Here is a 52,509-nt window from a genome sequence, read left to right on the forward strand (position 1 = left end):
GGAGGTCGTCGTCGAGGTCGACGACATGCACGAGAGCGGCGCCGGCGTCGGTCGGCAGGCCGACAGCGGGTTCATCGTGATGGTCGACGGCGTGCTGCCGCCGGCCCGCGTCCGCGTCGAGATCTCGGAGGTGAAGTCGAACTACGCCCGTGCCGACCTCATCGAGAAGCTCCCCGAGGAACCCGACGACGAGGAGGGCGAGGAGGCCGAGGCCGACGGCGAGGACGACGAGGACGACTCCGACGGCGTGGAACGCCAGCGCCTCGGCAGTCGGGACAACTTCTGGGGCAACTAGCGGAACTCCTCCATCGAGAGGTCGTCGGTGAGGCGCAGGGCGCCGTCTACTAACGTCGGCATCGGGTCGATTCGGAGGTAGCGTTCGAGTTCTTCGCGAGTGATGTTCGTCGACCGTTCGGTCGCCGCCAGGAGACGGTTGTCGGCGGTCGTGTGGTTCGGCGTCACGAACGCGCCGAGACCGTTAGCTCCGTACGGGTAGTCGTGGGTCGTTAACGGGAACGGAGCGTCCTCTCCCGCGAAGTCCGCCGTGTCGAAGTCGTAGAACACCGGGGCGCCGGACAACGCCGCTCGCAACGCCAGCACGCTACTCCCGAGAATCGTGTACCGACTCGTGTCCAATCCGGCGTCCTCGAGGACGTCCAGGACGGCGTACATCGGGAACCCCGCGTCGAGGAGCATCGCTGCCTGTCGCCCGAATCTGCTGGCGTTCGCGTCGAGGACGTCGTCGACGGTGACGATACCCGCGACGCTCCCGGCGGTCAGGAGCGCGTACCCCTGCTCGTAGGAGCGACAGCCGTTGAGGAAGAACGCGCTGACGCCCGTCCCGACGAGCGTCCGGACGTCGAGCTGGCCGTCCGGGCACACCATCCCGCTGTCCGTGACGTGGCCGACGAAGTGCAGGAAGTCGGTGTCCTCGTGTAGCGCCTCGCGGAGTTCCCCGGTCGTCAGCGAGTGGGAGGTCCGGACCGTTGTCTCCGCGGTCGGGTGGAAGCCGTAGGGCGTCTCGTCCGGGTCGTCGATGCGAGCGTCGTTGTAGACGACGTGGACGTCGAGGGGGTCGGTGCCACTCGGCCAGTCGAGGGCGCGGCGGAACGACCCGAGCGTCGGGTTCGCGGCGTCGACCGCGAAGCCGTCTGCGGCCCACACGTGTCCGGGCGTGCCGGGGTCGTCGGGGACCACGACGCCCGTGGACTGCGACGACGCGTCGGCGACCGAGGGGGCTCGAACGTCGCTGGCGTCCGGCGCGGAGAGCGCGTCCGGACTCGGCGAGAGTGTCGCCTGCTCGACGGGCGGCGGCGGGCTACGGACGATGGCGAGTTCGTTCACCACGTAGGGGAGCACGGAGGCGTACGCCGGGTCGGGGGCGACGTCGGCGGTGACATGCCAGTCCACCAGCCCCTCGGTGGCGGACCGCGGAACGTCGAGGTAGGCGGCGGTCCGCTCGTCGAGCGGTGACTCGAAGAGCGCCTCGTAGTCGATCGTGACGCGCTCGTCGAGGGTGTCCGCCTGCGTGCTGCGGAACGGGTAGCGGCCGGTCGACCTGACGACGCCGTCGAGCGTGAAGACGTGTTCGAGGCAGTCCCGCACGTCGGCGACGAACGCGTCCGGGTCGAACTCGTGGACGTGGCCGGCCGCCCGGAGTGTTGGCTCGGTCCCGGATTCGACGGTCGCGCCGAGGTAGTACGCGAGCGGCGCCACCGTGTAGATCGGGCCGTACTCCGGCGGCACTTCGAGCGTGACGCCGGTGTCTGGTGGTGCGACCGCGTCGGGAACGTCCAGGTCGATGCCGCGTTCGATCTCGGGTGGGTGGCCCCGTAGCGTCGGCCACGAGCGGTCCGGCGTGTGGGTCTTGAGCGCCGACCCGAACGTGGAGACGGCGCGCATCAGGTCGCGGGGGTCGTCGGTCGTGGTGACGGTCGCTGCGGGCCGCTCGTGGTGGGAGCGCACGCCGACGACCAGGCGAGTGGCGGGCGCGACGTCGAGGTAGAGGTGGTCGTCGGTGTACCGCGCGGCGACGCTGGCCCCACACACCTTCACGTACGTCTTCGCGACGGGCGGCGAGACGTCGACCTCGTAGGTGCCACGGTCGAGCACCTCGACGGTGTCCGGGGACTCCGTCCGGTGGACCACCTCGCCGTCGGCGAGGAACTCCGCGGTCCCGAACTGTGGCAGGTGGAGTGTCTCGGCCTCGATGGCCACGGCCGCGTCGACCGGCACCCCGAACTCGTCGGGTGACGCAGGGCTCGGGTCGACGTGGCGGTCGGTCCGCAGGACGAACTGCTCCCCCTCGGCGGCGTCCCGGATCGCGAGCGCGTCGCCGTCGCCGAGTGGTTCGATTTCGATCGTCACGTCGTGTCTCGCCCAGTGCCCGGCGCCCGGTGCATGCTCGCACGTCGCCGCGTTTCAGCAAAAACGTTCTGCCCTCGGCCCCGGGGTTTTTGCCGAGCGGCGACGAGCAACGGGTATGGACGGGGAGGTTCCGGACGCGGACGCGGTGCTGGCACGGGTCGGCTTCGACGCCGACGAGAGCGTGCTGACGCGACGGCAGGCGGAGGTGCTGGCGCTCCGGGAACGGGGCGCCTCGCAGGCGGCGATCGCCGACAGCCTCGGGACGTCGCGGGCGAACATCTCGAAGGTGGAGTCCAGCGCCCGCGAGAACGTCCGGAAGGCTCGCGAGACGGTGGCGTTCGCGGAGGCGCTGGGCGCGCCGGTCCACGTCGAGATCGAACCTGGGACGGACCTCTACGACGTGCCGGACGCGGTGTACGCGGCGGCCGACGACGCCGACGTGAAGGTGCCGCTGTCGGCGCCCGAGGTGATGAAGCGCGTGAGCGACGTCGACGAGGACGCGGTGACCGACCGCGAGGTCCACAGCCACCTGCTGGTCACGGTCACCGCCAACGACGAACTCCGCGTGCGGGTCGGCCCCGACGAAGCGCCTTAGGCCGCCGCCCGCCGAGAGTGGGTATGGCACTCGTACGCGACGGGGAGTGCAGTTGGCGATGATCGCCGTCTCGTGGAGCGGCGGGAAGGACTGCGCGGTGGCCCTCCGGGAACTGCGCGCGGACCCCGACGTGGTCGTCGCGGGACTCCTGACGACCGTCCGCGAGGACGTCCAGCGCTCCTCGATGCACGGCGTGCGCCGCGAGCACCACGAGGCGCAGGCCGACGCCCTCGGCCTGCCGCTCCGCGTCGTCGAACTGCCGGCAGACGTCGGCAACGACGAGTACGAGGCGAGGATGCGGACTGCCCACGACGCGATGGCCAGCGACGGCGTCGAGCGCGTGGTGTTCGCGGACCTGTTCCTGGCGGACGTCCGCGCCTACCGCGAGGCGAACCTCGCCGACACCCCGCTAGATGGGTGCTGGCCGCTGTGGGGCCGCGACACGACCGACCTGGCCCGCGAGTTTGCTGAGGACTTCGACGCGGTCGTGGTCTGCGTGGACGACGACGCACTCGACGCCTCGTTCGTCGGCCGGACCTTCGACCGCGCGTTCCTCGCGGACCTCCCAGGCGACGTCGACCCCTGTGGCGAGCACGGGGAGTTCCACACGTTCGTCCGGGACGGCCCGGGGTTCGACGAGCCAGTCGCGGTCGAACCGACCGACTGCGTCACGAAGACGGTCGGCGACGGGACGTTCCACTACTGTGAGCTAAAATAGCCCGTCCGCGCGGAGTTCGGCGACGACTTCGCGGACGCGCTGGGCGTCGTCTATCGGCACGACCAGCACGCGGTCGTCGAACGCCGCGACGACAAGGTCGTCTGCGCCGACGACGGAGACGTGTTTGTCGTCGCTGGCGAGCACGTTCCCCGACGCGTCGATGGTCAGTGAATCGCCCATCGTGGCGTTCTCGCCGTCGAGCAGGCGGGCGAGCGCGTCCCACGCGCCGACGTCGTCCCAGTCGAAGGCCGCGGGGACGACGCGCACGTCCGCTGCGCGCTCCAGCACTGCGTAGTCGACGCTCACGGGGTCGACAGCGTCGAACGCCGCGTCGGGGTCGCCCGATTCGAGCGATTCGACCACCGGTTCGAGCGGCCCGTCGCGGGCGGCGGCGAGGAACGCTTCTGGCGTCCACGCGAACATCCCCGCGTTCCAGAGACAGCCCCGGTCGAGCAGGCGCTCGGCGGTTGCTTCGTCCGGTTTCTCCCGGAACTGCTCGACGGCGAAGTGGTCGCCCTGGTCCGCCCCCGGTTCGACGTAGCCGTAGCCCGTCGCCGGTCGGTCGGGTTCGACGCCCAGCGTGACGAGCGTGCCGGTGCGTGCGGCGACGTCGACGGCCGTCTCGGCCGTCTCGCGGAAGCCGTCGCCGACGACGTGGTCGCTCGGGAGACAGAGCATCGCCGCGTCGGATGCCCGTTTTCGGACCTCCTGGGCGGCGTAGGCGAGCGCCGGCCCCGTGTCCCGGCCCGCGGGTTCGACGAGGACCGTCGCCTCCGGAACCTCCTCGCGGACGCGGTCGGCGTACGACTCGCGGGTGACGACGAAGATGTCGTCGGCGAACGCGGCGCGGTCGGCGGTCCGGCGGAGCAGACTCCGGTCGTCGTCGCCGAGCGCGAGGAACTGCTTCGGGCGGTGGCTGCGGCTCGCGGGGTAGAGCCGGGTGCCGGTGCCGCCGGCGAGCAGGACGGCCGCAGTCCGGGTCACGAACCGACGCCTCCGCGGGATTCGAAGGTCACGCCGGGACGTTCGCGGGCCCGGGTCAAAGGGCTGTCTCCAGCGCTCGCCACCTTCACTTTCACCCCGCTACCAAGGGATTAAATACGATAGGGAACCAACCCCGATACGTCTCCCATCGAAAACACGCGGAGACGGAATACGACCATGAGCGACCTTTCAGACACCGCTCAGGAGATCCACGACGAGTTCTCCGAGCACGTCGACGCCACAGTCGACGACGTAGAAGAACGGCTACAGACACTGGTTACCGAGTACAAAGTCCCGGTCGACGAGGCCCGGCGCTCCGTCGAGAACCACTACCTCGACGAGGCTGGCCTCGACCGCGACGACCTCGCCGGCGGGGGCGGCAACGAGACCGTCCAGGTCGAGGACGTCGACGAACCCGAGCAGTGGGTGGACCTCACCGCGAAGGTCGTCGAACTCTGGGAGCCACGTTCGGACTCCGTCGGGCAGGTCGGCCTGCTCGGTGACCCGACCGGCACCATCAAGTTCACGAAGTGGGCCAAGTCCGACCTCGCGAACCTCGAGGAGGGGAAGACCTACCGTCTCGGCAACGTCGTCACCGACGAGTACCAGGGACGGTACTCCGTGAAGCTGAACAAGACCACGTCCATCGAGGAGGTCGACGAGGAGTTCGAAGTCGGCGACAACGAGGACGAGGTCGAGGGCGCGCTGGTGGACATCCAGTCCGGCAGCGGCCTCATCAAGCGCTGCCCGAACGAGGACTGCACGCGCGTCCTCCAGAACGGCCGCTGTTCGGAACACGGCGAAGTCGAGGGCGAGTTCGACCTCCGCATCAAGGCCGTCCTCGACGACGGCCGCGACGTCCACGAGGTCATCTTCGACGAGGAGGCCACCGAGGCCCTCACGGGCATCGACCTCGAATCGGCCAAGCAGATGGCGAAGGACGCACTCGACACCACCGTCGTCGCCGACGAGATGCGCGACTCGGTGCTCGGGCGCTACTACCGCGTCACCGGCCCGACGTTCGGCCGGTACGTGCTCGCCAACGACACCGAGGAACTGGACGCGCCGGCCGACCCGGAGGCCGTGCTGATCAAAGCGAGGTCGATGTGAAATGAGCAACGCACCCACCCGCGAAGTCGCCCGCCGCGCCTTCGCCAGCGAGTTCAACGACGCCGAGTTCACGTTCAAGGAGTCCGACGACGAGCGCGCGCCGCTGTACGCGCTCCTGCCGACGGGAGAGCGCGCCAACCGCGTGTTCGTCGTCGGCACGCTCACCGAGACGGAGGACATCGGCGAGGACTCCGAGTACTGGCGGGGCCGCGTCGTCGACCCCACCGGGACGTTCTTCGTGTACGCCGGGCAGTACCAGCCGGACGCCGCGTCGGCGCTCCGCGAGCTGGAGACGCCGACGTACGTCGCCGTGGTCGGGAAGCCGCGGACCTTCGAGACGGACGACGGGTCCGTCAACGTCTCCCTCCGGCCCGAGTCCATCACGCCGGTGAGCGAGGCCACCCGCGACCGCTGGGTCGTGGAGACCGCCGAGCGCACGATGGAGCGACTCGAGGCCTTCGACGAGGAGGGCAACGAGTACGCCGAGCGCGCGAGAGCCGAGTACGGCGAGGACGTCTCCGAGTACCGGCAGGCCGTCCTCGGGGCCCTCGAGGACTTCGATGCGGAAGCGGAAGCAGCGCCGGACGCCTGATCGCCGCCCGACCGCCGGGCGTGCGAGCGTCTGACAAATCCTTATTACGCTTCGCTCGCATAGCGTAGTAGACAGATGGGGAACAAGAACAAGACCATCTCGTTCCGCGTGAACGAGGACACGTTCGACGCGCTCCGCGACATCGCGGAGGAGCGCGACCTCTCGCTGTCCGCGGTGTTCCGGGACTACGTCGACTCGCTCGTCGCCCACGACGGCAAGGTCCGGGTCGTACCCGAGAACCAGGCCGAACCGACGGATGGCGAGGAGTTCCCGCCGAGAGTCGAAGTCCCGAAGAGCTTCGTGCGCGAACACGAGCGCCTCGAACTCGAGGCCCAGCACCTGCGCGACCAGCTAGAGGAGCACAAGGCGTACGTCGACCACCTCCGCAGTCGGGTCGAGTCCGACGGCGACGTCGAGGAGGTCATCCAGCTCGAAGAGCTCGACGAACAGAACGACGACGAACCGTACCAACTGGGCTGAGGTCGCCGGGCGACCGGTCAGGCGAACACGGTCCTGTTTCTGGCCTTCAGCGCGACGAACGCGAGCAGCAGCGCTGCCGTGAGTCCGAGCAGCAGCGACACCCACCAGTTCTGTGGGGACGCGAGGTAGGCGCTGGTCGCGGCGGCCGTCGAGAGGAAGGCCGTCCCGAGAGCCATCACGGAGAACGTCTCGAACTCCATCGTCTACGGGTCTGGCAGCCACCGGTAAAACGTTGTCCAGTTGTCGATACGCTACCGGCAGGTTGGTTGTCAGTGTCACGGTCGGGGAACACTTTTGGGTCGCCGGCCGAGACGAACTGACGCGATGACGTCGAAACACCGAGGGTCGGAGACGGCCCGTGGACGCGTTCCGAGCGACGAATAGCCACTTCTCGACGACTGTAGACGCGATACCCGACAGCGACGGCGCCGCGAACGGGGGTGAGGTGCGTGCGGCGTAGCGAGGCGTTCCTCCCCACCAGTCGCGAGACCGTCGGCGCCGGCAGCGACGCGGCGAAACTGCTGGTCCGCGCGGGGCTGGTACGGCCCTTCGGGAGCGGGCTCTGGGGCGTCTCGCCCGCCGGCCAGCGCGTCCGCGAGAAACTGATCGCACGAATTCGCGCGGGGATGGACGCGATCGGCGGGCAGGCCGTCAGCCTCCCCGGCCTCCAGTACCGCGAGCGCTGGGCGCAGAGCGGCCGCTGGGGGAGTTTCGAGGGCGAGATGTTCACCCTCGAGAACCGCGACGGCCAGGCGATGTGTCTCGCGCCCAGCCACGAGGAGGGGATGGTCCACCTCGTCGACGGCCAGGTGCGCTCGCACGCCGACCTCCCCCTCCTGCTCTACCAGGTCGAGTCGAAGTTCCGCGACGACCACGCGCGCAACGGCCTCGTCCGCACGAAGGAGTTCACGATGAAGGACGCCTACAGCTTCCACGTCGACGAAACCGGCCTAGACGAGACGTACCGCGAGGTGCGCGCGGCCTACGACCGCATCCTCGCGGACGTCGGTCTCGACTTCGCCGTCGTGAGCGCGGACAACAGCGTGATGGGCGGCACGGCCTCCGAGGAGTTCGTCGCGCCCGTCGCCGACGGCAGCGACCGCCTCGTCTACTGTACGGTCGGCGACTGCCGGTTCGGCGTGACCGACGAACACGACGGCTTCGCCGCCCACGACTCGGGCGGGGAGTGCCCCGACTGTGGCGGTACGCTCGCGGAGAGCGACGGCATCGAGGTGGCCCACGTGTTCGAACTCGGCACGCGGTACTCCTCGGCAATGGACCTGACCGTCGACGACGCGTCGGGCGAGAGCCGGGACGTCGTGATGGGGAGCTACGGACTGGGCGTCGACCGCCTGCTCCAGACGCTCGTCCAGCAGCACGGCGGCGAGACGTGTGCGTGGCCCGTCACCGACTGGGGCTGCGTCGCCCCCTACCGCGCCGCCGTGATCCCCGTCGGCGACGGTGGGGTGCAGGACGTCGCCGAGGAGATATTCGAGGCCTGCGGCCGCGAGGACGTGTTGTTCTACGACGATCTCTCCGTCGGCGAGCGCTTCGCGGAGAGCGACCTGCTCGGGATTCCCGCGAAAGTGGTCGTCGGGAACACGTACCGCGAGGAGGGCGTCGTGGACCTGGAGACGAGCGAGGGGACCCGGCAGTTGGCGCCCGAGAACGTGGCCGACGCCGTCGAGCGGTTCGCCGCGGGCGCTACCGAGTGAGTTCGCGTTTCCGCTCGGTCGCGCGCTGGCGTTCGTCCTGCCGGCCGTCGACCTCCGAGAGGTCCTCGACGGCCTCGAGCGTTCGCACCGCGTCGTCGAGGAACGAGTAGAGGTCGCCGGGGTAGGCGTACACCATGTAGTCGTCGGTCATCACGTTCACCATCGACTCGGGGTCGAGGCCCTCCGCGCGCAACTCGAGGAGGTAGCGCACGAACTTCCGTTCGGGGTGGCCGCAGTACGGGTTCGACTGGCAGTCGCAGTCGAGGAAGTCCTGAGAGAAGTCCAGGACCTTGTCCCGGGTCGCCTCGTTCAGCTCCGAGAGGTCGCCGCTGAACAGCACGTCGAGGGTCGCGCCGCTGAACGCGCTCTTCGGGAACCGGGTGTCGAGCTGGGAGGCGATCTGCCGGTGGTTCTTGACGTAGATCTTGTCCGTGACGGCCACAGTCACCTCGGAGTAGGCCGCTGGCGTGGAAAAGCGTGTCGTCTACGTGTTTGCCGGCCTGGCGACTCGTTCGCACGGTCGCCCCCATGTCGTAACGTATTTGAATTTCAGTACGCTACCGTTGGATGCAGTGTCCGGGTTGGGGTAGTGGCCTATCCTTCAGCCTTGTGGAGGCTGAGACGCGGGTTCAATTCTCGCACCTGGACCTTCTCTCGCGGCGAACCGGGGAGCGACCGCGCAGCGTGTCGCGACTCGTTCGCAACCCGTGAAGGCCAGCAGGTGGGCGTTTTTTGTGGGTTCCCGAAGAACAGTTTCGTATGAGCGTCCAGCACGACGACCTGACGTTCGATCGACTCGGCCACGCGAGCGTACGGATAGAGACCGGCGACGGCCTCGTCGTCTACGTCGACCCGTGGAGCGAGGTCATCGAGGAGGACCGCCGAGACGGCGACGTCGTGTTCGTGACCCACGACGACTTCGACCACTACGACCCCGACGCCATCGACGCGGTCGCCGACGACGACGCCACCGTCGTGGTGTACGAGGGAATCGACACGGCCGACCTCGACCGGGACGAGACCCTGCTGGCCTACGACGAGTCCATCACTGTCCGGGGCATCGACGTGCAGGCGGTCCCGGCCCACAACCGCGCCGACGGCGAGCACGTCGACGAGGACGGCGAACCGTTCCACGCCGAACACGAGGGCGTTGGCCTCCTGCTCGGCTTCGACGGAACGACCGTCTACTTCACCAGCGACACGGACTTCCTCCAGGCGCACAACCACCTCGAGGCAGATGTATTCGTCCCGCCCATCGGCGGCCACTACACGATGGACCGCCACGAAGCCGCGGAGTTCGCGGAGTCCGTCGACCCCGACCTCGTGTTGCCGGTCCACTACGACACCTTCGACGCCATCGAGACGGACGCGGGGGCGTTCGTCGAGGACGTGGAGGCCAGGGGCATCTACGTCGAACTGTTCTGACGGCGCCTCACACGCGTTCGGTCGAGCGCCCCGACGTTCGCCACGTTCGAGGTAGAACCCCGGGCGCACGTCGAAACACCTAATCGGGCCGCCACAATTGGTGGGGGCGTGATACACCGCAGAGCCCTCCTGGCCAGTGTCACGACTGGCGTGACCGCCGCACTCGCCGGCTGTACCGGCCTGTTCGGCGACGAAGTGGTCCAGAACGACAGCCACACCTACGACGTGTCCGGCGACGACCCGCTGGCAGTCCGGAACCGGAACGGCGACGTCTCGGTCGAGCGCCACGACGGGAGCCAGGTCGAGGTGGACGTCGAAATGCGCGGTCCTTCGGAGGACGCCGTCGACAGCGTGTCCGTCAGCGGCGAGCAACGCGACGACGCGTTCGTCGTGGACGTCCGGGGCGACGGCTCCTCCGAGTGGTGGACGAGCGTGAGTGTCGACCTCTCCGTCCGCGTGCCGGGGTCGCTACCCGTCGAGACGGTGCGCACGACGAACGGCGACGTCGACGTGAACGACGTGGCTGGCGCGGGCGCGTTCCACACGATGAACGGCGGGGTGACCGTCCGGGGCGTCGAGGCGTTCGCGAGCGCGGTCACGACGAACGGCGACGTGAACGTGGACGTCCCCGCACCACTGGACGGCGACGCGACGATCGAGACGGAGAACGGCGACGTGGACGCCTCGCTCTCGCAGGATCTGGACGCCACGGTGTCGGCGACGACGACCAACGGCAGCGTCGAGGTCCACGAACTGGACATGGCGGACGCGGACGTGAGTGGCAGGAGCGTCTCGGGGACGCTCGGCGAGGGGACGTACGACCTCTCGGTGGAGACGACGAACGGCGACGTCGACCTCCGGGCGCTCGAGGAGTAGTCTACTCGTCGGTGCGCTCGACGCCGTCCAGTGAGAGCACGAAGTCGGCGCCGAACGCCGACGACGGCGTCTGGAAGCCCACCGGGGCGTCGCCGTCGAGCGCGCGCTGGGCTGCCGTGGTCGCAGCGTCGACGGTGAGCGCGTACGTCTCCGGGGTCACGAGTCGAGAGACGACCGTCTCCCCGGTCCGCTCGTTCCTGGCTTCGCCCCAGACGAAGGCCCGCCCCGACGCGCGCGCCTCGGCATCGGGGCCGGAGACGAACCGGCGGACGGCGCGCTGGAGGAGGGCGTTCACGGGATCGGCGTCCAGGACGGGGCCGAGGTGGCGGACGGCCCTGAGGGCGCGGCGCGCGTTCGCCGGCACCGGCACGTACACCTCGACGTTCTCGACGCCCGTCGAGTGGTAGGCCGTCGAGACGTCGCCCCACGGGAACGTGACTGCGGTGCGCTCGCCGTTCCCGAAGTCGATGCGGCGCTCGCGGTGAGCGGGCGGCACGGAGACGACGCGGCCGTCCCGACGGACCGCCCCGCCGTCGCCGATCTGACGGAGTGCGGTCGCGGCCGTCCCCGGTGAGAGGCCGCCGTGCGGTTCGAAGCCGAGGGCGAGGTGCGTGGCGCTCGGGAGGCGGTCGACGAGGTGCGCCGCGAGGCAGTCGGTCGGCACCACGTCGAAGCCCACCCCCGGCAGGAGCGCCATCCCGGCGTCCGCGGCGTCGGCGTCGTGGGCCGCCAGCGACTCGAAGACGGGGAGTTCGCCGGTGATGTCGAGGTAGTCAGTCCCCGTGGCGAGACAGGCGCTCGCCAGCGGGCCGGCGGTGTCGACGAACGGCCCGGCACAGTTCAGCGCGACGTCGACGTCGTCGAGATGCGTCGCGGGGTCGTCGTCGAGGGAGAACGCTCGCGTCTCACAGTCCAGTCGCGTGCCGACGCGACCGAGTTCCGCGGCGTTCCGCCCCGCGAGCACGGGGTCGAGGCCGCGCTCGACGGCCTCCTCGGCGACCAGTTCGCCCGTGTAGCCGTACGCGCCGTAGACGAGCAGCGTCATGTCACCGCGTATGCTCTCGGACTCCTTACAGTTGTGCGTGCTCGACCGCGTCCATCCCGGTGAGCGCCTCGTAGAGCGCGGCGTACGTGTCGGCGCAACTCTCCTCGGGGCTGCGGTGGGACGCACGGGTCGTCAGGGTGTCCCAGTCGCCGACGAGCGCGAGATGCTTCCGGGCTCGGGTGAGCGCGACGTTGAGACGCCGTGGCCCCTCTTTGGGGTGTTCGAGGAAGCCCGCGTTCCCCGCGGGGTTGCTGCGCGCGAACGAGACGACGACGGCCTCGCGCTCGCCGCCCTGGAAGGAGTCCACGGTGTCCACCGTCAGGCCGTGCGTGTCCCGGTCCAGGTTGCCGAGTCGCGAGCGGATTTCGCGCACCTGACCGCTGTACGCCGCGATGACGCCGACGTCCGCGGGAGCGACGCCAGAGTCGAGCAGGCTGGCGACGCGGTCTGCGACGACCGTTGCCTCCCGTGGGTTCCGCACCGACGCGCCGCGCTCCTCCCGCCGTTCGTCGCCTGCGACGTCCACGACCGAGACGGGCGGGAAGCCGTCGAGCGTCCAGTCAGCGTTCCGGTCGGCGGTCTCCAGTCGCCCGTCGTAGAACGTCTCGTTCGGGAACGTCGCGATGGCCTCGTGCATCCGGTACTGGCGGCGGAGTAGGACGGCCACGCGGTCCCCGTAGCGGGCGACGAGCGTCTCGAACAGCGACGGCCGCATCTCCCCCTCGCCGGCCTCCGTGACGCTGTACGGTGGGAGCTGGCGGTGGTCGCCCGCGAGCACGAGTTTCTCCGCACAGTTGTGCGCGATGGCGGTCGCGGCGCGACTCGCCTGCGTCGCCTCGTCGACGACGGCCACGTCGAAGGCGTCCTGGTCGAACGCGGCCGCGCCGTTCGTCGTCGCCGCCACCACGTCGGCGTCGTCCACGGGCGTCTGGCGGTAGTGCTCGGCGACGACGCGGTTCCGCGAGTGACGGCCGTAACGCGCGACGGTGACGTCCGGGTCGTCGGCGACGGCCGCGTGCAGCGTGCCCTCCTCGGCGTCGTCGAGCGTGCTGTCGCCGACGAGGAGGTTGTCCACGGCCTGGTTCGAGTGCGCGGTGACGAGCACGCGCTCGCCGCGTGCGACGGCGTGGGCGACGAACGCGACGAGCGTCCGCGTCTTCCCGGTGCCCGGCGGCCCGTGGATGCAGACCACGTCGTCGGCGGCGACGGCCCACCCGAGCGCCCGCAACTGGTAGTCGTTCAGGGCGACGTCGGAGCGTCGCGCGCTCGGCAGGGCGCCGAACGAGAGGTCGCGCTCGCCGGTGAGCAGGCGGCGCTTCGCTGGGGTCTCCCACACCGCGTCGAGGGCGTCCCGGCGCCGGTCGTACGGCACGGGGTTCAACAGCGTGCGAAGCCAGAACGGCTCTGCGTCCGCGACGGCCACCGCGACTCGCCCGGGGTCGGCCACGCGCTCCCACGCTGGCTGGAGCGTCACCGTCGGGCCGTCGACGTCCGTGACTCGCGCCGGAATCGGGAACGCCGCGTCGAAGGCGTCCACCACGACGCTGTTGTCGGGGTAGAGGCCGAGGTCGGCGACGAGGTCCACGTCCGCCGGGACGTCGTCGTCTGGCGCGTACTGGACGAGGAGTTCGGCTGGCCGGTCCGCGCCGTACGCGGTGGTGCTCACGAGGACGAACGGGCCGTCGACGGCGCCCTCGCCGACCAGTCGGCCGAGGTCGGCGTCCGCGTGGTCGGCCCAGTTCGCCGCTCGCTCGGCGTCGCGTTCGTCCGCGACGACCCCGCGGAGGTCCTCAAAGAAGGCGCGACGCTCCGGGCCGGCGAGCGGGTCGGCCGCCGCGACGGAGTCGGGTGGTGCGTCGACGCCCCCGAACGGGTCGCCGTCGGGTGCGTGCGCGGGGTGCCAGAAGCGGACGCGCCACGCGACCGCCGTCGCGACGACGTCGTCGAGCGCGCTGTACCGCTCCGTGCCGTCGAGTCCGAACGACTCGTCGTGCCACCCCACCGTCTCCGCGTCCGGGTTCCAGCGCACGTACTCGCCGGAGGGCGAGGGGCCGTCCTCGTCGTGCAGCGGGACGACGCGCCCCCGGCCGTCCGGGGCGTCCACGTCGACGACGCTCGCCGCGTGGTCGAGGCACGCGCGCACCTCGTCGGCGTCCGCGCCGTAGTACGCGCTCTCCGGCCGGAGCGTCCGCTCGGACGCGGCGAAGAGGGTGGCGTCGTGCAGCGACCACGCCTGGTAGAGCGGCGTCGTGTCCGGCGGAGACGAGGGCATCTGGGGATGTGGACTGGGCGCCCGGGAGCCAAGTGCGTAGTGGTTTCCTCACAGCCGCCGGAGCGACCACCGGGTTCCGACGCACGGTTCCACGGCCACCGTGTTTAGATAAGGAATGAGACAGTTCATCGTTCTATTCTGTTATCTTATATTTTCCAGATTGAAGAACTGGACACAGACTAACGGGAATATTTTCGCACCAGAGCACCAGAGAGCGCGTAATTAGTCACAGAACCGCTTCGTTGCAGAGCCCGAGAGCAGAGGTTGCACGAGAACCCCGATACAGCCACATTCGAGAGCTCAATCTGGTATTTTCTGCACAAAATGGCTGAGAGACGGGAGATAGTTATGTCGAGTATGAATAATACCTCGTGGACTGGTTGCTTGTGAGTGTTGGCGAGGAGAGTGCGACCCTGGGACGACCACAGGCCGTTACAAACATATCTTTGTAACGTCGAAGTCGTGGCAGATGTTGTCAGGATCGTTCGGCAGGCCCGAACAGAAATTCACGTGTGGTCGAGCGATACCACTGCGAGTCGGTAGAGGTGAACAGGTGGCGTTGGTTTCCCCGCCGGTACGCGGTATTTTTCGGATTTCTCGGTGGTGGCCCGATCTCCTGGTGGTCGGCCGGCGAATCGTTCCGGCGTGGCGAACAGATACGCGCGCATCTCGACGGCGCCAAATTATCGTTCCGTCGTGGTGAATCACGGGGTAGAGCCCCCGTTTCTGTGTTCTGTCGTACCTTCACGATTCGGTGCCGAGAGTCGCGACGGTGGCGAACACCGGGGTGACCAGCAGTTATTTGGCGGCCGCTACAGACAGTTCTGGTGATGACGCAGACAGCCTGGGTTCACATGCTCGGCGGCAGCGTCGAGTACGTCGAGAGCGAGAACTACCGGACGCGCACGCTGAAGGCCGGCGACGGCGAGAAGCCGCCGCTCGTGCTCCTGCACGGCATCGGCGGCCACGCCGAGACGTACGTCAGGAACATGCTCCCGCTCGCGGAGGCCCTCGACGACCGCGCCGTCTACGCGATCGACTTCGTCGGGCACGGCTACTCCTCGCGGCCGACGGACATCGACTACCACATCACGGACTACATGGACCACGTCGAGGAGTTCGTCCACGCGCTCGGCCACGACTCCGCGCACATCCACGGCGAGTCCCTCGGTGGCTGGGTCGCCGGCCGCCTCGGCCTCGACCGGCCGGAACTCGTCGAGACGGTGGGGCTCATCACGACCAGCGGCGTCTACCACATCGACACCTCCGGCGACGTCGAGGAGGACGCCAAGGCCGAGAGCATCGAGGGCATCGAGGACCTCTACGAGCGCAGCATGGAGATGCTCGACGAGGAACTCACCCGCGAGCGCGTCGCCGACCGCCTCCAGTGGCTGTTCGTCGAGGACGTCGACGAGGAACTCGTCGACATTCGCCAGGAGATCTACTCCCAGCAGGCCAACCAGGACGCGATGCGCCTCATCTACGAGACGTTCGTCGAGGACGTCAAGGACGAGGAGATGTACTTCACGACGGCGGAACTCCGGGAGATGGACCTCCCGACGCTCGTCATCCACACCGAGCACAACCCGAGCGCGCAGAAGGAGCTCGTGGAGTACGTCCACGAACAGCTCCCGAACTCCGAGTACCACCTCTACGAGCACTCGGCGCACTGGCCGCAGTGGGAAGAACAGGACCGCTACCACGAGCACACCATCGACTTCCTGCAGAAGCACGGCGACTGACCCGCGGTCGCTCCGGCGCCGTTCTGCCGCCCCGGTTCCACCGCCCCGCCGTCACTCGAACTCGTCGCTGTGCTCGTGTGAGTCGCTGAACTTCCGTCCCTTCCCCCACCAGTAGAGCGCCTCGGGCATGTCCTCCTCCGTCCACGTCACCGGCTCCCAGTCGGGTTCGAAGATGAGGTAGCCGCCTGCGAATATCTCGACCTCGTGGCCCGCGGGGTCGTCCTGGTAGATGTAGTTCGCCTGGCTGATGCCGTGGTGGCCCGGCCCGCCCTTGATCTCGACGTCGTGTTCTTTCAGCACGTCCGCCGCGCGGAACAGGTCGCCGCGGGACTTCAGGTAGTACGCCACGTGGTTGAGCGACGGTTCCTCCGCCTCGACGAACGCGATCTCGTGGACGAGCGGCGACACACTCAGCCACTTCCCGACGTCGTCGCCCTCGATGAGCAGTTCCTCGCGGAGTTCGAAGTCGAGGACGTCCTGGAACCACTCCGAGCACTCCGCGACGTTCGGCACGTAGCAGTTCACGTGGTCGATACGGCGCGCGCCCACGCCGCGGTCGACGAGCTTCTGGGGCTGGTTCTTCAGGCGCGAGCGCTGCTCCTTCGGGACGTCGGGCTCCTCGATGTCGTAGAACAGTTCGAACGTCTGGTCGGCCGGCCCCGTGAACCGGATGGACTCGCCCTGTCCGGGTTCGACGCCGGCGTCCTGCCAGTCGACGTCGTAGCCGGAGTCCTCGACGCGCTCGGCGTACCGTTCGAGGTCCGCGGGCTCCTCGACGCGGAACGCGATGTGGCCGACGCCAGCCTCCTCGTCCTCCGTGAGGGTGAGCGAGAACTTGTTGAAGTCACCCCAGCCGCGCAGGTAGACGCTGTCTCCCTCCCGGCACTCCTCCTCCAGTCCGAGGACGTCGTGGTAGTAGTCGTACGTCTCCGCGAGGTTCGGCACTAGTAGCTCTACGTGACCGAGGGTGCACACAGCCATGGCAGAGAGTGTTCGACACGGGCGCATATATCTTACTCCGAGTCCAGAACGCCGGGACAGCGGGGGACGACAGCCGTCGGCGCGTCGGGGGAGGGCGAACCTATTTGTCGGCGCCGCCGCCAGTCCAGAGTATGTCACTGGGAGACGACGCGGTGGCCGACATCGCCGACGACCTCTACGACGCGCTCCGCTCCGGCGACCCCATCGCACCGCCGACGGACGAGTACGACATGGACATCTCGGACGCGTACGCCGTCCAGTCCGCGTTCGTGGACCGGCGGCTCGCCGACGGCGCGTCCGTTGTCGGCCACAAGGTCGGGCTGACGAACGAGGCCATCCAGGACCAGCTGGGCGTCGACGAACCGGACTTCGGACGCCTGCTGGACACGATGGTCGTCGAGGACGGGGTGGTCGACACCGACGACCTGCTGGCGCCGCGCGTGGAACCCGAACTCGGCTTCCTGCTCGCCGAGGACCTGGCAGCGCCCGTCTCCTCGCTCGACGTCCTGCGCGCGACCGAGGCGGTCGTCCCCGTCGTGGAGGTCATCGACAGCCGCGTCCGGGACTGGAACATCGGCATCGAGGACACCGTCGCGGACAACGCGTCGAGCGCACTGTACGCGACCGGCGAGTCGACCCACCCGGTGGCGGGTCGGGACCTCTCCCTGGAGGCCGTGAAGCTGTACCGGAACGGGGAGGTAGTGGACTCGGGCGTCGGGGCGGCGGTGCTCGGTCACCCGGCGCGCGCCGTCGCGTGGCTGGCGAACACACTCGCGGACGTGGACGACAGCCTCCAGGCGGGCGAGATCGTCCTCAGCGGGTCGATGACGCCGGCCGTCGACGTCGAGGCCGGCAACGTGGTGACCGCGGAGTTCGGCGCGAGCGGGTCGGTCACGCTCACCGTCGACTGAATTCGGCGTCCTGCGGGGATGAATCGACTGCCCTGCCCGAGAAATCAGCCACTAGGTATAAGTGAACGACCGTGAATGATACAGTCGCGTATGCCAGTTAGAACCAAGGAGGAGTACCGGCAAGGTCTCCGAGACGGACGAGAGGTCTACTACAAGGGCGAACTCGTCGAGGACGTCACGGAGCACCCGGCCACGCGGGGGATGGTCGAGACGCAGGGCGAGCTGTTCGACCTGCAGAGCGACCCCGAACACGAGGACCTGCTCACGTTCGAGTCGCCGTCGACCGGCGACCGGGTCCCCATCTTCTACGAGAAACCCACCTCGAAGGAGGACCTCGCGCAGCGCCGGAAGGCGTCGAAGCTCTGGATGGACTACACGTGCGGGATGTCCGGGCGCGCCAACGACTTCCTCGCGAACGGCGTGACGGGGATGGCAATCGGCCACGAACTGTTCGCCGACGAGGACGCCGACCACGACTTCTCGGAGAACGTCGAGGACTACTACGAGTACTGCCGCGAGAACGACGTCTGCCTCACGCACGCGCTCATCGACCCCCAGATCGACCGCTCGGAGGCGTCGTCGTTCCGCCTCGAGGACGACTCCGCCGACCGCCCGGGCGCTGTCCGGAAGGTCGACGAGGACGACGAGGGCATCGTCGTCAGCGGCGCGCGCATGCTCGCCACGCTCGGCCCGCAGGCCGACGAGATACTGCTCTACCCGTTCGGCTACTACGGCGAGGACGAGGAGGACCAGGCGCTGGCGTTCGCCGTCTCCGCCGACGCCGACGGCGTCCGCCAGATCTGCCGGCCACAGCTCTCGCGCAACGACGAGCGCAACCACCCGCTGTCCAGCCGGTTCGACGAGATGGACACGTTCGTCGTGCTCGACGAGGTACACGTCCCGTGGGAGCGCGTGTTCATCGACGGCGACATCGAAGCTGCGAACGCGTGGCGGGACAAGACCCAGACCGCGTACGCGGGACTCACGTACCACCAGACCGCCGTGAAGGACCTCGCGAAGGCGGAGTTCTGTTTCGGCGTGGCGACGATGCTCGCCGAGAGTACGGGCATCGAGGAGTACTTCCACGTCCAGGCGAAGCTCGGCGAGATATCCACGATGGTCGAGCAGATCCGGGCCTGCGTGCAGGCCGCGGAGGCACAGGCCTACGAGTTCGGCGACTACGTGATTCCGGAGCCACGGCCGCTGTTCGCGGTGACGGCGTCGTTCCCGGACCAGTTCCCGCGCATCGTCGACATCATCCGCGACCTCGGCGGCAGCGGCCTCATCGGCGTCCCCCACTGGGAGGACCTCGAGGCAGAGAACCCGCTGGGCGGCGACGTGGAGACGTACTTCCGCGGGAAGGACATCGAGGCCAACGAGCGCCTCGGCGTCCAGAAGCTCGCCTACGAGATCGCCATCGGCTCGCTGGGCAGCCGCGAGGAACTGTACGAGCGGTTCTACACGGGCGGCCCGATGCGCGTGAAGTCGAACATGTGGAAGAACCACCCGGAGAAGGAGGCACTGAAAGAGCGCGTCCGGGAGTACGGACTCCAGGGCGCCGACGAACCTGCGGCGTCCGCCGCGGAGCAGTCCGCCGCGGACGACGACTGACCACACCACGAATGTCACAACTGAGCGCAGCAATCGTCGGTCCCGGCAACATCGGGACCGACCTGATGTACAAGATACTCGACCGCGGTGAACACGTCGAACTGGAGGCGATGGTCGGCATCCTCCCGGTCGAGGAGTCCGACGGCCTCCAGGCCGCCCAGGAGGCGGGCGTCGACGTCGGGACGGAGGGCATCGAGAGCGTCAGAGAGCGCGCCGGCGACCTCGATATCGTCTTCGAGGCGACGAGCGCGAGCATCCACACCGACCACGCGCCCGTCTACGACGAACTCGGCCTGTTCGCCGTCGACATGACGCCCGCCGCCGTCGGCCCGCTCGCGGTCCCCGTCGTGAACCTCGACGACGTGGCCGACGACGTGAACAACGTGAACATGATCACCTGCGGGGGCCAGGCGACGATCCCCCTCGTCCACGCCGTCGACCGGGTCGCCGACGTGCAGTACGCGGAGATCGTGGCGACCATCGCGTCGAAGAGCGCAGGACCAGGCACCCGACACAACATCGACGAGTTCACGCAGACGACGGCGAACGGCATCGAGCGGGTCGGCGGCGCCGACGAGGGGAAGGCCATCATCGTGTTGAACCCCGCGGAGCCACCCATCATGATGCGCAACACCGTCTATACGGAGGTGCCGGCCGACGCGGACGTCGAGGAGATCCGGGACTCCGTCTCGCGCATCGAGGCGGAGGTGCAGTCGTACGTGCCCGGCTACGAGGTGACCCTCGACCCGCTCGTGAAGGAGAACCACGACCTCGACCTCGACGACACGAAGGTGCTCACGACGATGCTCCAGGTCGAGGGCGAGGGCCAGCACCTCCCCGAGTACGCTGGCAACCTCGACATCATGACGAGCGCCGCGCTCGGGGCAGCGGAGCGAATCGCTGAGCGCCGCGGCGCCGACGTCGCGGAGGTGGTAGAGTGACCGACGACGTCCGACTGGTGGACATGACGCTGCGGGACGGCATGCACGCCGTCGACCACCAGTTCACGCCCGACCAGATGGCGGACGTCGCGGGCGCGCTCGACGCCGCGAACATGGACGTGGTGGAGGTGTCCCACGGCGACGGCATGGGTGGGTCCTCCATCAACTACGGCTTCGCGGCCGCGTCCACGGAGGAGTACCTCGACGCCGTCCGCCCGGAACTGACGGACACGGAACTGTCCGTGCTCCTGCTGCCGGGTATCGGCACCGTCGAGGACCTCGAACTCGCGGCGAGCAAGGGCGCAGACGTGCTCCGCATCGCGACGCACGTCACGGAGGCCGACGTCTCCGCGGAGCACTTCGACTACGCGACGGACATGGGCCTGGAGGCCAACGGCCTCCTGATGCTCTCGCACATGGCCGACCCCGAGACCGTCCTCGAACAGGCCAGCCTGATGGAGGAGTACGGCGCGGACGCCGTCTACGTGATGGACTCCGCGGGCGCGTTGCTCCCGGACGGCGTCCGGGACCGCGTCGGCCTGCTCGCCGACGAACTGTCCATCGACGTCGGGTTCCACGCGCACAACAACCTCGGCCTGGGCATCGGGAACACGCTCGCCGGCCTCGACGCGGGCGCCGTCACCGTCGACGGCTGCCTGCGGGGCCTCGGCGCTGGCTCCGGGAACGCCCAGATGGAGGTGCTCGTCGGCACGCTCGAGAAGGCGGGCTACGACGTCGGCCCCGACCTGTTCGGGACGATGGACGCCGCCTCGGACGTGCTCGAACCGATGCTGACCGCAGAGACGATGCCGGAACTCGACAACGACTCGCTCATCCTCGGCTACGCCGGGGTGTACTCGTCGTTCCTCCGGCACACCCGACGCGCCGCCGAACAGTTCGACATCGACCCGCGGGACATCCTCGTGGAACTCGGCGAACTCGGCGTCGTCGGCGGACAGGAAGACATGATCACGGACGTCGCGGCGCGACTCGCGGCGGAGCGAGCGGACGCCGCGGAGGCTAACAATGCAAATACCTAAGATTACAGGAACGATTTCGTCACGAAAATCCAGTAACTATAATACCGGCCCCACGGGAGGTGTGTCGTATGCCAACACGGCGTAGACAGTTCCTCAAGTCCGGACTAGCGGGTACAGCTGCAGCGCTCGTCGCGGGCTGCACGACGGGGACCACGGAGGAGGAGACCACGACCACCGACAGCGGCGGCGACACGACGACCACCACGAGCGGCGGCGACCCCGACGGCGACAGCGACGAGCAGATCCGCATCGGGTTCATCCACCCGCTCTCGGGCGGCTACTCGACGCTCGGCGAACCCCAGGAGCTCGGTGGCCAGCTCGCCGTCGAACAGCTCAACGCGAACGGCGGCATCGACGGCAAGGAGGTCGTCGGCTTCCACGAGGACTCCGCGGGCGACGCGACCACCGCCCAGCAGAAGGCCCGCCTCCTCATCAACGACCGCGACGTCGACGTGCTGACCGGCGAAGCACAGAGCTCCGCGGCGCTCGCCATCCAGCAGGTCGCCGACGAGGAGGGCATCGTCTTCGGGAACCAGGCCGGCGCCGACCCGATCACGAAGTCCCGGTGCAACCGGTACACGTTCCGCTACGAACTGCGCACCGGCCAGGTCGCCCGCGCCACCGCGCCGTGGGCCGTCGAGAACCTCGGCACCAAGATCTGGTTCCACGTCGCCGACTACGCGTACGGCAACGCGTTCCTCGACGGCTGGAAGGAGGTGCTCTCGGACTACGACTACGAGGAGGTCAACACCACGAAGTCCGACCTCGGTGCGAACGACTTCTCCTCGTACATCACCCAGATCCAGAACTCCGACGCGGACTTCCTCGCGCTCGGCATGGCGGGCGGCGACCTCGTGAAGTTCAACCAGCAGGCCTCGTCGTACAACCTGCGTGACGCCGTCGACATCGTCGCCGGGACGAACGACTTCCGCTCCGTGCGCCTCGGCGGCGGCAGCGGCGTGGTCGGCACGTACTCCGGCGTGCGCTACTTCGAGGGGTACGACAACGAGCTGAACCGCCAGTTCGTCACGAGCTTCATCGACGCGTACGACCAGATCCCGGCCAACCACGCGGAGTCCCAGTGGACGATGGTCCACGAGATCCTCGCGCCCGCCATCGAGGCCGCCGGGTCGACGAACGCCGACGACCTCATCGCGGAGCTCGAGGGGATGGAGTTCGACTCGCCGATGGGCGGCGGGACGATGCGCGCCTGCGACCACCAGGCCGAACGCCCAGTGCCGGTCGCGCAGATCAGCGAGCCCCAGGACCTCGAGGTGCTGCAGGGTAAGGGCACCGAGATTCCGAGCCTCGACATCAAACAGACCATCTCCGGCGCCGACGCCATCGAGGCCTGCGACAGTATCGACTGCTCGCTATAATGAGCGGGCTGGCCTCCGGCGCGGCACGTCGAGCGGGAGTGGCCGCAGCCGGGTCGCTCGCCGGTCTCGTGGCCATCTTCGCAGTGGTGACGCTGGCCGGTATCGACCCCGTGACGTTCGGCGTCCAGGTACTCAACGGACTCACACTCGGCGGTATCTACGTCCTCATCGCCATCGGCCTGTCGCTCATCTTCGGCGTGATGAACGTCGTGAACTTCGCCCACGGGTCGCTGTGGATGCTCGGGGCGTACCTCGCGTTCGCCGTCGTCGGCGCGAGCGTCACGGTGCCGGGGTTCGGCGTAATCGCCGGGTCGTTCTGGCTCGCGCTGCTCGTCGCACCGCTGCTCGTCGGCGCCGTCGGTTTCGGCATCGAGTACGCGACGTTCCGACCGCTGTACGGGCGGAACCCGCTCTACCACATCCTGCTGACGTTCGGGTTCACGCTCGTCTTCGTGGACGTCGTCGAGTACTTCTGGGGGAGTGGCTTCAACTCCGTCGCGCCCCCGGAGCTGTTCCTCGGTGCGATACAGCTCGGCCCCGCGTACTTCCCGAAGTACCGGCTGTTCGTCCTCGGCGCGGCGCTCGGACTGTCCGGGCTCGTGTGGGTCGTCCTGAAGTTCACGAACTTCGGGCTCATCGTCCGCGCTGGCTCGCAGAACCGCCAGATGGCGCGCTCGCTGGGCATCAACGTCACGTGGTACTACACGGGCGTGTTCGTCCTCGGCGCGGCGCTCGCGGGCGTCGCCGGCGCGCTGTCGGCGCCGCTGTTCCCCATCGTCCCGTCGATGTGGACGCGGGCCATCATCCTGGCGTTCATCGTCGTCATCGTCGGCGGCCTCGGCTCGTTTCGGGGCGCCGTCGTCGCCGGTCTCGGCGTCGGGGTCGTCGAGAGCCTCGGGTCGACGTACCTCCCCGAGTTCTCCGGCTACCTCGTCTACATCCTGATGTTCACCGTGTTGCTCGTGCGGCCGTACGGCATCTTCGGCCGCGAGGAGTCCGTCGAGGCGGCCGAGACGAACGTCGAGATCGACCGGGCGCTGCCGACCATCGGCGCGAAGAGCCCGATATTCCTGGGCGCGCTCGCGCTGTTCGCGGTGTTCCCGTTCCTCACCCAGACGTTCCTCTCGTCGTACTACCTCGGCGTGATGGTGCAGGCGCTGGCGCTGGCGACGCTCGTGCTGGGCCTGGACCTCGTCACGGGGTACACGGGCCTCATCTCGTTCGGCCACGCGATGTTCATCGGCCTGGGCGCGTACGTCACCGCGCTCGTGCTCGTGAACGTCACGGGGCTGCTCCCGGTCGCCATCCTGGTCGCCGTCGTCGTCACGGCGCTGCTGGCGTGGGCGGTCGGCTTCCTCGGCGTGCGCGTCGGAGGTGTCTACTTCGCGATGCTCACGCTCGCGGTCGCCCAGATCGTCCACCAGATGGTCTTCGACTTCCCGAGCCTCACGGGGAGCAACGACGGGCTCGGCTTCGCGCTGCCGCCCGTTCCGTTCCTCAACCTCGGGGACACCACGACGCTCTACTACGTCAGCCTGCTGACGCTCGCCGCGCTGTACCTGCTCGCAGTGCGCGTGCTCAGGTCGCCGTTCGGCACGTCGCTGGTCGCCATCCGCGACAGCGAACACCGCATGGAGGCGCTGGGCTACGACGTTGACAAGTACAAGCGCCGCGCGTTCATGCTCTCCGGTGCCTACGGCGGCATCGGGGGCGTGCTGTACGCGATGTACTTCACGTTCGTCGACCCCACCGTGCTCAAATGGACGGTGAGCGGCGACGCCATCGTGATGATGGTGCTCGGCGGCATGGGGACGCTGTACGGCCCCATCGTCGGCGCCATCGCGTTCGTCTTCCTGCGCAACGGGCTCTCCATCTACGTCTCCCACTGGGAGTTCGTCGCAGGCGCCATCTTCATCTTCGCGGTCATCTTCATGCCGCGCGGCCTCGTCTCGCTCCCGTTCGACGCCCTCCGCGGCGACGGCGCCGGGGGGTCGAGCACCGAGGAGCCACCGGAGCCGGCGGCGAACCCCCAGTCCGGAGGTGACGGCGATGTCGAGTGACGCCATCCTCGAGACCCACGAACTGACGAAGGCGTACGGCGGACTGCTCGCCGTGGACAACGTCGACCTCACCGTCGGCCGCACGGAGGTCCGGAGCGTCATCGGACCGAACGGCGCCGGGAAGTCGACGCTGTTCAACCTCGTCAACGGCTTCCTCGAACCGACCGCGGGCACCGTCGAGTTCGACGGCCGCGACGTGACCGGACTCCCCGCCTACGAGCGCTGTCAACTCGGCATGGGGCGGTCGTTCCAGGTGAACGACTTCTTCGGGAGCCTCACGGTCCGCGAGAACGTGCGGATCGGCGTGCAGGCGACGTCGAACAAGCGGACGAATCCGCTGACGCCTGCGAGCGGCCTCTCACCGGTCAACGAACGAACCGATGAGATCCTCGAACGCGTCGAACTCGCACAGTTCGCCGAGGAGCAGGCGAGTGCGCTCTCCTACGGGGACCAGCGCAAGCTGGAACTCGCGCTCGCGCTCTCCTCGGACCCCGAGTTGCTGTTGCTCGACGAACCGACCGCGGGCATCGGCCCCGACCAGACCCGCGAGATCGCGAACCTCATCCAGCGGATCGCCGCGGACAAGGCAGTGCTGCTCACCGAACACGACATCGACATGGTCATGTCCACCTCCGACCGCATCACCGTCATCCACCTCGGCCAGGTCATCGCCGAGGGCACGCCCGAAGAGATCGCCGCGAACGAGGACGTCCAGCAGGCGTACATCGGGGGGATGGACGATGAGTGACTCCCTGCTCGAAGTGGAGGGAATCACCGCCGGCTACGAGACCAACGTCGTCCTCCGGGACGTCTCACTCGACGTCGACGAGGGCGAAGTCGTCTCCATCGTCGGCCGCAACGGCGCCGGGAAGACGACGACGCTGCGCACCATCATGGGCCAGCTCGCCGTCGACTCGGGGCACATCCGCTACCGCGGCGAGGAGATCACGAACGCCCCACCGAACGAGGTGTACCGCCGGGGCATCGGTCTCGTCCCCGAACACCGGGAGATCTTCCCCGACCTCACCGTCGAGGAGAACCTGGAGGTCGGGGGCGTGACGACCGACGACAACTGGCTCTCGGTGGCGGGCGCCTACGACTACTTCCCCCGGCTCCGGGAGCGCCGCACGAACCGCGGCGCGCAGCTCTCGGGTGGCGAACAGCAGATGCTCGCCATCGCGCGGAGCCTCCGCGGCGCGACCGACCTGCTGTTGCTCGACGAACCGACCGAGGGGCTCGCCCCCCAGATCGTCGAGTCCATCCTCGACATCATCGACCAGTTGCGCGCGGACGGCGTCACCGTCCTGCTGGTCGAGCAGAACCTCCAGGCCGTCCTCGAGGTCGCGGACCGCCACTACGTGCTGGCGGACGGCAACATCGTCTTCGAGGGAACCACTGCAGAACTGGAGGCCGCAGACGACGTCCGACAGCGCTACCTCGGCGTCTCCGAGTAATCAGAGCGGCTCGCTGTCAGCGCTTCTTCAGTTTTGAACGGCGATCCGCGAGGTAGCGCGAGAAGTCAGAGTGGGCGCTGCCGGAGCGTCGGCGGTCGCATCCGCGCGGCCGACGCGTGCTGGCGCGCGTCGAGGATTCTACGCAGTATCGTACTCGTCGAGAGCACCGCACCCTCGAAGTCGACGTCGGCGGGGTCCGCCCGCTCGACGGTGCAGTCGAGGCCGTGGGCGTCGAGGGCCGCCGCGAGGTCGGCCTCGTCGTGGTGCTGGTCGTGGCCGAGGACGACGACGTCGGGGTCAATCTCCTCGAGTGGGACGAAGATGTCCGAGGGGTGGCCGACGTGGGCCTCGTCGACGGGGTCGAGGGCGGCGACCATGCGGCGACGCTGTTCGTCGCCGAGCACTGGCGACGGCTTGTGCGTCACGTTCTCCGAACGGGCGACGATGACGTGGAGTTCGTCGCCACGAGCGGCCGCCTGTTCGAGGTAGTCCACGTGCCCGGGGTGGAGCACGTCGAAGGTCCCCTGTGCGAGTACGGTGGTCATGGGGCTGTGTGTGCGTATCGAGTACGCCGCGGGCCCATTTCACGATTGCGGTGTGTTGTCACGTGTACGTCGCGTTGATCTCGATGATGTTCGCGACGCTGACGACGCGGTCCGGGAGTTCCTCGCGGAAGTAGTCGCCCTTCAGTCGACCGGCCGGTCCGGAGACGCTGATTGCGCCCGCGACGCGGCCGTCGGTCGTGGTGAGCGGGGCGGCGACACAACGCATGCTGTCGAGGCGCTCCTCGTCGTCGAAGGCGTAGCCGCGCGCACGGATCTCCTCGAGTTCGCCCTCCAGTTCGTCGCGGTCCGTCGTCGTCCGGGGGGTGACGGCGGGGAGGCCGTGGCGCTCGTAGATGGCCTCGCGGTCCGCCTCGTCCATGTGTGCGAGCATCGCCTTCCCGAACCCCGTCGTGTGGAGGTACACTCGCTTGCCCGGGTAGGAGTCGAGTTTGACCGCCTTCTCGCCGGTCGCCTTGTAGACGTAGACGCCGTAGCCGTGTTCGTGCATCGCGAGGTTGGCGTGCTCGCCGGTCTCCGCCGCGAGTTCACGGATCTCGGGTTTCGCGATCTGGTAGAGCGTCTGGTTGCGCGCGTGCTCCCCGAACGTCAGGTGTCGCAGGCCGATCCGGTACTCGTTTCTCGTCTCGTCCTTGACGACGTACTCCTCCTCGACGAGCGTCCGCAGGTGGTTGTGGACGGTGCTCTTCGGCAGGTCGAGGTGGTTGGCGAGCTCGGTGACGCGCGCGCCGCCGAGAGCCTCCAACCCCTCGAGGACGCGGAACGTCGTGCGGACGGCGTCGACTGTGTTCTTGCCCCGGGTTGTCATGGTACGGAACTACCTGTACAATCGGTCACCACCCCTATGAATGTTCGGCCATACTGAACGATGTCGGCGGTCGAAGCGTCACTGACCCTAGATTTATCGGGTGTCGAACTGTCCCTCGACGTATGGACGTCGACACCACCGCAGACGGCATCTACCGGTTCAACTCCGCCGACTGGACGCTCGACTACAGCATGATGGTCCAGCTGCAGCGACCCGGCGAACCGTACGCCGGGCCGTGTCCCTTCTACCTCGTCGACCACCCCGAGGGCACCGTCCTCTTCGACACGGGCGTGAGCTACGAGATGGTCCAGGACCCCGAGAGCTACGGCCAGCACGGCGCGCCCCACATGACCGACTTCGTCCAGACCTGCGACATCGACGAGTCCCGCACACCGGTCGCGCAACTGGCGGACGTCGGCTACGACCCCGGGGACGTCGACTACGTCGTGATGAGCCACCTCCACACCGACCACGCGGGCAACGTCTCCGCGTTCCCGGACGCCGAGTTCCTCGTCCACGAGGACGAACTCGAGTACGCAATGTGGCCGACGGCGACCGCACAGCGACTGTTCTACCTGGACGGCGACCTCGCACCGTTGCGCAGCCACGAGTACGACGTCACGGCGCTCACCGGCCGCCACGACGTGTTCGGCGACGGCAGCGTCGAGGTGTTCCCGACCCCGGGCCACTCGCCCGGCCACCAGTCGCTGCGGGTCGAACTCCCGGAGTCGGGGACGGTCGTGCTCGCGGGCGACGTGGCGAACCTCCGCGCGGGCTACGAAGCGGAGCTCCCGGCGGCGTTCAGCTGGTCGCTCGACGAGGCCACCCACTCGATTCGAGCGGTCCGCCGGGAGGAAGAACAGCACGACGCCGACGTCTTCTTCCACCACGACCAGGAGGACGGGGCTCGCTTCCCCGACCCACCCGAGAAACTGCAGTAGGTCTCAGCCGAAGTTCTCAGCCTTCGCCTCGTCCAGGTCGCGGTCCGCCGCCGCGAGCACGTCCTGCACCTCGTCGAGGAAGTCCGCGAACCCGTAGACGAACACCTGGGCGTCCTCGGGGAGCGCGACATCCGCGGCCGCGACGTCCGCGTCGGCGTCGAGTACCTCGACGGTGGCGCCGTCGGCTTCGAGCGCCGACAGTCGGCTCTCGTGGACCGGTTCGTCGTCCTGGTAGACCAGCACCACGTCGCCGTCCGCCTCCGACACCCGTTCCGCGATGCCGACGCACGGACCGATTCCGGGCCCGCCCGCGAACAACGCGACGGAGCCCTCGCCCTCGTAGTGCGTCTCGCCGAGCGGCCCGAACAGGTCGACTTCGTCGCCGACGTCCCGCTCTGCGAGCCACTGCCCGAGCGTCGCGTCCTCGTCCGCGCCGACGGTGATCTCGAACGTGTCCGTCACTCGCGGCGAGGAGATGGTGTAGAACGCGTTCTCCGTCTCGCCCGCGAGTTCCGCCGAGAGCTTGACGAACTGCCCCGGTTCGGCGTCGAACTCCGGGGGTGTGTCCAGTTCCACGACGACGGTGTCCGTGCCGACCTGCGCGACGCTGGCTACGCTGACCGCTGTCTCCATACGCACGCACTCTCGGCCACCCTCAAAGGCGTTCCGTCGACGGCCACCGCCGGGCCATTCCAGATAGTCGATATCCTGATAGGAATTGATTGTTGGCAGCTGACGAACTATTTACCACGTAGCAGAAACTCTCGGTGAGAAGTTCTGATTTAGTCGGCTTGAGCGCCGGTGAGGCGCAGATTCCACCCCGGGACCCGAGACCGAGAATGGAGAGACAGAGAACGCCCAAACCCACCATTAAACCCCCTGAAATCCCGAATTCGTCAGAATTCCAGCCCTGGAACAGAGCGTACCGGCGATAACGTATGTCTGATTTCGAGTATACTACGTTAGTTTTGATTAGTCGGGGCATCGCGACAGTTTCCACGACTGTTCGTCGCGGCGGAGTCGTCGGCGACGGCGCGTCAGTCCGAGCGCGCGTCGATGGGCGGCGACGCGCCGCTCGACCCGGTGGACTGGATGATGTCGAAGGCGGTCATGAGGTCCGTGCGGGAGATGAGGCCGGCCATCTCGCCGTTGGCGTCCACGACGACGAGGCGGCCGATACCGTGTCGCTGGAGCGCTTCGAGCGCGTCCATCGCGTCGCTGAACTGGGGGATGCTGTGGACCTCGCCGGTCATCACGTCCTCGACGCGGATGGCGTCGCGCTCGACGGGTCTGGCGGTTCGCGCGTCGTCCAGCGTCACCATCCCGACGACGTCGCCGCCGCGCGTGACCGGGTAGCCAGTGTGGCGCTCCTCGAACATCCGCTCCATCAGTTCGGCGACCGAGGCGGAGGCCTCGACCGTGTGGACGTCCTCGACGGGCGTCATCACGTCCTCGACGGTGACGTTCTCGAACGCGGCGTTCATCACCGTGCGCTGGGCCTCGCTGGACGCGCCGATGTAGATGAAGAAGGCGACGGCGATGAGGATGAGGTTGAAGCCGATGAGGCCGACGATGCCGAGCACGAGCGCGAACGCCTTCCCCACCTCGGCGGCGATCTGGGTCGCGCGAGCGAACGGCCGGTTGCGCGCGAGCAGCGCGCGGAGGACGCGACCGCCGTCCATCGGGAACCCGGGGAGGAGGTTGAACGCGGCGAGCGCGACGTTCATCAGCGCGAGGTAGCCGACGACGAACCGCACGAGCGGTAGCGTATCCGGGAGCACGAGCAGCGCAGCGAAGGAGGCGACGCCGAGCGTGACGCTCACGATGGGGCCGGCGATGGCGATGAGGAACTCCTGGCTCCACTCCTCCGGTTGCTCGGAGAGGCTGGCGATGCCACCGAGCAGCCACAGCGTGATGGAGTCGATGGGGAAGCCGTAGCGCATCGCGACCAGCGAGTGACCGAGTTCGTGGAGTACGACGCTGCCGAACAGCCCGACGGCGGCGACGGCGCCGAGCACCCACTCCGTGTTGCCGGTGGTGAGCGGGTCTGCGTCGAGGCCCGCCTCGAACGGCACCGCGTTCAGGGTCTCCGTCCAGAGTTCGACCTGCGTACCGATGAGGTAGGCGAACACCGGGAGGATGAGCAGGAACGTGACGTCGAGTTTGATCGGAATGCCGAACGCGCTTCCGATCCTGAAACTGCGCATACGCCACGTTGGGACGAAACACGCTTAAAAGCGGGGGCGGCAGGGGGTTCCCGCCGCCGAGTGAACTGTTAACGGGTTGCGCACCGAAGCGCCGGTATGACCTGTCCGTACCTGGCGTACCGCAGCGAGGCCGGCGGCGAGTCCTTCGACACCGAGCGGGCGTACTGCACCGCCGCCGACCGGTTCGTACAGGCGATGCGCGCGGACGTCTGCAACGACCGCTACGACCTCGACCACGCCGAGGACTGTGAGATATACCTGGCCCACGCCGACGGTGGGACGTCGTGAGTTACGAGGCGTTCCTCGCCGGCGAACCCGTGGTCGTCACGGCGGCGCTGACCGGCGGCGTCCACGGGAAGGAGGCCAACCCCAACCTCCCCGAGACGCCCGAGGAGATCGGGAGCGCGGCGGCCGCTGCGGAGGACGCGGGGGCGTCGGTCGTCCACGTCCACGCCCGGGAGCCCAACGGTGAGCGGTCGTTCTCGACGGAGCGCTTCCAGGCCATCGACGACGCCATCCGGGAGCACGCCGACAACGTGGTGATCCAGCACTCGACGGGCGGCACAGGCGCGCCCGACGACGTCCGTCACCAGCCGCTGCGGACGGACCCGCCGCCGGAGATGGCGAGCCTCGACATGGGGCCGCTGAACCGCTACGACCACCTCACGAGCGAGAACACCCGGGGGCTCGTTGACTCGCTGTACGACGAGATGCGCGAGCGCGGCATCAAGCCCGAACTGGAGGTGTTCAACGACGGCCACGTGAACGAGGTGTACGGCCTCCTGGAGCGCCGTGACCTGGCGGACCCCGTCTACGCCACCCTCATCTTCGGCCCGGGGACGCTCACCCGTCCGCGCCCGGAGAACTTCCTGAACGCCGTCTCGAACCTGCCGGAGGGCGCGCAGTTCAACACGCTCGGGTTCGGCCGCCACCAGCTCCCGTTCGCCACGATGGGCGTGCTGTTCGGCGGGCACGTCCGCGTCGGCCTGGAGGACAACGTCTACTACCGGCGCGGCGAACTCGCCGAGAGCAACGCCCAGCTCGTCGAGCGCGTCGTCCGCGTCGCCGAGGAACTCGGCCGCGAGGTGGCGACGCCCGCGCAGGCCCGCGAGATTCTCGGCCTCTGAGCGCGCCGGGCGACAGTCGTCCACCAGCAACGACTATGCCTAAGGCCCGCGCCCGCCAACCCCAGAGTATGGCCGACTCAGACCACGTCGTTCGACGCGCCGCAGACGCCGACTACCAGGACGTCGGCGCCGCCGACGGGATGCGGAAGGGCGTCCTCATCGACGACTCCGACGGCGCGCCGAACTTCGCGATGCGCCGGTTCGTCCTCGACGCCGGCGCCAGCGTCCCCGAGCACACCAACGAGGTCGAGCACGAACAGTACGTCCTCGGCGGCGAGTACACCGTCGGCGTCGAGGGCGAGGAGTTCACCGTCAGCGAGGGCGACAGCCTCCTCATCCCCGCGGGCGCCGTCCACTGGTACCGCAACGAGGGCGACGAGGAGGGCGCGTTCATCTGCGTCGTCCCGAACGGCGACGACGACATCCAGCTGGTGGAGTGAGTCGGTAGTTCAGAGCGGCGTCGACGGACCGACCGACCGGACGAAGAACACGCCGTCGAACTCGTCGGCGGCCGCGTGGCACCGGCAGATTGCGGAGTCTTCGGCCGGGTCCACGACGCCCGCGACGTACCGGTGGCGGCGCTGCTCGGCGAGCCACGAGCGGAGTAGCGAGTCCTCGGACAGCGACCGGTAGTCGAGTAGTGCCACCGGTGCTTCGAGACGGGCGAACAGCTCCGGAACGGAGCCCTCCTCCGGGGCTGGCACCGCTAGCTCGGTCGTCGCCAGCGTCGTGCCGTCGAACTCGACGCCGTCGCCGTCCGTCGGTGCGTACGCCCGGACCGCCCCGCGTCCGAACTGCGCGCCCAGCGCGTAGTAGCCGCTCCCGTAGCGCCGGGAGAGGTGCTCGCCCATCGTCGCCGACGGGTGGCCGTCGCCGCTGAGTCGCCCCGTCTTCACGTGGTTGTTGTGTGCCCACACCGCGACCCGGTCGTCGGGAGCGCGCTCCCGGATCCAGTCGACGGTTTCGGCCATGTAGCGGTCCCGGAGGCCCCACTGGGCGGCCCGGTCGGCTTCTTCGCCCGTCCGTGCGAACTCGCAGGCGCGGCGGAACGTCCGGAGGTGCTGTCTCGCGAGCGCGGTGTCGGCGTCACCCTCGCGTTCGTGCTCGAACCAGTCGGCGACGTCCTCTGCGGCGTGTTCGGCCGCCCGGAGTCGGTCTCGGTCCACGGCCTCACCCTCGAAGACGCCGTCCGCCACCTCGTCGAGCGTCCGGAGCAGGCCCTCGGGCGGACGCTCGCCGTCGGACTCGCGGAAGAACGCTCGGAGGGCGGCCGCCGCGCCCGCCGCAGACTGGACGTCGAAGCCGTAGACTGCGACGCGGCCCGACAGTGGTCGGTCCTCGTTGAACGACCGCATCCACTCCAGGAACGCGACCATCTCCTCGGTCTCGTATATCTGGAAGCCGATGTCCTCGAGGATGGACTGGAGGTCGCCTCGCCCGTGGACGACGTAGTCGTGGAGTGCCACTGTCTCGGAGAACGAGGCCTCCAGGGCGAACGTCCGGAACCCGTGGACGGTCACGAGATACCGGACGAAGCGGTGTTTGAACGCGAAGAACTCGCGGGTCCGGTGGGTGGCCTCGCCGAGGCCGACGACGTCGACGCCGCCGAGCGCGTCGTCGAAGGCTCGCAACGCCGGCGAGTCGGCGTCCGGGTCCGTCGTCTCCAGTTCCGTGCAGTGTCTTCGCAGGCTGTCCACCAGGTCGTGGGGAGCGTCGGTTCGTGTCATGTGAGCGCCGCGTCCGGGCGGCGGCCGGTCGTCGCCGGGACAGTGCCGCGGCTACGACCGAGAAGACGTAACCGACTGCGACCGCGCCGACAATAAATCTCCTGGGTCGCCGCTGGTGCCGTGGGCGCCACCGCCGGTCGCGCGAACCGGAGAGCGAACTGCTGAAATACCGCCGTCGTCTACGAACGGCCGTGTCTGAACAGGTCCAGCGCGTGGATACGCTCTTCCTCCACGAGACCGGCGACGACTACGTCGCCGTGGCTCGCCGGGGCGGGGAGCGACTGTTCCGCGCGAGACTGGAACTGACCGAGCGGGACGCCGGCCCGCGGCCGGGGAAGTTCCGCATCAAGACGGGGGGCGGCGAGGAGCCGCGCAGCCCCGACCAGTTCGTCGAGATCGCGCGGCGCGCCGACCGGATCCGCATCAGCCAGCAGACCTCCAGGCGCGGACGCGAGGAACTCCGCGAGATGCTGGACGCCTACCAGCTGGAGGCGAAGGCGGTGCGGACGTGCCGGTACTGCGCGGGGAAGGGGCGGTACTCCCCGATCACGTCGGAGACGGCGATCAAAGCGGACGACGAGTACATCTGCCAGGACTGCGCGGTGCGGGAACTGGAGCGCGAGCTCGCGTTCAACGGGAACATGACGGGGGCGGCCCAAGCGCGCCTCGAGGAGCTGCTGTTCGAGGAGCAGGACCTCGGGAAGATCACGGGGCTGCTCGGCGGGAACCTCGACCCCGACCTCACCAAGTACGACGAGGTGTCCGCGACGACCGACGAGATCGACCCCGTACCGGTATCGGACCTCGACCTCCACCCCGACGTGCAGGAACTCCTGGAAGACAGATTCGACGACCTGCTGCCCGTACAGAGCCTCTCCGTGGAGAACGGGCTCGTGGAGGGCGACGACCAGCTCGTGGTGTCGGCGACGGCGACCGGGAAGACCCTCGTCGGGGAGATGGCGGGCCTCAACCGACTGCTCGAGGGGAAGGGGAAGATGCTGTTCCTCGTCCCCCTCGTCGCGCTCGCGAACCAGAAACACGAGGACTTCGAGGACGAATACGGCCACCTCGCGAACGTCACCATCCGCGTCGGTTCGTCCCGGATTCGGGACGACGGCCACGCGTTCGACCCCTCCGCGGACATCATCGTCGGGACGTACGAGGGCATCGACCACGCGCTGCGCACGGGGAAGGACCTCGGCGACATCGGCACCGTCGTCATCGACGAGGTGCACACGCTGAAGGAGGACGAGCGCGGCCACCGCCTCGACGGCCTCGTCTCGCGGCTGAAGTACTACTGCGAGGAGCGCGCGAAGCACTCGACGGACTACGGGGGCGCGCAGTGGGTGTACCTCTCGGCGACCGTCGGCAACCCGGGGCAGCTCGCGGCAGGCCTGGACGCGAAGCTCGTGGAGTTCGAGGAGCGCCCGGTCCCCATCGAGCGCCACGTCACGTTCGCGGACGGCCAGGAGAAACCCGACATCGAGAACAAACTCGTGCGCCGGGAGTTCGACCGGGAGTCCTCGAAGGGGTACAAGGGCCAGACCATCATCTTCACGAACTCCCGGCGGCGCTGCAACGAGATCTCGCGGAAGCTCGACTACCCCTCGGCGCCGTACCACGCGGGCCTCGACTACGGCGAGCGCAAGTCCGTCGAGCGCAAGTTCGGCGACCAGGACCTCGCCGCGGTGGTGACGACGGCGGCGCTCGCGGCAGGCGTCGACTTCCCCGCCTCGCAGGTCGTCTTCGACACGCTCGCGATGGGCATCGAGTGGCTCTCCGTCCAGGAGTTCGAGCAGATGCTCGGCCGCGCCGGCCGCCCGGACTACCACGACCGTGGGAAGGTGTACATGCTCGTCGAACCCGACGCCTCCTACCACGGGTCGATGGAGGGCACCGAGGAGGAGATCGCATTCAAACTCCTCAAAGGCGAGATGGAGGACGTGGTCACGCACTACGACGAGGCCGCCGCCATCGAGGAGACGCTCGCGAACGTCACCGTCGGCGGCACCGCCGCCAAGCGCCTCAACGACCGCATGATCGGCGACGTGCCGACGAAACACGCCCTCGGGAAGCTCGTCGAGTACGAGTTCATCGACGGCGTGACGCCGACGCCGCTCGGCCGCGCGGTCACCACGCACTTCCTCGAACCCGGCGCCGCGTTCATGATTCTCGACGGCGTGCGCAAGGGGAAGGACCCCTACGACGTCGTAGCGGACCTGGAACTTCGAGGAGAAGAGTAGCGAGAGTCTGAGCGTAGCGAAGACTCTCGGAAGTAGGAACGGTGAGCGGAGCGAACCGTGAGTAGCGCGGTTCGGAGCGAGCCCTGCGAGCGAGAACCGCGGAACTGTGAACGGCCTTCTACAGGAAGAGTACGGCGGGCACGAACGCGAGGCCGGCCCACGCGAGCAGGATCACCAGTACTGCGCCCGGGAGTCCGCCGAGCGCCACCACGAGCAACACCAGCGGGGTCACCGCGACCTGCGCGCCCAGCCACTGCGCGAGGAAGATGACGAGCAACCCGACCACGGCGTTGACGATGAACGGCTTCACTGCGCGAATCACGGTGAAGGCGCCGAACAGCGCCGCCAGCACCACCAGCAGAAGTCCGACTTCGAGCAACGTGACCATGCGCCACCGTACACCGCCGGGCCGATAGCCGTTGCGGCCGCACCCGCCGAACGAAACCCTTACGCCGCGCGCCGCGGTACGTTGCGGTGCGGGACCGTGGGGTAGCTTGGTATCCTTCAGCGTTTGGGACGCTGTGACCCCGATTCAAATTCGGGCGGTCCCATACCATATAAGGCAGAGACGGCGTGTTTTGCCGGTTCTCGGCCGTTTCGGAAATCCGCCCAGCGGCCGCACTCGGAGGGGGTCGACGTGAGTTCCCCAGCCGACGCTGCGGACCGAGACATCTGCCGCTACTGCGGCGGCTTCATCAACGAACCAGACCAGCGCTGCTCAGCCCTCGACGACGGGGTGTGTCGGCCGTGACGATGCACTACTGCGGAAGCTGCGGTGCCCGCCTCAAGACTACGACCTCGCGGGGCGGCATCCCTCGACGAGTCTGCCCGAACTGCGGCGACGGTCCAGCAGGGGTGAACGCAGGCCCATGAGCCGCGCGGAACAACCACCGGGCACTCTCAACGCCCTCGACGGCAGGCTCGGCCCGCCGCCGAAACTCGTCTTCCCCGAAGGCTGGACGCTATCGGGCGCCTGGAAACGCGCTCAGTCCGCCGAAGCCTATCTCGGCCCGACCGAGGGTCGCGCTCACTACGACGTCCTGCTCGGTCGGGAGAACGGCGACATGGGCGACAAGCATCGCGTGCTGTTCGCCATCCAGAACGGCGCGCTCCGCGCCGACTGCGACTGCAAAGCCCATCAGTACCGCGACTGGTGCGCCCACGTCGCCGTGCTCTGGTGGCGCTGGACACGCGGACGAATCACCGTGAGGAACCTCGACACCGACCAGACGCACGTCTCTCCGCCCTGGTGGTTGGCGATTCCCGACGAGGAAACAATATGAACCCCCGACACAGCACCCGAGAGCAGCAGGAGCGGACAGACGCCGGCTTCACGCGCGAGAGCGAGGGCGCGCACGAGCCCTCGGCAGACCCAGGGGCGGGGGGTGTGCGGACACCACTGCCTCGACCCGAAACGGCCTCCGATGAATCCCCGCACGTCGCAGACCCAACCCCCGTTTCATCTGCATCCGCACCGACCCCCCGAAGTGCGGCAACCGAGGTGTCCGCCTGATGGCCCGGATGGACACAGGCGGCCAGCACTTTGAGGAAGTGCGCATTGACACGCGTCTTGATGGTGACCGCGCCGAGCGCGTCCAGCAGCACCTTGAGGGGACGGACAAGTCCGGCGCCGAACTCGTCAGAGAAGCCCTCGACGAGTACCTGGGCGACGGCGAACCCGACGGGCCGTACATCCGCCCGCCGGAGAACGACGATCTACGGCGCGCCCTCTCCACACTCCAAGAGTTGGCCCGTGGCAACGGCGGCACCGTCCTGCGCGACGTCGCACTTACGGAACTCGCACAGAAGTTCTCGCGCTCGACGGAAGCCTGCAACTCCACGCTCCTGCAACCGCTGTCGAACGCTGGCTACCTCCAGAATCGCGGCGGATTCCGCTCTCGCGGGACGATTCGCGTCGTTCTGCCGAGCGACGTGCCGGACATCATCGAGAACGCCGGCACACTCGACGCGAGCGACGCGAAGAGCGAGCAAGACAACGCGCCCAACTACGACGATCCGAAGACCGCCGCAGAGCGCTTGGAAGCGCTCTTCGAGGCGGGCGAGGGCGTAGCGGAGACGGCGGATTGACAACGCGGGAGATTTGGATTCCGTGATTTCGCGCTCCGAGTCAGAGTTGATCAATAGGAGTAGACCTCCTATTCGGTTGGATTCTCATGGTATCGGGCCTCAACTAACTTCTCAACCAGATCCATCATATAGCCTGATGAGAATTTTAGAAACATCCCAATCGAGTGGAGATGAACACGCGCCGCTAACCGTGTAACCCTCTCAATATCCGCCTGTGTCAGTACAGCTGCGGTAAGAATATCCTCGGGAAGGTGCTCGACTGTTTCTTCTTCAACCACAATCGGACAATGATGGACGATATCATTTCGTTTGTCCCAAAGGAAATCCATCTCAGAATCCCCCAGTCCGATTTCTCCCATCTGCATCTGTTCATCTGTCTCAGGAATACGCACTAGCTGACTATCCGCAAAAGTCTCACCGAGTCCTTGTTTCTGAATTTCTCGATAAATCTGCTTGAAGGTCACACTCTCATCGGCTAGACTGAGGGCGCCTTGGCCTTGGCGACTTTCCAACAACTTTCCAAGGTATTCGAGCGTTGAGCATGTGTTTCTAGCGAATCCGTAGAGAAACACGTAGTCGTTGGTAGATAAGTAGGTGAACAGTAGTCGTTCAGAGAAACCGAGGCTCTGCGCTACCGAAAGCTCACGGAAGTAGTGCTTGAGGAATTTATCTAATTTGTATAGTATACCGAGTTGTGCCTTGACAATGTCTGAGTCGCTCGCTTTTGCAACTGACTGGAACCGCAGGCACTCTTGATAGTGCTCCCCTGCTTCCTCCTGGAACGCGCTTAATGTGGCAAAATACTGGTTTTTCTGAACTAGCTCCCTGCTCTGCATAAGCAGGTTAATGAGTTTATCAGAGAGTGCGGAAGCTTCGATGGCGAGGTCATCAATATCTGAAATTACAGCAAATTCCTCAGGGCTTGCATTGGAATGCAGTCTCGTCCAGTCACCTTCGAATTTTACATAGACAGACTGAGCGTGGCGATTATACTCCAATTCAGGCATACCATTCATTGACGATGGTTATGCTAATTGACGCCTAGGCCTTTACCGTTGCCTGCGCCGGTTCACTGTACGCCGGTTGTTCGTGGTACGCCGGGAAGTCGTGCAGATCCGTCCGCAGTACCTGCCAGGCGCCCGCGTCGAACCGGTGAATCCGCATTCCGGTTTCCGTGATTTCGAGATCCTCACCTGACGTGCCTCCGCTCACAATACCTTCGTCGCGCAGTTCACCGAGGGGAAGGGTCACGCCTGCCGAGTTCCCTCCGATGGACACCAACTGATTCATCGCCATGCTACAGTTTTCTCATGGATTGGTTACCGGTTAAGGATTGCCCATACTATAATACGGATATAGCAATCCGGGCGTCTATGCCCTTCTCTCGCCTGTTTCTCCGGCGAGGTGGACATTGAGCGAAACCGTTGAATTTGGCACGAAGCAGACCGCCGACGAGTGGCGACGCGAACACGAGGAGTACGTCTGTCCCATCGACGACGACCGCCGGCTGAAGACCGTTGCGTTCGTCAATGATGCGCCCGACTGGCTGCTCGACCGCGCACATGTGGAGGCAGCGAGCGGACGAAGCGAGCGCGACCAGGACAGCGGACAAATCGAGTTGACGGACAGCGAGAAAGAGCGCGTCGGCCCGTTCACCGACGAGAACAACTACCGGAAAGCAGCGGCCGTGAGGGCGTGATGCGCGCCGCAGGCGTCGACGACTGGACGAGTCACTACGACGCTACCCTGAGCGTCGACGAACACCGCGACCTCGCGGAGCAGGCCGCCCGCGAGGATAGCGGGAAGCGCCTGGATGCTGGCGACAGCACTGACGACCGACTCGGACGCGCCGAGGCGGCGATGGGCGAGGAGTGCGACCACGCCCGCGGCCACTGCGAGCACGGCGACCCCGACGCCTGCGAGTTCCTGACCGACGCCTGCGGCTACGACGAGGCCGAGGTGGCCGACATTCTCGACGAGGACGGCGCCGACACAGAGGAGGAGATAACCGGCCCCGCTGCTGGCGCTCTCGGCCGCGCGTGGCAGGGGTACAAGGCCGGCATCTCCCGGTTGGAGCGGGCCATCGAGGACGCCCTGGAGGCGAAGCGCGACGCCGAGGGGGCGGCCGCCGCGATCAACGCGATTCGGGTGGACCACGGTCAGGAACCACTCGAACTGGAACGACTCGAAGAACTGAGCGACCGGCTCGCCAGCGAAGGCGAGCAGGCCCACGACGCCGAGGGCCACATCGAGCAACAGATGACATGAGTGACCACAAATGCCCCGTAGAGGGCTGTGACTTCGGAGACGATGAACCGCGGACGAGGCGCTCGGTTCTCTCGCACATCAACGCGATGAGCGACAGCGACCACGACAAGAGCGCCCGCGAAGCCGTCGAGGAGGGCGCTCCAAGCGCGCTCGTCAACGACACCGACGACGAAGAGGGAGAACAGGACGGAGAGCGCGCTGAAAGCGCCGACGAGCGCGCTTCCGACGAGGAGGAAAGCGACCCCGAGGAGGGCGGTATGGCAACCCCAGAGGAGTACGAGCAACAGCAGACCGACCTCGAAGGCAAGGAGAGCAGCGACGAAAGCGACGAGGAAGCGCCGGAGTCGGGCGAATCCGAGAACGAAGAGAGCGCCCAGGAGAGCGGCGCTGGCATCCCGCTCAACCGGCAGACGTTGCTGCTTGCCGGGGTCGCTCTCGCGGTCGCTGGCGCGTACTACTGGTTCGTCGTTCGGGAGAGCGACCCGGAAGCGCCCGCTCAACCCGCCCCGAGCGAGGACGAAGACGATGAGGAGAGCGCCGGAGAGGGCGCGGAAGCGGCCGAAGCGGGGGGTCTCTGGGATGAGTGACGCAGAGACCGCCGACCCAAGCGAGGAGGGAGAGCAGGCGAGTGAGGGCGCTGAGAGAGCCGGCGAGCGCGCTTCCGCGGGCGACGACCAGCCCACTATCGACGACGGCGAGCGCGCGGACGTCGACAGCGAACTTGCCTCGCTGGCCGCCGACGTCGAGGCCGAAGCCGGCGCCGGTAGCGACGACGAAGACGACGAGAGCGACGACCAGGAGGGGAGCGGCGATCTGGCGAAGCCCACCGAGGAGGGCAGCCCGAACTGGGGCGACCTCTACGTTGGGACGGTGACGACCGGCCTCAACGCCGTCATCGACGAGTACGGCGACGAGGACGCCGAGCACATCGACGAATCGCTGGCCCGCGACCTCCACCTCGACGAGTACGTGGACGAGTGGATGAACCAGCAGGGGAAGGCCGAGATGGACCCCGCCCAAGGGATGCTCATTGCCACCGCCGCCCTCGCCGCGACCGTGCTCATCTCGAAGACCGACCTGCCGAGTAAGGCGCTGAAGAAAGCGAAATCCGACGACTAAGATGATAGACAGAGTCCAGGAGCAGATGCAGAAGCAGAGCGCAGGAGCAATGTTCGAACGGTTCCGGCCGCAGATGGAGGCGCTGGCGACCGTCGTCGCCCGCCGCGAAGCCTCCCAGTTGCGGCTGGCGCAGCGGCTCGCGGAGGCCTCCGACGCGGAGGTGTCCGTCGACGCCGTGGCGGACGTCGAGGAGCGCGCCGACCAGCTGGAAGCGATGGCCGAAGCCGCCGCAACCCAGGACCTCGAAGGCTGGTACTTCGGGGAGTTCGCGCCCGACCACCTCGACAACCCGGAGCAGGCGGCCCAGTACGCCGGGCTGGACGGGGACGCCTGGGAGAACCAGATCGCGGCGTGGGCGACCGCCTACCGCTCGCAGTCCCCGGAAGCCGAGTCCTTCGAGGACCGGGAACTGGCCGGCATCCACGTCGAGAACGAGTTTGGCGTTCCTCTCGAGGAGTTCGAGCAGAACGTCGTCGACTGGAGCCCCGGCGAGGGAATCGAGACGGTGCTGACCGCGCACCTCACCACCGTCGAGCAGGTGATGGCGACGGTCGCCGCCGACCTGGAGGGCGAGGAATGACGTACACGGACGGGTTCGACGCCGACGGGATGGCCGACGAGTTGGCGTTCGCGGTCGCGCTGTTCCTCGCGCTGCTGGCGTCGGTCGAGGTGCTGAAGTCGCTGACGGCGAGCAGTGAGCCGACGCGCGAGCCCACGGAGCAGTCGGTGACGCTCAACGAGGACGTGCTGCGGCGCCTGGAGGACGGCGAGACGGTCGTGCTCTCCCGCTGGCACGGCCGCGATCTCGAACTCTCGGGGCAGCAGGTCATTGACGTCACCGCCGTCGAGGAATCGGAGGACTGAGCCGTGCATGGAGCGTTTGCGGCGAAATCGGGGTGGGGGAAGTCGTGGCACCTGCAAGCGTGGATGGAGCGGAACGCACCGCGCTACGACTACTTCGTGTGCCTCGATTACGCCGACGAGTACCGCGGTCTGGTGAAGTCCGGGCTCGCCGTTCACTACATCGTCGGGCCGCGCGAAGCGGCCGCGTTCGGCGTCGAGGAGTGGACGACCATTCTCCGGCAAAACCCGCGGCTCATCCTGGCCCGCCACGAACTCGGGCCGGAGACGTGGCGGGAGGAAGTCGCGGCGCCGGTCATCCAGGCCGCGCGCCGGCTCGCGCAGTCGTCCGGGTCCGCATCGTCGCTGACGGTCATCGACGAAGCCCACTGGGTCGCGCCGCAGTCGGGCGCTCTCCCCGACGTCGTGAAGGGGATGGCGACGACGGGCCGTGGCGAGGGCTCGTCGAGTCTGTGGGCCACGCAGCGGCCGGCAGAGTTCAACGAGACGATGCTGGGGAACATGATGTTCCAGATTCTCGGCGGCTTCACGTCGAGCGCCGACATGGACAAAGTACGGCGAATCGCGGAGTACCCCGCGGACGTCCACAACCCCCAGAAGACGACGCTGCCGGCACTTCCGTCGGACCTCCAAGTGGACGGCGAGAGCATCCCGCTCCGGCGGTTCACCGAGGGCGAGGGCGAGGACGAGCACACCATCGGCAGCGAGTGGGTGTATTCGGACGATAGCGGCGACCTGCGGCGCATCGATACGCGCAACATCCAGATGGACGCGACGCACTACGGCGCGGAGGGCATGAAACTCCTCCCGCCCGAGGAGCGAACGGAGGGGGCCTAACACGATGCCACAACCGAAGGAGAGCCTGACGTTCTACGGCGATAAAGCAGAGCTGTTCCGCGAGATCGCCGACGACTTCGAGGAGGAGATGGGGTGGGAACCGGGGAACGCCGAACTCGGGGCGTGGCTGATGTCGAAGTACCACCAGAACGAACGCTAACCGGGAGTACGCGCCTTCGCGCGGCTCTGCGCGGCTCCCGGCGGCTTCTGTGCGGCCTGCCCACAAACGACCCCCGTCTCTCTTTGAGTGCATCATGGCAGCTACCAGCGACGCGATGGACGCGCTCGACGAACTCGCAGACCCCGAGTTCTGGAGTCAGGCCGGGGTCGTCTTCGGCGGCTTCATGGCCCCGACCGTCGTGCGCAACCTGGTCGAACCGAACACCACCTACGACATCCCCGACGAGCTCTACGGCGGCGCCGTCGTCGTCGGTGCACAGTACTCCCCCGCCTACAAGCGCGAGATCATGCTCGGCGGCGGCCTCTACGCCGTCGACAAGGCCGCCGAGCGGTGGAACATCAAGCAGCACATCTCGGAGGCCGGTAACTGATGGCGGGCTCCGCCAACATCTTCCTCGACGAGGGCGCCACCGGCAACAACGTCGAGGCGCGGGACGGCGTCGCCGATCAGGAGACGGCCGTCGTCACGTTCAGCCCCGACCGCGGGAACGCCGTGCGCCTCCTCAACGCGGTGGCGGCCGGCGCCGCGTCGGGCCTCCCGCTGTTCCTCAAGCCGCGGGACTCCGACGGCAACCCCCTCCCGATCGGGACGACGACCGTCTGGCTCGCGGTGCGGCGCTCCACGCAGTCGTCGTTCCACCGCATCAGTGAGGAGATCACGAACATCGGCCACTACGTCCGCAACGACATCACCACCCAGCAGGACGCCGACAACATCGACCAAAGCAAGGTCGACCTCGAGTACCCCGAGGCCTCGGGCCAGGAAGGTACGCCGTCGAGCGTGAAGATCCGGGACATCGACGAGTTCGCCATCATGGTGGACTCCTCGGTGCCGTGGAGCTCCGCCGAGTCGGTCGCCCAGGTGTCGACGGACGCGACGGAAGGCCCCTTCTCCCGGTGACCATGTCGGGAATTCCGAACAAGGTCAAGAAGACGCTGCAGGAGACGGGCCGTGACCGCCGGAACCTCTCGCCGCAGTCCTTCGAGTGGTCGCCGGGGTCGATGGGCCAGCGAACGCGAATCGCCCGGCTCCGCGCCGACACCGCGCACAAGCTCCTCGGCAAGCAGTCGGGGAAGACCCTGGAGGTGGCGCTGCCGGCCTACGAAGGCCTCGGCCCAACCAACGGGACCGCGGACGACCAGGAGACGTTCACCGTCTCGCATGGCATCCTCGACTGTCCGAACACCCAGAACGTCGTCGTCTACCTCGACGGCGACTACTACGGGACGCCCGACAGCGTGGACCTCTCCACCGGGGACATCGACGTTACTGACCCAGGAACGGCCTCGACGGTCCACGTCTTCTACATCCCCGACAAGGCGGGGACCATCGAGATCGAGAAGGCGCTGGACGGTTCCACGTCGACGTCGAAGAACCTCAAGACGCTGTCGGCCAAGAACATCCACCGGAAGAACCTCAGCGAGCAGCCGGAGTTCTTCGAGTTCACCGACGCCGAGGACGGTCTGGAGCCGTTCGTGGCGGCCGACATGACCCTCGACGTCTACGTGGACGTTCCGTACGTCGTGCGCTTCGAGGACCCCGACGGCGACGGCGCAATGGCGACGAACGCGCTGCTGAACTTCTCGGCGTACCAGGGCCGCGACGTCGTGCCAGGCCTCATGGGCGCTGTGAAGGAGTCGATGTAGCGCCGGAGGTTCGACGATGAATCCTAATCTTTGGGACGACCAGACCACGGCGAGCGACAGCACCGATCCCGAGAGCGCCCAGACGACCGACGCGGGCGAGTGGGAGACGACGAGCGGCGCCGACGTCTCGCCGCTGACGGCGGCCATCGAGGCGTCGCAGTGGAGCCATCAGGACGTCCAAGTGCTCCTCCAGGCCGCGCAGGTCGCGCTCCTGCTCGCCTGGGTCTTCCACATTACCAACGATGACTGACAGCACCGACGAGCCGACGACGTGGGAAGAACCGCGCGAACAGGCAGTGATTGAGGGAGAGAAGCGGACCATCCCCGACCAACAGCGGCGGGAGATCGAGCGCCGCCGGGAGGGCCAGTAGTGCCCGATCTCATCCCCCAGCCGGCGGAGACGGACCGGCCGTTCTGCGAGCCGACGAGCGTGCAGCTCGGCTCCAACGAGGAGGCGACGCTGACGTTTCAGCCCGTAACGAACGACGCCGAGTTCCGCATCGGCACGGTCGCGATTTCGAAGCGCCCAGACTCCGAGTACGTCGTCCGGATGGACGGGGAGGTGGTGTACGGGCCGGCGCCGATCCCGCCGACGGACATCGACGATCTCGCGGTGACGTTCACCCCGGCGCGGGGCTTCGAGCAGGAGCTCTCGATCACGGTACGGAACCTCCTGGACACCACCGGAGAGCGGCTGTACTCCATCCAACCTGTGGGATACGAGGTGATGGACTGAATGCCCCAGGAGAGCTTCGGCGACTACACGATTCGCAAGCGAGCCGCCGGGGAGTCCGGCTTGACCGAGGGCGAGGAGGACATCAGTGACGGCATCGACGTCGAGGTGGGGGACGTCTCGGCGTTCACGCTCTACCTCGGCGTGTCGACCGCGACGGCCGTCGACGTTCAGGTGTTCCTCTCACCGGATGGCGGTACAAACTGGTACGAACCGGACGAATCGCCAGTATCGTTGCCGTCTGACGACGAGTCGGCGGTCGAGCACATCCCGTATAACGCCTCGGCGGTGCGTCTCGTCGAGTCGAGCGGGACGCCTGTGAAAGCGCAGATTCGGGAGGTGGTCTGAGTGGGCGTCTGGGGGTCGGGTGGCTCTGGATTCCAGGGCTACGACTACGTCCAGACCGATCAGCCGGCGAACCCCGAGGAGGGCCAGACGTGGTACGACGTCGACGGCGATGCGGCGTTCGTCTACGATGGCGCCGCGTGGCTGGAGATGACCGTGACCGACCACGGCCAGCTCTCCGGGGTCACCGCGGGCGCTCACCGCTCAGACGCAAACATTCGTACCACCGTCGACGGCCAGGTGGATGCCGACACTGTCGACGGGAAGCACGCCAGCGACCTCGGGGGAACGCTCGGGAACTACTACTTCACGGGCTCTGTGTCGTTCAACGAGTCGGGCGGTAGTGCCTCGAATACGTGGCAGATTTCGGGGAGCGTCGTGCCGGTGTTCGCTCGCGTGTCGAAGTCGGGCGGTGACGGTGGCCGGACTGCCGAACTCCGGTACGCCGACGGATCGAGCATCGACATGGCGGACGGCGACAATCCGGTTCTCGTCGCCACAGACAGCTACCTGGACGAGATTTATCTGGCCTGCGGCGTGTGGGACAGCTCTCAGACCGACTCCGCCTCGGTCAGCATGGAACTCGTCGGGGTCCAGATGTGACACAATGAGTGACAACAGGACCGCGGGCGAGAGGCCCGCACGCGACGGTAGCGGAGGTGAACAGCGTGGATAACAAGAAGCGCGCACAGGCGGCGTGGGCCGTGCTGCTGGCGCTACTCGCCTTGCTGTTCGTCCCGCAGGTGCCGAACCTGCCGCGGAACAACAACCCGAGCGAGTCACCGGCAGAGGACCCCGCGCCCGACGAGAGCGGCGAGGAGAACCAGAACCAGAACGAGGACGGCAGCGAAGACGGGGCGGAGGACGGCGCCGAGGACCCGTCCGGGGACGGCTCTGACGAAGGCTGGTTCCAGGACGACCCCGAAACCATCGGTGACCCCGACGCGCCGACCGGAACGCCGGACAGCGGCGGGCACGCGCCCGCTCCCGAGGACGGCCAGGGGTGGGAGGCGCCCGAGGACTACGGCGACGGTACGGACGGCGGAACGTACGGGGACATCATCGACGATCTCCTGGACGAGTACCCGAGCGCCACCGCGGCGCCGAGCTGGTTGGCGCCGTTCTTCGATGGATCTAGCGACGGGGAGACGACGTACGGGAACGACGCGACGACTCCCGACCTGCCGGACAACCCGCTGGACGGCCTGCCGGGCCACAGCGACCCGCAGAGCGGCGGTGTCGGAAGCATCCCCGGGTACGCTGAGGGCGCCATCGGGGACGACCCGAGCGAAGGCCTGACGTGGGCGGGGAAGATGGCCGGCGACGTCATCGAGGAGGCGGCGAAGAACCCCGAACCCGTGCTCATCGTCGTGGGCGCGGTCGGTGGGGCGTTCCTCATCTCGGGCGGCGCCGTCACCGCGGTCACGACGGGCGTGGCGACGCGGCTGGCCGCGGCGGGCGCGACGCGCAAGCAGGTCCAGGACGCCGAGGCGTTCGTCCAGGAGCTCGCCGGGAGCGGCGGCGACGCCGAGGACGTCCAGGGCGACGACGGCGACGACAGCGGCACCGCGGCGCCGTCTGATGAGCCCTGGTCGCCCGCGCCGGGCGACGACCCGGGCGACGAGGACGACATCGCCAACCCCGACGAGGGCGAGGGCGGTCACCTCCCTGCGCCGAGCGACGGCGTGGGCTGGGAGGCGCCGGAGGACGTCGAGGCACCGGAGCCGGCCATGCCGGGGTACGATGATGACGGACAGCACGAATCAATCGGGCGGGGCTCTCAGCCGGGGTACGGCCTATGACGTCGGACGCGCTCTCCATCGTCGAGACAGGGGCGTTCCTGGTGCTCCTGCTTGTCGTCGTGAAGCTCGTTGTCGACGCCCTCGAAGCGGCGCCCATCGGCTTCGACAGCGAGGTGGACGACGTGCTGGAAGACGGCTACGACGAAGTGCGCGACGTCTGGACGGGGGCGAGCGGCTAATGCTCTCCATCATGCAGGCGTCGGCCATCATCACCGCGGCCTGCGCGGTCGGGGCACTGCGGTACGTCCGGCGGGCGGCGCGGGACGCGCGGTGGTCGCGTCGCGCCCTGGAGGGCGAGGAGTACAGCGACGGGCTGATTGAGACGGTCGCACGGAACGCGCGGCGGTCGACGCGGAACGAGCGCGCGCTGAAGCGCGAGGGACTGCGGACAGACGGAGGCAAGCATGACTGAGGACACCCCAGCGGACGCGAGCGGCGACGCAGAGACGACCACAGCGGCGACGCGCTACCGGTGGACGAACGACTTGCTGGCGGGCATCATCGTGCTCGCGCACGTCACGCTCATTGCTAGCGCCGTTTTCGGCGGTGTGAGCGTCCCCAAGGCGGTCTGGGACGTCTTCGCGGTCGAGGTGCTGCTGGCGACGGTGTGGGCGTTCGGCCGGGAGACGGTCGGCGCCGTCGACAAGCTGCGCGGCGGTGGAGGGTCGTCGTGATGTTTCCCGCCGAATTGGTGCCAGACGGCCACGTTGGGGCGCCCCATCACCTCTACGTCGGCCTGCTGGTGCTGGCGGTCGCGGTGTTCGTCGTCGCGGACGACTACGCCCGCCGCGAGCCACTACTGGCGCTCGCGGGCAGCCTGACGGCGCTGTTCGCGTTCGCCACCGTCTGGCCGTTCTACCACGGGACGGGCGCCGCCCTGACGCTCGCGGGCGTGACGGTCGCGCTCGTTGGCGTCTGCTGGCCCGGCGGGATGTGGGCTGGCTATCCCCTGAAGTGGCGGCTCGTCGCGCTGGTCGGCGCCGCAGTCGCGCTTGACGACGCGGTGAGCCACGCGCTCGGCGTGTGGACACCGCTCGACGCCGGTTGGAGGCAAGTCTACCACCTCGTTCCTTAACTCAACTTGGGACCTTTTGGTTCCTCCTCCCTCCGTTCTCTCTCCAAAACCAGTCTTGAAGTGAATACCCGGGGTTGAATCAATAAGCCTTTACCAGAATCTCTACCAGGATGGTTCAATCAGCCACATGATTGTAGCTTATGAAAATACTCTACTTTTTGATGGCTCTTTAGGCCTTATCTCCCTGCGGTGGGTCCTCAACACTCTTGATTGGTTTATTAATAATCCTATCCCTGGCATAGTTGGGATTCTATACACCGTCATCTATTTCAAAACCATTGAGAATCTGTCTGCCGAGCCGAGCAACTTAGTTAAACCCCAAAAACCCGAAGGCGATGGGGTCTTGAAGAAGATCCAGCATACTCTACTTGGATATATTTTTGAACTTCAGCTACACGCTACTAACGCCTTGGCAAATGATCGGTTAGTGAACCTGTCTTACAAGGAGAGATTCTGGGGGTACTCACTCGCGAAGGCTGTTGACACCATTTTCCAGTTTGCTTTCGTACTGTCGTTTTTCACCCTCTCTTTCGCTTTTCTGTTCTTCCGTGCGTCAAAATTTGAGATCCTCAACGGAACAACGACCTCCATCCTCATGATTGGCTTTCTTGGATTCTCCTATCGACTGTCACGAAGACTTCCAATCGTGTATCTAAAGCTAAAACGTCCGCTTAGAGAGGCTCGCGCTGAAGTGGGATTCAGAAACAACGGGGTCTGACAGTATGATATATTCCTAACCACTCCATTCTCCCCTAGCGTCGGAGAAGACCGGAAACCGCGACGTTACTCCCAACTCCGTGTCGGAGAATCACTGAGAGTGCGACACCCCCGGTGCTACGGCGGGGATTTTGCAGTAGTCGCAGGGGCCTTTACAGTACCATCTGAATCTGAGACATGAACGTAATGCCTGCTATGAATGCCTCTAAGGTCTGAACTGCGGGCGGCCCCTGTCGGGTTACTAGCAGTACCACCACCATTCCCGCCAGAAATCCCAGAGGTGATTTTTCGCCGATTCGGAGTTGCTGAGTGATGTCTTCCAGCATGCGGTCGAGTTGTGGGGGATAGAGAACATAAAGGCTCAAACAGGGTTGCGCCGTCTCCGGGTTTCCAACCCAGAGCGGGGAAACTACCCTGGCACGAGTGTCGGAAATCTCGGAAAGCCCGACACTGACAGAATCGCAGACCAGTGGTTCTCCGGTTTTACAGAGATACAAGTCTGTAAAATCTAGCGGCCTTGACCCCCACTGAGGGGAAGATTCTAGGAGTTGGCTGTAAAACGGTTGTACTGCGAGACATGAGTTGGAAACGCGAACCCCTGACCGAGGACGAGTTACAGCAGCTTCTGGACGTAGCCGACGACTTCGACCTCGACCATCAGGTGACGATCTACACGCTCGCCCACACTGGCCTCCGGGCGAACGAGCTGGCACACATGACCGACGAGTGGATGGACTGGCAGAAAGACCACCTCCGCGTCCCCGGCCAGGACGGCGACTGGACCCCGAAGACCACTCACGCCGCGCGAACCATTCCCGTAAAGCACCCTGGAACGATTCGGCGACTCCGAGACTTCTTCGGGTACGATAGCGAGTACGGCGCGACCAGACAGACCGTGACCAACCGCGTGAAGCGCGTCGCCTCAGAAGCAGGGCTCCGTAAGAAGGTGACTCCCCACGTACTCAGACACACATATGGAACGCTGATAGCTGCTCGAGGCGCGACGCCGCAGTATATTCGCCAGACGATGGGACACGCGGATCTGTCGAGCGCGAATGATTACCTGCAGTACGCTGGTACGCAATTAGACGCAGAAGCAGAGGAGTTGTGGTGAATTTACCCCTAAACTCAGTCAAACGGGGAACGTTGCTGCTTCTTCCTTAAGAAGTGACGTGTAGTTTTTAGGAATATCTGCACCAGCTTCTGATAGGGCTTTGATTAGGCGTTCTCCTTCTCCAAATTTTAGTATACTATCATCAAACAACGTCGCAGTAAAAGATATAGAGTCCCAGAAGGGAATATCTGCGCGATTGAACGCTCGATGAGCCGTTCTAGAGTCAGATATACAGTAGCAGGTCTTCCCTCGTTCCAATTCTTCCTTTGCCAGACCGATAGCAGCGATTTGGGTACTACCAAGCCGGAAATGACGTTTTCGCGTATCCTTGAACTCCACGTCCGTACAAGGCACTACATCACCGCTATCAAGGATGTTCTCACACGTCCCTCTCGATAGATTCTCCTCAACCCGTTTGGGGATGCAGAGCTCATACTCACTCCTGGCTATATGCGCTTGGACTGTAATATCAGATTCCTGTTTGCCCCAAAACAGGACCGTCTCCAAGTCCGGAATTAACTTAGACACGAATAGCCTGAACGAAGTTCTCTGTATCTCGGTCAGCAAGCTCTGCCGCTTTTTCCGCTGTCACCTTCCCCTTCTGATATAGGCTCCTCGCGAGAACCTCTCTGTTCTCCTCAAGATTGGGCTTCTCAAGGGATGCCTCAGTCATTTCCGGATAGGTATAGTATACGTAAACTAGCAGCTCATCTTTTGTTAGGTCATTTGCGAGGTTCTTCACATCCTGAATAAGGGCAATGAGCTCGTCGTCGGCGCTCGATCTAAGGAAGTCCGCAATACTCTCTCCAGTTTCCGTGAGGGTGATATCTCGCCCACGGCGGCAAATTATCCCCCGGTAATCAAGGTTCTCTAAAAGGTTGTCAACCTCTTCACTGTAGGGACCTTGGAGATGAGGTTCATACGATAGATAGTACTCCAAAGGTTTGAGATTCTTAGCAATCAAAAACATCTCTTTTTGGAGCCAAAGTTTTCCAGGGATAGATCTGCCACCTTCTGCATCCACTAGCATCACGAATATTTTCTCGGCATTATTGAGCTGCTCCGATAGCTCATGTGGTGCCAATTGGTCATTGGTCATACTGTATCCTCAGTTATTTAAGGGTATGTGACAAGGGCCTTAATAGTATGCCGAATCTCCGGGTTCGAGTCAGGAATATTGACGACGATACTCTATTCACACATAAAACTATCCGTGTGGGCTCTAAGAGCATCGACACGCCGACTAAAGCGATCCCGCTACGAAAGCTCACGAGGAAAGACCCGATTGTAGATTCGGCTCGGGGCATTAACGAGATTTATATTGAGATAAGTTCGGGGGACTTGGACCAGGCTCGTAATTCGATGAAGTCTCCCCTGAAAAAGAAAATCAGGACTGCTCGGAACCGGGCTCAGACCGGAGAGCTGAATATTATATTTGTGAAAATCAAGTCGACAAAGCCTCTTTCGGAAGAAAACCTGCGTTATCTCTCTGATTTCCTCCAGTCCACTTCTGACTTCGTGGCTGTACCCCTGATGACGCCTCTCCTCGAGAAAATCAAGGAAGACGACCGAGGAACGGCCTCGAAGTACTTCAAGACGTATATGCAGAACGTAAAGGAGTTCGTTCGTGTCTCGATGCAGCTTAACGAGAAACCAATCATGGGGACAATTCCACCCCTCCCATGGCAATTCACTAATCAGATCGTCGAGTTTTACATGAACAACGCCATCCGGGCGTTCTGCTTCAATTTCAGTGGTAGAAAGGTGACGGCTGATACCCAGCTCTCGGACATGGTCACTCCCCTAATG

The 52,509-nt window shown here is 66.5% G+C and carries 67 protein-coding genes and 2 tRNA genes (2 of these 69 running past the window's edge); 51 read left to right on the forward strand and 18 right to left on the reverse strand.

Annotated elements, in window-relative coordinates:
• On the forward strand, window positions 1–295 hold the 3' portion of the coding sequence (locus LT965_RS05950) for a TRAM domain-containing protein (protein ID WP_232703101.1). 158 nt of this gene lie to the left of the window's left edge; 295 of the gene's 453 nt are visible here — the last part of the coding sequence; the start codon falls outside the window, past its left edge; it ends in the stop codon at window positions 293–295.
• On the opposite strand, the gene LT965_RS05955 is transcribed toward LT965_RS05950, so the two are convergent.
• Complete coding sequence (locus LT965_RS05955) at window positions 292–2,367, reverse strand: glycoside hydrolase family 18 protein (protein ID WP_232703102.1); 2,076 nt, start codon at window positions 2,365–2,367, stop codon at window positions 292–294. The two genes, LT965_RS05950 and LT965_RS05955, sit on opposite strands and share 4 nt — an antisense overlap.
• Window positions 2,368–2,482: 115 nt before the next feature.
• Here LT965_RS05955 and LT965_RS05960 point away from each other — a divergent pair, with 115 nt between their 5' ends.
• Both LT965_RS05960 and LT965_RS05965 read left to right on the forward strand, forming a co-directional pair.
• Entirely contained in the window at window positions 2,483–2,962 is a 480-nt protein-coding gene (locus LT965_RS05960) for a Tfx family DNA-binding protein (RefSeq protein ID WP_232703103.1), read from the forward strand.
• Between the two features lie 58 nt (window positions 2,963–3,020).
• The gene (locus tag LT965_RS05965) at window positions 3,021–3,680 is read left to right on the forward strand and encodes a Dph6-related ATP pyrophosphatase (RefSeq protein WP_232703104.1); all 660 of its coding nucleotides are present in this window, start codon (window positions 3,021–3,023) and stop codon (window positions 3,678–3,680) included.
• Here LT965_RS05965 and LT965_RS05970 read toward each other — a convergent pair.
• The gene (locus LT965_RS05970) at window positions 3,672–4,664 is read right to left on the reverse strand and encodes a mannose-1-phosphate guanylyltransferase (protein ID WP_232703105.1); all 993 of its coding nucleotides are present in this window, start codon (window positions 4,662–4,664) and stop codon (window positions 3,672–3,674) included. The two genes, LT965_RS05965 and LT965_RS05970, sit on opposite strands and share 9 nt — an antisense overlap.
• 177 nt (window positions 4,665–4,841) lie before the next feature.
• Here LT965_RS05970 and LT965_RS05975 point away from each other — a divergent pair, with 177 nt between their 5' ends.
• The 3 genes from LT965_RS05975 to LT965_RS05985 all read left to right on the forward strand — a co-directional run bounded on the left by LT965_RS05975 (window position 4,842) and on the right by LT965_RS05985 (window position 6,846).
• Window positions 4,842–5,774 (forward strand): replication factor A, encoded by a 933-nt coding sequence (locus LT965_RS05975; RefSeq protein WP_232703106.1) that lies wholly within the window; start codon window positions 4,842–4,844, stop codon window positions 5,772–5,774.
• Between the two features lies 1 nt (window position 5,775).
• Window positions 5,776–6,366 (forward strand): RPA family protein, encoded by a 591-nt coding sequence (locus tag LT965_RS05980; protein ID WP_232703107.1) that lies wholly within the window; start codon window positions 5,776–5,778, stop codon window positions 6,364–6,366.
• Window positions 6,367–6,441: 75 nt separating this feature from the next.
• Window positions 6,442–6,846 (forward strand): DUF8146 domain-containing protein, encoded by a 405-nt coding sequence (locus tag LT965_RS05985; RefSeq protein WP_232703108.1) that lies wholly within the window; start codon window positions 6,442–6,444, stop codon window positions 6,844–6,846.
• A gap of 17 nt (window positions 6,847–6,863) precedes the next feature.
• Here LT965_RS05985 and LT965_RS05990 read toward each other — a convergent pair whose 3' ends face one another.
• Entirely contained in the window at window positions 6,864–7,046 is a 183-nt protein-coding gene (locus LT965_RS05990; protein ID WP_232703109.1) for a hypothetical protein, read from the reverse strand.
• Between the two features lie 249 nt (window positions 7,047–7,295).
• Here LT965_RS05990 and LT965_RS05995 point away from each other — a divergent pair, with 249 nt between their 5' ends.
• The gene (locus LT965_RS05995; protein WP_232703110.1) at window positions 7,296–8,561 is read left to right on the forward strand and encodes an aminoacyl--tRNA ligase-related protein; all 1,266 of its coding nucleotides are present in this window, start codon (window positions 7,296–7,298) and stop codon (window positions 8,559–8,561) included.
• Here the strand turns inward: LT965_RS05995 and LT965_RS06000 are convergent.
• The gene (locus tag LT965_RS06000; RefSeq protein ID WP_232703111.1) at window positions 8,551–9,003 is read right to left on the reverse strand and encodes a DUF5814 domain-containing protein; all 453 of its coding nucleotides are present in this window, start codon (window positions 9,001–9,003) and stop codon (window positions 8,551–8,553) included. The genes LT965_RS05995 and LT965_RS06000 overlap by 11 nt on opposite strands.
• A gap of 133 nt (window positions 9,004–9,136) precedes the next feature.
• Between LT965_RS06000 and LT965_RS06005 the strand changes: the two genes are divergently transcribed.
• The 3 genes from LT965_RS06005 to LT965_RS06015 all read left to right on the forward strand — a co-directional run bounded on the left by LT965_RS06005 (window position 9,137) and on the right by LT965_RS06015 (window position 10,862).
• A tRNA-His gene (locus LT965_RS06005) sits at window positions 9,137–9,209 on the forward strand.
• Window positions 9,210–9,320: 111 nt separating this feature from the next.
• Window positions 9,321–9,986: an MBL fold metallo-hydrolase gene (locus LT965_RS06010; protein ID WP_232703112.1), complete on the forward strand. Its 666-nt coding sequence runs from the start codon at window positions 9,321–9,323 to the stop codon at window positions 9,984–9,986.
• 108 nt (window positions 9,987–10,094) lie between these two features.
• A complete protein-coding gene (locus tag LT965_RS06015; protein ID WP_232703113.1) occupies window positions 10,095–10,862 on the forward strand; it encodes a DUF4097 family beta strand repeat-containing protein in 768 nt (255 codons plus the stop codon).
• A gap of 1 nt (window position 10,863) precedes the next feature.
• Here LT965_RS06015 and LT965_RS06020 read toward each other — a convergent pair whose 3' ends face one another.
• Together LT965_RS06020 and LT965_RS06025 are read right to left on the reverse strand one after the other, a co-directional pair.
• The gene (locus tag LT965_RS06020) at window positions 10,864–11,907 is read right to left on the reverse strand and encodes a saccharopine dehydrogenase family protein (protein ID WP_232703114.1); all 1,044 of its coding nucleotides are present in this window, start codon (window positions 11,905–11,907) and stop codon (window positions 10,864–10,866) included.
• 25 nt (window positions 11,908–11,932) lie between these two features.
• Complete coding sequence (locus tag LT965_RS06025) at window positions 11,933–14,179, reverse strand: AAA domain-containing protein (protein WP_232703115.1); 2,247 nt, start codon at window positions 14,177–14,179, stop codon at window positions 11,933–11,935.
• Window positions 14,180–15,009: 830 nt separating this feature from the next.
• On the opposite strand from LT965_RS06025, the gene LT965_RS06030 reads away from it, so the two are divergent.
• Window positions 15,010–15,921, forward strand: coding sequence for an alpha/beta fold hydrolase (locus tag LT965_RS06030; RefSeq protein WP_232703615.1), 912 nt, complete (start codon window positions 15,010–15,012; stop codon window positions 15,919–15,921).
• 51 nt (window positions 15,922–15,972) lie between these two features.
• Here LT965_RS06030 and LT965_RS06035 read toward each other — a convergent pair whose 3' ends face one another.
• Window positions 15,973–16,902: a catechol 2,3-dioxygenase gene (locus LT965_RS06035; RefSeq protein WP_232703116.1), complete on the reverse strand. Its 930-nt coding sequence runs from the start codon at window positions 16,900–16,902 to the stop codon at window positions 15,973–15,975.
• Between the two features lie 131 nt (window positions 16,903–17,033).
• On the opposite strand from LT965_RS06035, the gene LT965_RS06040 reads away from it, so the two are divergent.
• From LT965_RS06040 to LT965_RS06075, 8 genes are all read left to right on the forward strand, one after another.
• Window positions 17,034–17,813 carry a 2-keto-4-pentenoate hydratase gene (locus tag LT965_RS06040; protein ID WP_232703117.1) on the forward strand — a complete coding sequence of 260 codons (780 nt, stop codon included), beginning with the start codon at window positions 17,034–17,036 and terminating at the stop codon, window positions 17,811–17,813.
• Between the two features lie 90 nt (window positions 17,814–17,903).
• Window positions 17,904–19,424, forward strand: coding sequence for a 4-hydroxyphenylacetate 3-hydroxylase family protein (locus LT965_RS06045; protein ID WP_232703118.1), 1,521 nt, complete (start codon window positions 17,904–17,906; stop codon window positions 19,422–19,424).
• Window positions 19,425–19,435: 11 nt separating this feature from the next.
• The gene (locus LT965_RS06050; RefSeq protein ID WP_232703119.1) at window positions 19,436–20,365 is read left to right on the forward strand and encodes an acetaldehyde dehydrogenase (acetylating); all 930 of its coding nucleotides are present in this window, start codon (window positions 19,436–19,438) and stop codon (window positions 20,363–20,365) included.
• Window positions 20,362–21,405: a 4-hydroxy-2-oxovalerate aldolase gene (dmpG, locus tag LT965_RS06055; protein ID WP_232703120.1), complete on the forward strand. Its 1,044-nt coding sequence runs from the start codon at window positions 20,362–20,364 to the stop codon at window positions 21,403–21,405. The genes LT965_RS06050 and dmpG overlap by 4 nt, the downstream gene beginning before the upstream one ends.
• Before the next feature lie 68 nt (window positions 21,406–21,473).
• On the forward strand, window positions 21,474–22,784 hold the full coding sequence (locus LT965_RS06060; RefSeq protein ID WP_232703121.1) for an ABC transporter substrate-binding protein: 1,311 nt from the start codon (window positions 21,474–21,476) through the stop codon (window positions 22,782–22,784).
• Window positions 22,784–24,844: an ABC transporter permease gene (locus LT965_RS06065; RefSeq protein WP_232703122.1), complete on the forward strand. Its 2,061-nt coding sequence runs from the start codon at window positions 22,784–22,786 to the stop codon at window positions 24,842–24,844. The genes LT965_RS06060 and LT965_RS06065 overlap by 1 nt, the downstream gene beginning before the upstream one ends.
• Window positions 24,834–25,592 carry an ABC transporter ATP-binding protein gene (locus LT965_RS06070; protein ID WP_232703123.1) on the forward strand — a complete coding sequence of 253 codons (759 nt, stop codon included), beginning with the start codon at window positions 24,834–24,836 and terminating at the stop codon, window positions 25,590–25,592. The genes LT965_RS06065 and LT965_RS06070 overlap by 11 nt, the downstream gene beginning before the upstream one ends.
• Entirely contained in the window at window positions 25,585–26,298 is a 714-nt protein-coding gene (locus tag LT965_RS06075) for an ABC transporter ATP-binding protein (protein WP_232703124.1), read from the forward strand. The genes LT965_RS06070 and LT965_RS06075 overlap by 8 nt, the downstream gene beginning before the upstream one ends.
• 65 nt (window positions 26,299–26,363) lie before the next feature.
• On the opposite strand, the gene LT965_RS06080 is transcribed toward LT965_RS06075, so the two are convergent.
• Entirely contained in the window at window positions 26,364–26,843 is a 480-nt protein-coding gene (locus tag LT965_RS06080) for an FAD synthase family protein (protein WP_232703125.1), read from the reverse strand.
• A gap of 58 nt (window positions 26,844–26,901) precedes the next feature.
• The gene (locus tag LT965_RS06085) at window positions 26,902–27,669 is read right to left on the reverse strand and encodes an IclR family transcriptional regulator (RefSeq protein WP_232703126.1); all 768 of its coding nucleotides are present in this window, start codon (window positions 27,667–27,669) and stop codon (window positions 26,902–26,904) included.
• A 122-nt stretch (window positions 27,670–27,791) separates the two neighbouring features.
• Here LT965_RS06085 and LT965_RS06090 point away from each other — a divergent pair, with 122 nt between their 5' ends.
• A complete protein-coding gene (locus LT965_RS06090) occupies window positions 27,792–28,610 on the forward strand; it encodes an N-acyl homoserine lactonase family protein (RefSeq protein WP_232703127.1) in 819 nt (272 codons plus the stop codon).
• Between the two features lie 3 nt (window positions 28,611–28,613).
• Here LT965_RS06090 and LT965_RS06095 read toward each other — a convergent pair whose 3' ends face one another.
• Window positions 28,614–29,243 (reverse strand): FAD-dependent oxidoreductase, encoded by a 630-nt coding sequence (locus LT965_RS06095; RefSeq protein ID WP_232703128.1) that lies wholly within the window; start codon window positions 29,241–29,243, stop codon window positions 28,614–28,616.
• 404 nt (window positions 29,244–29,647) lie between these two features.
• A complete protein-coding gene (locus tag LT965_RS06100) occupies window positions 29,648–30,817 on the reverse strand; it encodes a M50 family metallopeptidase (protein ID WP_232703129.1) in 1,170 nt (389 codons plus the stop codon).
• Window positions 30,818–30,913: 96 nt separating this feature from the next.
• Between LT965_RS06100 and LT965_RS06105 the strand changes: the two genes are divergently transcribed.
• From LT965_RS06105 to LT965_RS06115, 3 genes are all read left to right on the forward strand, one after another.
• Window positions 30,914–31,105: a hypothetical protein gene (locus LT965_RS06105; RefSeq protein WP_232703130.1), complete on the forward strand. Its 192-nt coding sequence runs from the start codon at window positions 30,914–30,916 to the stop codon at window positions 31,103–31,105.
• Window positions 31,102–31,944 (forward strand): beta-keto acid cleavage family enzyme, encoded by an 843-nt coding sequence (locus tag LT965_RS06110; RefSeq protein ID WP_232703131.1) that lies wholly within the window; start codon window positions 31,102–31,104, stop codon window positions 31,942–31,944. The genes LT965_RS06105 and LT965_RS06110 overlap by 4 nt, the downstream gene beginning before the upstream one ends.
• Window positions 31,945–32,012: 68 nt before the next feature.
• Window positions 32,013–32,384 (forward strand): cupin domain-containing protein, encoded by a 372-nt coding sequence (locus LT965_RS06115; protein ID WP_232703132.1) that lies wholly within the window; start codon window positions 32,013–32,015, stop codon window positions 32,382–32,384.
• 9 nt (window positions 32,385–32,393) lie between these two features.
• Here the strand turns inward: LT965_RS06115 and LT965_RS06120 are convergent, their stop codons facing one another.
• Window positions 32,394–33,671, reverse strand: a complete 1,278-nt coding sequence (locus LT965_RS06120) for an erythromycin esterase family protein (protein ID WP_232703133.1) — start codon at window positions 33,669–33,671, stop codon at window positions 32,394–32,396.
• Between the two features lie 191 nt (window positions 33,672–33,862).
• On the opposite strand from LT965_RS06120, the gene LT965_RS06125 reads away from it, so the two are divergent.
• Window positions 33,863–35,914 carry a DEAD/DEAH box helicase gene (locus LT965_RS06125; protein WP_232703134.1) on the forward strand — a complete coding sequence of 684 codons (2,052 nt, stop codon included), beginning with the start codon at window positions 33,863–33,865 and terminating at the stop codon, window positions 35,912–35,914.
• A 118-nt stretch (window positions 35,915–36,032) separates the two neighbouring features.
• Here LT965_RS06125 and LT965_RS06130 read toward each other — a convergent pair whose 3' ends face one another.
• Window positions 36,033–36,302, reverse strand: a complete 270-nt coding sequence (locus LT965_RS06130) for a pro-sigmaK processing inhibitor BofA family protein (RefSeq protein WP_232703135.1) — start codon at window positions 36,300–36,302, stop codon at window positions 36,033–36,035.
• Window positions 36,303–36,392: 90 nt separating this feature from the next.
• Here LT965_RS06130 and LT965_RS06135 point away from each other — a divergent pair.
• From LT965_RS06135 to LT965_RS06145, 3 genes are all read left to right on the forward strand, one after another.
• A tRNA-Pro gene (locus tag LT965_RS06135) sits at window positions 36,393–36,465 on the forward strand.
• Window positions 36,466–36,783: 318 nt separating this feature from the next.
• On the forward strand, window positions 36,784–37,197 hold the full coding sequence (locus tag LT965_RS06140) for an SWIM zinc finger family protein (protein WP_232703136.1): 414 nt from the start codon (window positions 36,784–36,786) through the stop codon (window positions 37,195–37,197).
• Between the two features lie 229 nt (window positions 37,198–37,426).
• Window positions 37,427–38,002 (forward strand): hypothetical protein, encoded by a 576-nt coding sequence (locus LT965_RS06145; protein WP_232703137.1) that lies wholly within the window; start codon window positions 37,427–37,429, stop codon window positions 38,000–38,002.
• A 68-nt stretch (window positions 38,003–38,070) separates the two neighbouring features.
• Here LT965_RS06145 and LT965_RS06150 read toward each other — a convergent pair whose 3' ends face one another.
• Together LT965_RS06150 and LT965_RS06155 are read right to left on the reverse strand one after the other, a co-directional pair.
• Window positions 38,071–39,018 (reverse strand): hypothetical protein, encoded by a 948-nt coding sequence (locus LT965_RS06150; protein WP_232703138.1) that lies wholly within the window; start codon window positions 39,016–39,018, stop codon window positions 38,071–38,073.
• Between the two features lie 25 nt (window positions 39,019–39,043).
• On the reverse strand, window positions 39,044–39,298 hold the full coding sequence (locus tag LT965_RS06155; RefSeq protein WP_232703139.1) for a DUF8053 family protein: 255 nt from the start codon (window positions 39,296–39,298) through the stop codon (window positions 39,044–39,046).
• A 115-nt stretch (window positions 39,299–39,413) separates the two neighbouring features.
• On the opposite strand from LT965_RS06155, the gene LT965_RS06160 reads away from it, so the two are divergent.
• The 22 genes from LT965_RS06160 to LT965_RS06260 all read left to right on the forward strand — a co-directional run bounded on the left by LT965_RS06160 (window position 39,414) and on the right by LT965_RS06260 (window position 49,587).
• A complete protein-coding gene (locus LT965_RS06160) occupies window positions 39,414–39,701 on the forward strand; it encodes a hypothetical protein (RefSeq protein ID WP_232703140.1) in 288 nt (95 codons plus the stop codon).
• The gene (locus LT965_RS06165; RefSeq protein ID WP_232703141.1) at window positions 39,701–40,270 is read left to right on the forward strand and encodes a hypothetical protein; all 570 of its coding nucleotides are present in this window, start codon (window positions 39,701–39,703) and stop codon (window positions 40,268–40,270) included. Before LT965_RS06160 ends, LT965_RS06165 begins: the two co-directional genes overlap by 1 nt.
• On the forward strand, window positions 40,267–40,857 hold the full coding sequence (locus tag LT965_RS06170; RefSeq protein ID WP_232703142.1) for a hypothetical protein: 591 nt from the start codon (window positions 40,267–40,269) through the stop codon (window positions 40,855–40,857). The genes LT965_RS06165 and LT965_RS06170 overlap by 4 nt, the downstream gene beginning before the upstream one ends.
• Window positions 40,850–41,389 carry a hypothetical protein gene (locus LT965_RS06175; RefSeq protein WP_232703143.1) on the forward strand — a complete coding sequence of 180 codons (540 nt, stop codon included), beginning with the start codon at window positions 40,850–40,852 and terminating at the stop codon, window positions 41,387–41,389. The genes LT965_RS06170 and LT965_RS06175 overlap by 8 nt, the downstream gene beginning before the upstream one ends.
• 1 nt (window position 41,390) lies before the next feature.
• Window positions 41,391–41,969 (forward strand): hypothetical protein, encoded by a 579-nt coding sequence (locus tag LT965_RS06180; RefSeq protein ID WP_232703144.1) that lies wholly within the window; start codon window positions 41,391–41,393, stop codon window positions 41,967–41,969.
• Window positions 41,966–42,253: a hypothetical protein gene (locus LT965_RS06185; RefSeq protein ID WP_232703145.1), complete on the forward strand. Its 288-nt coding sequence runs from the start codon at window positions 41,966–41,968 to the stop codon at window positions 42,251–42,253. Before LT965_RS06180 ends, LT965_RS06185 begins: the two co-directional genes overlap by 4 nt.
• Before the next feature lie 3 nt (window positions 42,254–42,256).
• On the forward strand, window positions 42,257–43,087 hold the full coding sequence (locus LT965_RS06190) for an ATP-binding protein (protein WP_232703146.1): 831 nt from the start codon (window positions 42,257–42,259) through the stop codon (window positions 43,085–43,087).
• A gap of 4 nt (window positions 43,088–43,091) precedes the next feature.
• Window positions 43,092–43,247 carry a hypothetical protein gene (locus LT965_RS06195; RefSeq protein ID WP_232703147.1) on the forward strand — a complete coding sequence of 52 codons (156 nt, stop codon included), beginning with the start codon at window positions 43,092–43,094 and terminating at the stop codon, window positions 43,245–43,247.
• Between the two features lie 94 nt (window positions 43,248–43,341).
• A complete protein-coding gene (locus LT965_RS06200; RefSeq protein WP_232703148.1) occupies window positions 43,342–43,638 on the forward strand; it encodes a hypothetical protein in 297 nt (98 codons plus the stop codon).
• A complete protein-coding gene (locus LT965_RS06205) occupies window positions 43,638–44,168 on the forward strand; it encodes a hypothetical protein (protein ID WP_232703149.1) in 531 nt (176 codons plus the stop codon). The genes LT965_RS06200 and LT965_RS06205 overlap by 1 nt, the downstream gene beginning before the upstream one ends.
• Window positions 44,169–44,170: 2 nt before the next feature.
• Window positions 44,171–44,914, forward strand: a complete 744-nt coding sequence (locus tag LT965_RS06210; RefSeq protein ID WP_232703150.1) for a hypothetical protein — start codon at window positions 44,171–44,173, stop codon at window positions 44,912–44,914.
• A 16-nt stretch (window positions 44,915–44,930) separates the two neighbouring features.
• Window positions 44,931–45,164, forward strand: coding sequence for a hypothetical protein (locus LT965_RS06215; RefSeq protein WP_232703151.1), 234 nt, complete (start codon window positions 44,931–44,933; stop codon window positions 45,162–45,164).
• Entirely contained in the window at window positions 45,157–45,285 is a 129-nt protein-coding gene (locus tag LT965_RS16565; protein WP_269782715.1) for a hypothetical protein, read from the forward strand. Before LT965_RS06215 ends, LT965_RS16565 begins: the two co-directional genes overlap by 8 nt.
• Window positions 45,285–45,650, forward strand: coding sequence for a hypothetical protein (locus LT965_RS06220; RefSeq protein ID WP_232703152.1), 366 nt, complete (start codon window positions 45,285–45,287; stop codon window positions 45,648–45,650). The genes LT965_RS16565 and LT965_RS06220 overlap by 1 nt, the downstream gene beginning before the upstream one ends.
• Window positions 45,651–45,995 (forward strand): hypothetical protein, encoded by a 345-nt coding sequence (locus LT965_RS06225; protein WP_232703153.1) that lies wholly within the window; start codon window positions 45,651–45,653, stop codon window positions 45,993–45,995. It begins immediately after the preceding gene.
• Window positions 45,996–46,595, forward strand: coding sequence for a hypothetical protein (locus LT965_RS06230; protein ID WP_232703154.1), 600 nt, complete (start codon window positions 45,996–45,998; stop codon window positions 46,593–46,595).
• A gap of 56 nt (window positions 46,596–46,651) precedes the next feature.
• On the forward strand, window positions 46,652–47,794 hold the full coding sequence (locus LT965_RS06235) for a hypothetical protein (protein WP_232703155.1): 1,143 nt from the start codon (window positions 46,652–46,654) through the stop codon (window positions 47,792–47,794).
• Window positions 47,791–47,973, forward strand: coding sequence for a hypothetical protein (locus LT965_RS06240; RefSeq protein WP_232703156.1), 183 nt, complete (start codon window positions 47,791–47,793; stop codon window positions 47,971–47,973). Before LT965_RS06235 ends, LT965_RS06240 begins: the two co-directional genes overlap by 4 nt.
• The gene (locus LT965_RS06245) at window positions 47,973–48,206 is read left to right on the forward strand and encodes a hypothetical protein (protein WP_232703157.1); all 234 of its coding nucleotides are present in this window, start codon (window positions 47,973–47,975) and stop codon (window positions 48,204–48,206) included. The genes LT965_RS06240 and LT965_RS06245 overlap by 1 nt, the downstream gene beginning before the upstream one ends.
• A complete protein-coding gene (locus tag LT965_RS06250) occupies window positions 48,199–48,468 on the forward strand; it encodes a hypothetical protein (RefSeq protein WP_232703158.1) in 270 nt (89 codons plus the stop codon). The genes LT965_RS06245 and LT965_RS06250 overlap by 8 nt, the downstream gene beginning before the upstream one ends.
• Window positions 48,468–48,869: a hypothetical protein gene (locus tag LT965_RS06255; RefSeq protein WP_232703159.1), complete on the forward strand. Its 402-nt coding sequence runs from the start codon at window positions 48,468–48,470 to the stop codon at window positions 48,867–48,869. Before LT965_RS06250 ends, LT965_RS06255 begins: the two co-directional genes overlap by 1 nt.
• 127 nt (window positions 48,870–48,996) lie before the next feature.
• On the forward strand, window positions 48,997–49,587 hold the full coding sequence (locus LT965_RS06260; RefSeq protein WP_232703160.1) for a hypothetical protein: 591 nt from the start codon (window positions 48,997–48,999) through the stop codon (window positions 49,585–49,587).
• A 151-nt stretch (window positions 49,588–49,738) separates the two neighbouring features.
• On the opposite strand, the gene LT965_RS06265 is transcribed toward LT965_RS06260, so the two are convergent.
• The gene (locus tag LT965_RS06265; RefSeq protein WP_232703161.1) at window positions 49,739–49,912 is read right to left on the reverse strand and encodes a hypothetical protein; all 174 of its coding nucleotides are present in this window, start codon (window positions 49,910–49,912) and stop codon (window positions 49,739–49,741) included.
• A gap of 251 nt (window positions 49,913–50,163) precedes the next feature.
• Here LT965_RS06265 and LT965_RS06270 point away from each other — a divergent pair, with 251 nt between their 5' ends.
• A complete protein-coding gene (locus tag LT965_RS06270; protein ID WP_232703162.1) occupies window positions 50,164–50,700 on the forward strand; it encodes a tyrosine-type recombinase/integrase in 537 nt (178 codons plus the stop codon).
• 18 nt (window positions 50,701–50,718) lie between these two features.
• Here LT965_RS06270 and LT965_RS06275 read toward each other — a convergent pair whose 3' ends face one another.
• Together LT965_RS06275 and LT965_RS06280 are read right to left on the reverse strand one after the other, a co-directional pair.
• Window positions 50,719–51,039 carry a hypothetical protein gene (locus LT965_RS06275; protein ID WP_232703163.1) on the reverse strand — a complete coding sequence of 107 codons (321 nt, stop codon included), beginning with the start codon at window positions 51,037–51,039 and terminating at the stop codon, window positions 50,719–50,721.
• Window positions 51,040–51,220: 181 nt separating this feature from the next.
• A complete protein-coding gene (locus LT965_RS06280) occupies window positions 51,221–51,799 on the reverse strand; it encodes a hypothetical protein (protein ID WP_232703164.1) in 579 nt (192 codons plus the stop codon).
• 47 nt (window positions 51,800–51,846) lie between these two features.
• Here LT965_RS06280 and LT965_RS06285 point away from each other — a divergent pair, with 47 nt between their 5' ends.
• Window positions 51,847–52,509, forward strand: the 5' portion of a protein-coding gene (locus tag LT965_RS06285) for a hypothetical protein (protein WP_232703165.1). Its footprint extends 540 nt past the window's final position; only the first 663 of its 1,203 coding nucleotides appear in the window; it begins with the start codon at window positions 51,847–51,849; the stop codon falls past the right edge of the window.

The organism is Halobacterium wangiae (assembly GCF_021249345.1).
Lineage (GTDB): Archaea > Halobacteriota > Halobacteria > Halobacteriales > Halobacteriaceae > Halobacterium > Halobacterium wangiae.

What these genes read in the sequence shown, in the direction of transcription:
- LT965_RS05960 (WP_232703103.1), top strand. Translation starts at nt 2,483, where the DNA reads ATGGACGGGGAGGTTCCGGACGCGGACGCGGTGCTGGCACGGGTCGGC.
- LT965_RS05965 (WP_232703104.1), top strand. Translation starts at nt 3,021, where the DNA reads ATGATCGCCGTCTCGTGGAGCGGCGGGAAGGACTGCGCGGTGGCCCTC.
- LT965_RS05975 (WP_232703106.1), top strand. Translation starts at nt 4,842, where the DNA reads ATGAGCGACCTTTCAGACACCGCTCAGGAGATCCACGACGAGTTCTCC.
- LT965_RS05980 (WP_232703107.1), top strand. Translation starts at nt 5,776, where the DNA reads ATGAGCAACGCACCCACCCGCGAAGTCGCCCGCCGCGCCTTCGCCAGC.
- LT965_RS05985 (WP_232703108.1), top strand. Translation starts at nt 6,442, where the DNA reads ATGGGGAACAAGAACAAGACCATCTCGTTCCGCGTGAACGAGGACACG.
- LT965_RS05990 (WP_232703109.1), bottom strand. Translation starts at nt 7,046, where the DNA reads ATGGAGTTCGAGACGTTCTCCGTGATGGCTCTCGGGACGGCCTTCCTC.
- LT965_RS06010 (WP_232703112.1), top strand. Translation starts at nt 9,321, where the DNA reads ATGAGCGTCCAGCACGACGACCTGACGTTCGATCGACTCGGCCACGCG.
- LT965_RS06020 (WP_232703114.1), bottom strand. Translation starts at nt 11,907, where the DNA reads ATGACGCTGCTCGTCTACGGCGCGTACGGCTACACGGGCGAACTGGTC.
- LT965_RS06025 (WP_232703115.1), bottom strand. Translation starts at nt 14,179, where the DNA reads ATGCCCTCGTCTCCGCCGGACACGACGCCGCTCTACCAGGCGTGGTCG.
- LT965_RS06030 (WP_232703615.1), top strand. Translation starts at nt 15,010, where the DNA reads ATGACGCAGACAGCCTGGGTTCACATGCTCGGCGGCAGCGTCGAGTAC.
- LT965_RS06035 (WP_232703116.1), bottom strand. Translation starts at nt 16,902, where the DNA reads ATGGCTGTGTGCACCCTCGGTCACGTAGAGCTACTAGTGCCGAACCTC.
- LT965_RS06040 (WP_232703117.1), top strand. Translation starts at nt 17,034, where the DNA reads ATGTCACTGGGAGACGACGCGGTGGCCGACATCGCCGACGACCTCTAC.
- LT965_RS06045 (WP_232703118.1), top strand. Translation starts at nt 17,904, where the DNA reads ATGCCAGTTAGAACCAAGGAGGAGTACCGGCAAGGTCTCCGAGACGGA.
- LT965_RS06050 (WP_232703119.1), top strand. Translation starts at nt 19,436, where the DNA reads ATGTCACAACTGAGCGCAGCAATCGTCGGTCCCGGCAACATCGGGACC.
- LT965_RS06060 (WP_232703121.1), top strand. Translation starts at nt 21,474, where the DNA reads ATGCCAACACGGCGTAGACAGTTCCTCAAGTCCGGACTAGCGGGTACA.
- LT965_RS06065 (WP_232703122.1), top strand. Translation starts at nt 22,784, where the DNA reads ATGAGCGGGCTGGCCTCCGGCGCGGCACGTCGAGCGGGAGTGGCCGCA.
- LT965_RS06070 (WP_232703123.1), top strand. Translation starts at nt 24,834, where the DNA reads ATGTCGAGTGACGCCATCCTCGAGACCCACGAACTGACGAAGGCGTAC.
- LT965_RS06075 (WP_232703124.1), top strand. Translation starts at nt 25,585, where the DNA reads ATGAGTGACTCCCTGCTCGAAGTGGAGGGAATCACCGCCGGCTACGAG.
- LT965_RS06080 (WP_232703125.1), bottom strand. Translation starts at nt 26,843, where the DNA reads ATGACCACCGTACTCGCACAGGGGACCTTCGACGTGCTCCACCCCGGG.
- LT965_RS06085 (WP_232703126.1), bottom strand. Translation starts at nt 27,669, where the DNA reads ATGACAACCCGGGGCAAGAACACAGTCGACGCCGTCCGCACGACGTTC.
- LT965_RS06090 (WP_232703127.1), top strand. Translation starts at nt 27,792, where the DNA reads ATGGACGTCGACACCACCGCAGACGGCATCTACCGGTTCAACTCCGCC.
- LT965_RS06095 (WP_232703128.1), bottom strand. Translation starts at nt 29,243, where the DNA reads ATGGAGACAGCGGTCAGCGTAGCCAGCGTCGCGCAGGTCGGCACGGAC.
- LT965_RS06100 (WP_232703129.1), bottom strand. Translation starts at nt 30,817, where the DNA reads ATGCGCAGTTTCAGGATCGGAAGCGCGTTCGGCATTCCGATCAAACTC.
- LT965_RS06105 (WP_232703130.1), top strand. Translation starts at nt 30,914, where the DNA reads ATGACCTGTCCGTACCTGGCGTACCGCAGCGAGGCCGGCGGCGAGTCC.
- LT965_RS06115 (WP_232703132.1), top strand. Translation starts at nt 32,013, where the DNA reads ATGGCCGACTCAGACCACGTCGTTCGACGCGCCGCAGACGCCGACTAC.
- LT965_RS06120 (WP_232703133.1), bottom strand. Translation starts at nt 33,671, where the DNA reads ATGACACGAACCGACGCTCCCCACGACCTGGTGGACAGCCTGCGAAGA.
- LT965_RS06130 (WP_232703135.1), bottom strand. Translation starts at nt 36,302, where the DNA reads ATGGTCACGTTGCTCGAAGTCGGACTTCTGCTGGTGGTGCTGGCGGCG.
- LT965_RS06140 (WP_232703136.1), top strand. Translation starts at nt 36,784, where the DNA reads ATGAGCCGCGCGGAACAACCACCGGGCACTCTCAACGCCCTCGACGGC.
- LT965_RS06145 (WP_232703137.1), top strand. Translation starts at nt 37,427, where the DNA reads ATGGCCCGGATGGACACAGGCGGCCAGCACTTTGAGGAAGTGCGCATT.
- LT965_RS06150 (WP_232703138.1), bottom strand. Translation starts at nt 39,018, where the DNA reads ATGAATGGTATGCCTGAATTGGAGTATAATCGCCACGCTCAGTCTGTC.
- LT965_RS06155 (WP_232703139.1), bottom strand. Translation starts at nt 39,298, where the DNA reads ATGGCGATGAATCAGTTGGTGTCCATCGGAGGGAACTCGGCAGGCGTG.
- LT965_RS06165 (WP_232703141.1), top strand. Translation starts at nt 39,701, where the DNA reads ATGCGCGCCGCAGGCGTCGACGACTGGACGAGTCACTACGACGCTACC.
- LT965_RS06170 (WP_232703142.1), top strand. Translation starts at nt 40,267, where the DNA reads ATGAGTGACCACAAATGCCCCGTAGAGGGCTGTGACTTCGGAGACGAT.
- LT965_RS06175 (WP_232703143.1), top strand. Translation starts at nt 40,850, where the DNA reads ATGAGTGACGCAGAGACCGCCGACCCAAGCGAGGAGGGAGAGCAGGCG.
- LT965_RS06180 (WP_232703144.1), top strand. Translation starts at nt 41,391, where the DNA reads ATGATAGACAGAGTCCAGGAGCAGATGCAGAAGCAGAGCGCAGGAGCA.
- LT965_RS06185 (WP_232703145.1), top strand. Translation starts at nt 41,966, where the DNA reads ATGACGTACACGGACGGGTTCGACGCCGACGGGATGGCCGACGAGTTG.
- LT965_RS06195 (WP_232703147.1), top strand. Translation starts at nt 43,092, where the DNA reads ATGCCACAACCGAAGGAGAGCCTGACGTTCTACGGCGATAAAGCAGAG.
- LT965_RS06200 (WP_232703148.1), top strand. Translation starts at nt 43,342, where the DNA reads ATGGCAGCTACCAGCGACGCGATGGACGCGCTCGACGAACTCGCAGAC.
- LT965_RS06205 (WP_232703149.1), top strand. Translation starts at nt 43,638, where the DNA reads ATGGCGGGCTCCGCCAACATCTTCCTCGACGAGGGCGCCACCGGCAAC.
- LT965_RS06210 (WP_232703150.1), top strand. Translation starts at nt 44,171, where the DNA reads ATGTCGGGAATTCCGAACAAGGTCAAGAAGACGCTGCAGGAGACGGGC.
- LT965_RS06215 (WP_232703151.1), top strand. Translation starts at nt 44,931, where the DNA reads ATGAATCCTAATCTTTGGGACGACCAGACCACGGCGAGCGACAGCACC.
- LT965_RS16565 (WP_269782715.1), top strand. Translation starts at nt 45,157, where the DNA reads ATGACTGACAGCACCGACGAGCCGACGACGTGGGAAGAACCGCGCGAA.
- LT965_RS06225 (WP_232703153.1), top strand. Translation starts at nt 45,651, where the DNA reads ATGCCCCAGGAGAGCTTCGGCGACTACACGATTCGCAAGCGAGCCGCC.
- LT965_RS06240 (WP_232703156.1), top strand. Translation starts at nt 47,791, where the DNA reads ATGACGTCGGACGCGCTCTCCATCGTCGAGACAGGGGCGTTCCTGGTG.
- LT965_RS06245 (WP_232703157.1), top strand. Translation starts at nt 47,973, where the DNA reads ATGCTCTCCATCATGCAGGCGTCGGCCATCATCACCGCGGCCTGCGCG.
- LT965_RS06250 (WP_232703158.1), top strand. Translation starts at nt 48,199, where the DNA reads ATGACTGAGGACACCCCAGCGGACGCGAGCGGCGACGCAGAGACGACC.
- LT965_RS06255 (WP_232703159.1), top strand. Translation starts at nt 48,468, where the DNA reads ATGTTTCCCGCCGAATTGGTGCCAGACGGCCACGTTGGGGCGCCCCAT.
- LT965_RS06260 (WP_232703160.1), top strand. Translation starts at nt 48,997, where the DNA reads ATGATTGTAGCTTATGAAAATACTCTACTTTTTGATGGCTCTTTAGGC.
- LT965_RS06265 (WP_232703161.1), bottom strand. Translation starts at nt 49,912, where the DNA reads ATGCTGGAAGACATCACTCAGCAACTCCGAATCGGCGAAAAATCACCT.
- LT965_RS06270 (WP_232703162.1), top strand. Translation starts at nt 50,164, where the DNA reads ATGAGTTGGAAACGCGAACCCCTGACCGAGGACGAGTTACAGCAGCTT.
- LT965_RS06280 (WP_232703164.1), bottom strand. Translation starts at nt 51,799, where the DNA reads ATGACCAATGACCAATTGGCACCACATGAGCTATCGGAGCAGCTCAAT.